At 71.5% G+C, this 56,515-nt stretch carries 50 protein-coding genes and 1 pseudogene (1 of these 51 cut by a window edge); 38 read left to right on the forward strand and 13 right to left on the reverse strand.

Annotated features, from left to right (window positions below; all coding sequences use genetic code 11):
• The coding region (locus tag B9O00_RS26415) for a transposase (RefSeq protein ID WP_143596353.1) at positions 1–484 on the forward strand (484 nt) is incomplete at its 5' end.
• Positions 485–622: 138 nt separating this feature from the next.
• On the opposite strand, the gene B9O00_RS26420 is transcribed toward B9O00_RS26415, so the two are convergent.
• The 3 genes from B9O00_RS26420 to B9O00_RS26430 form a co-directional block, all read right to left on the reverse strand.
• A complete protein-coding gene (locus B9O00_RS26420) occupies positions 623–1,966 on the reverse strand; it encodes a spinster family MFS transporter (RefSeq protein ID WP_085125724.1) in 1,344 nt (447 codons plus the stop codon).
• 111 nt (positions 1,967–2,077) lie between these two features.
• On the reverse strand, positions 2,078–2,980 hold the full coding sequence (locus B9O00_RS26425; RefSeq protein ID WP_085125725.1) for an NAD(P)-dependent oxidoreductase: 903 nt from the start codon (positions 2,978–2,980) through the stop codon (positions 2,078–2,080).
• A gap of 14 nt (positions 2,981–2,994) precedes the next feature.
• A complete protein-coding gene (locus tag B9O00_RS26430; RefSeq protein ID WP_089229858.1) occupies positions 2,995–3,909 on the reverse strand; it encodes an SDR family NAD(P)-dependent oxidoreductase in 915 nt (304 codons plus the stop codon).
• A 104-nt stretch (positions 3,910–4,013) separates the two neighbouring features.
• On the opposite strand from B9O00_RS26430, the gene B9O00_RS26435 reads away from it, so the two are divergent.
• The 4 genes from B9O00_RS26435 to B9O00_RS26450 all read left to right on the forward strand — a co-directional run bounded on the left by B9O00_RS26435 (position 4,014) and on the right by B9O00_RS26450 (position 6,524).
• Complete coding sequence (locus B9O00_RS26435; RefSeq protein WP_085125727.1) at positions 4,014–4,916, forward strand: LysR family transcriptional regulator; 903 nt, start codon at positions 4,014–4,016, stop codon at positions 4,914–4,916.
• 139 nt (positions 4,917–5,055) lie between these two features.
• A complete protein-coding gene (locus tag B9O00_RS26440) occupies positions 5,056–5,907 on the forward strand; it encodes a cysteine hydrolase family protein (protein WP_085125728.1) in 852 nt (283 codons plus the stop codon).
• 60 nt (positions 5,908–5,967) lie between these two features.
• On the forward strand, positions 5,968–6,186 hold the full coding sequence (locus tag B9O00_RS26445; RefSeq protein ID WP_085125729.1) for a hypothetical protein: 219 nt from the start codon (positions 5,968–5,970) through the stop codon (positions 6,184–6,186).
• Complete coding sequence (locus B9O00_RS26450; protein ID WP_085125730.1) at positions 6,183–6,524, forward strand: SH3-like domain-containing protein; 342 nt, start codon at positions 6,183–6,185, stop codon at positions 6,522–6,524. Before B9O00_RS26445 ends, B9O00_RS26450 begins: the two co-directional genes overlap by 4 nt.
• Here the strand turns inward: B9O00_RS26450 and B9O00_RS26455 are convergent.
• Complete coding sequence (locus B9O00_RS26455) at positions 6,513–9,365, reverse strand: ATP-binding protein (RefSeq protein WP_085125731.1); 2,853 nt, start codon at positions 9,363–9,365, stop codon at positions 6,513–6,515. The genes B9O00_RS26450 and B9O00_RS26455 overlap by 12 nt on opposite strands.
• Before the next feature lie 319 nt (positions 9,366–9,684).
• Here B9O00_RS26455 and B9O00_RS26460 point away from each other — a divergent pair, with 319 nt between their 5' ends.
• The 8 genes from B9O00_RS26460 to B9O00_RS26495 all read left to right on the forward strand — a co-directional run bounded on the left by B9O00_RS26460 (position 9,685) and on the right by B9O00_RS26495 (position 18,888).
• On the forward strand, positions 9,685–10,488 hold the full coding sequence (locus B9O00_RS26460; protein WP_085125732.1) for an SDR family oxidoreductase: 804 nt from the start codon (positions 9,685–9,687) through the stop codon (positions 10,486–10,488).
• A 73-nt stretch (positions 10,489–10,561) separates the two neighbouring features.
• Positions 10,562–11,041, forward strand: a complete 480-nt coding sequence (locus tag B9O00_RS26465; protein ID WP_085125733.1) for a (2Fe-2S)-binding protein — start codon at positions 10,562–10,564, stop codon at positions 11,039–11,041.
• Between the two features lie 2 nt (positions 11,042–11,043).
• Positions 11,044–13,227, forward strand: coding sequence for a xanthine dehydrogenase family protein molybdopterin-binding subunit (locus B9O00_RS26470; protein WP_085125734.1), 2,184 nt, complete (start codon positions 11,044–11,046; stop codon positions 13,225–13,227).
• Between the two features lie 72 nt (positions 13,228–13,299).
• Positions 13,300–14,124 (forward strand): alpha/beta fold hydrolase, encoded by an 825-nt coding sequence (locus B9O00_RS26475; RefSeq protein WP_085125735.1) that lies wholly within the window; start codon positions 13,300–13,302, stop codon positions 14,122–14,124.
• Between the two features lie 242 nt (positions 14,125–14,366).
• Complete coding sequence (locus B9O00_RS26480; RefSeq protein WP_085125736.1) at positions 14,367–14,885, forward strand: winged helix-turn-helix transcriptional regulator; 519 nt, start codon at positions 14,367–14,369, stop codon at positions 14,883–14,885.
• A complete protein-coding gene (locus B9O00_RS26485; RefSeq protein WP_085125737.1) occupies positions 14,878–15,969 on the forward strand; it encodes an HlyD family secretion protein in 1,092 nt (363 codons plus the stop codon). The genes B9O00_RS26480 and B9O00_RS26485 overlap by 8 nt, the downstream gene beginning before the upstream one ends.
• A gap of 13 nt (positions 15,970–15,982) precedes the next feature.
• Entirely contained in the window at positions 15,983–17,545 is a 1,563-nt protein-coding gene (locus B9O00_RS26490; protein WP_085125738.1) for a DHA2 family efflux MFS transporter permease subunit, read from the forward strand.
• A gap of 446 nt (positions 17,546–17,991) precedes the next feature.
• Complete coding sequence (locus B9O00_RS26495) at positions 17,992–18,888, forward strand: class I SAM-dependent methyltransferase (RefSeq protein ID WP_085125739.1); 897 nt, start codon at positions 17,992–17,994, stop codon at positions 18,886–18,888.
• Here the strand turns inward: B9O00_RS26495 and B9O00_RS26500 are convergent.
• Entirely contained in the window at positions 18,873–20,438 is a 1,566-nt protein-coding gene (locus B9O00_RS26500; RefSeq protein WP_159460341.1) for a B12-binding domain-containing radical SAM protein, read from the reverse strand. The genes B9O00_RS26495 and B9O00_RS26500 overlap by 16 nt on opposite strands.
• 114 nt (positions 20,439–20,552) lie before the next feature.
• Between B9O00_RS26500 and B9O00_RS26505 the strand changes: the two genes are divergently transcribed.
• Both B9O00_RS26505 and B9O00_RS26510 read left to right on the forward strand, forming a co-directional pair.
• Positions 20,553–21,419 (forward strand): TauD/TfdA dioxygenase family protein, encoded by an 867-nt coding sequence (locus tag B9O00_RS26505; protein ID WP_085125741.1) that lies wholly within the window; start codon positions 20,553–20,555, stop codon positions 21,417–21,419.
• On the forward strand, positions 21,416–22,732 hold the full coding sequence (locus B9O00_RS26510) for a cupin-like domain-containing protein (protein WP_085125742.1): 1,317 nt from the start codon (positions 21,416–21,418) through the stop codon (positions 22,730–22,732). Before B9O00_RS26505 ends, B9O00_RS26510 begins: the two co-directional genes overlap by 4 nt.
• Here B9O00_RS26510 and B9O00_RS26515 read toward each other — a convergent pair whose 3' ends face one another.
• Both B9O00_RS26515 and B9O00_RS33195 read right to left on the reverse strand, forming a co-directional pair.
• On the reverse strand, positions 22,733–23,488 hold the full coding sequence (locus tag B9O00_RS26515) for an SDR family NAD(P)-dependent oxidoreductase (protein WP_159460342.1): 756 nt from the start codon (positions 23,486–23,488) through the stop codon (positions 22,733–22,735).
• Positions 23,478–24,611 carry a radical SAM family protein gene (locus B9O00_RS33195; protein WP_159460343.1) on the reverse strand — a complete coding sequence of 378 codons (1,134 nt, stop codon included), beginning with the start codon at positions 24,609–24,611 and terminating at the stop codon, positions 23,478–23,480. The genes B9O00_RS26515 and B9O00_RS33195 overlap by 11 nt, the downstream gene beginning before the upstream one ends.
• A 298-nt stretch (positions 24,612–24,909) precedes the next feature.
• On the opposite strand from B9O00_RS33195, the gene B9O00_RS26520 reads away from it, so the two are divergent.
• From B9O00_RS26520 to B9O00_RS26535, 4 genes are all read left to right on the forward strand, one after another.
• On the forward strand, positions 24,910–27,126 hold the full coding sequence (locus B9O00_RS26520; protein WP_085125744.1) for an ATP-binding cassette domain-containing protein: 2,217 nt from the start codon (positions 24,910–24,912) through the stop codon (positions 27,124–27,126).
• Positions 27,123–28,109: a class I SAM-dependent methyltransferase gene (locus B9O00_RS26525; protein ID WP_085125745.1), complete on the forward strand. Its 987-nt coding sequence runs from the start codon at positions 27,123–27,125 to the stop codon at positions 28,107–28,109. Before B9O00_RS26520 ends, B9O00_RS26525 begins: the two co-directional genes overlap by 4 nt.
• Positions 28,110–28,182: 73 nt before the next feature.
• Entirely contained in the window at positions 28,183–28,392 is a 210-nt protein-coding gene (locus tag B9O00_RS26530) for a hypothetical protein (protein WP_085125746.1), read from the forward strand.
• A 38-nt stretch (positions 28,393–28,430) separates the two neighbouring features.
• Complete coding sequence (locus B9O00_RS26535) at positions 28,431–29,933, forward strand: B12-binding domain-containing radical SAM protein (protein WP_085125747.1); 1,503 nt, start codon at positions 28,431–28,433, stop codon at positions 29,931–29,933.
• On the opposite strand, the gene B9O00_RS26540 is transcribed toward B9O00_RS26535, so the two are convergent.
• A complete protein-coding gene (locus tag B9O00_RS26540; protein WP_085125748.1) occupies positions 29,930–30,742 on the reverse strand; it encodes a hypothetical protein in 813 nt (270 codons plus the stop codon). The genes B9O00_RS26535 and B9O00_RS26540 overlap by 4 nt on opposite strands.
• A 151-nt stretch (positions 30,743–30,893) precedes the next feature.
• Here B9O00_RS26540 and B9O00_RS33935 point away from each other — a divergent pair, with 151 nt between their 5' ends.
• Positions 30,894–31,661, forward strand: coding sequence for a class I SAM-dependent methyltransferase (locus tag B9O00_RS33935; protein WP_085125749.1), 768 nt, complete (start codon positions 30,894–30,896; stop codon positions 31,659–31,661).
• A gap of 32 nt (positions 31,662–31,693) precedes the next feature.
• Here the strand turns inward: B9O00_RS33935 and B9O00_RS26550 are convergent.
• Positions 31,694–33,019 (reverse strand): annotated as a pseudogene (locus B9O00_RS26550) (wax ester/triacylglycerol synthase domain-containing protein); the annotation flags it as partial.
• The gene (locus B9O00_RS26555) at positions 33,016–34,194 is read right to left on the reverse strand and encodes a glycosyltransferase (RefSeq protein ID WP_085125751.1); all 1,179 of its coding nucleotides are present in this window, start codon (positions 34,192–34,194) and stop codon (positions 33,016–33,018) included. The gene B9O00_RS26555 and the pseudogene B9O00_RS26550, both read right to left, overlap by 4 nt.
• Before the next feature lie 379 nt (positions 34,195–34,573).
• On the opposite strand from B9O00_RS26555, the gene B9O00_RS26560 reads away from it, so the two are divergent.
• The 11 genes from B9O00_RS26560 to B9O00_RS26610 all read left to right on the forward strand — a co-directional run bounded on the left by B9O00_RS26560 (position 34,574) and on the right by B9O00_RS26610 (position 45,537).
• Entirely contained in the window at positions 34,574–35,299 is a 726-nt protein-coding gene (locus B9O00_RS26560; protein ID WP_085125752.1) for a high frequency lysogenization protein HflD, read from the forward strand.
• A complete protein-coding gene (locus B9O00_RS26565) occupies positions 35,299–36,459 on the forward strand; it encodes an acyl-CoA dehydrogenase family protein (protein ID WP_085125753.1) in 1,161 nt (386 codons plus the stop codon). Before B9O00_RS26560 ends, B9O00_RS26565 begins: the two co-directional genes overlap by 1 nt.
• 161 nt (positions 36,460–36,620) lie before the next feature.
• Positions 36,621–37,274 carry a GntR family transcriptional regulator gene (locus B9O00_RS26570; RefSeq protein WP_179244001.1) on the forward strand — a complete coding sequence of 218 codons (654 nt, stop codon included), beginning with the start codon at positions 36,621–36,623 and terminating at the stop codon, positions 37,272–37,274.
• Positions 37,275–37,518: 244 nt separating this feature from the next.
• The gene (locus B9O00_RS26575; RefSeq protein WP_085125754.1) at positions 37,519–38,610 is read left to right on the forward strand and encodes an ABC transporter ATP-binding protein; all 1,092 of its coding nucleotides are present in this window, start codon (positions 37,519–37,521) and stop codon (positions 38,608–38,610) included.
• Between the two features lie 60 nt (positions 38,611–38,670).
• A complete protein-coding gene (locus B9O00_RS26580) occupies positions 38,671–40,101 on the forward strand; it encodes an ABC transporter substrate-binding protein (RefSeq protein WP_085125755.1) in 1,431 nt (476 codons plus the stop codon).
• 146 nt (positions 40,102–40,247) lie between these two features.
• The gene (locus B9O00_RS26585) at positions 40,248–41,315 is read left to right on the forward strand and encodes a carbohydrate ABC transporter permease (protein ID WP_085125756.1); all 1,068 of its coding nucleotides are present in this window, start codon (positions 40,248–40,250) and stop codon (positions 41,313–41,315) included.
• On the forward strand, positions 41,312–42,256 hold the full coding sequence (locus tag B9O00_RS26590; RefSeq protein WP_085125757.1) for a carbohydrate ABC transporter permease: 945 nt from the start codon (positions 41,312–41,314) through the stop codon (positions 42,254–42,256). Before B9O00_RS26585 ends, B9O00_RS26590 begins: the two co-directional genes overlap by 4 nt.
• A gap of 2 nt (positions 42,257–42,258) precedes the next feature.
• Positions 42,259–43,347, forward strand: a complete 1,089-nt coding sequence (locus B9O00_RS26595; RefSeq protein ID WP_085125758.1) for an ABC transporter ATP-binding protein — start codon at positions 42,259–42,261, stop codon at positions 43,345–43,347.
• Positions 43,344–43,808 (forward strand): hypothetical protein, encoded by a 465-nt coding sequence (locus tag B9O00_RS26600; protein WP_085125759.1) that lies wholly within the window; start codon positions 43,344–43,346, stop codon positions 43,806–43,808. Before B9O00_RS26595 ends, B9O00_RS26600 begins: the two co-directional genes overlap by 4 nt.
• A 40-nt stretch (positions 43,809–43,848) precedes the next feature.
• On the forward strand, positions 43,849–44,595 hold the full coding sequence (locus B9O00_RS26605; RefSeq protein WP_085125760.1) for a DJ-1/PfpI family protein: 747 nt from the start codon (positions 43,849–43,851) through the stop codon (positions 44,593–44,595).
• 21 nt (positions 44,596–44,616) lie between these two features.
• On the forward strand, positions 44,617–45,537 hold the full coding sequence (locus B9O00_RS26610) for an SRPBCC family protein (RefSeq protein ID WP_085125761.1): 921 nt from the start codon (positions 44,617–44,619) through the stop codon (positions 45,535–45,537).
• A gap of 9 nt (positions 45,538–45,546) precedes the next feature.
• Here B9O00_RS26610 and B9O00_RS26615 read toward each other — a convergent pair whose 3' ends face one another.
• From B9O00_RS26615 to B9O00_RS26625, 3 genes are read right to left on the reverse strand one after another with little or no spacing between them, the layout of a single operon-like run.
• A complete protein-coding gene (locus tag B9O00_RS26615) occupies positions 45,547–46,512 on the reverse strand; it encodes a PDR/VanB family oxidoreductase (protein WP_085125762.1) in 966 nt (321 codons plus the stop codon).
• A gap of 4 nt (positions 46,513–46,516) precedes the next feature.
• Positions 46,517–47,458 carry a 2-hydroxyacid dehydrogenase gene (locus B9O00_RS26620; RefSeq protein WP_085125763.1) on the reverse strand — a complete coding sequence of 314 codons (942 nt, stop codon included), beginning with the start codon at positions 47,456–47,458 and terminating at the stop codon, positions 46,517–46,519.
• Positions 47,459–47,497: 39 nt separating this feature from the next.
• On the reverse strand, positions 47,498–48,271 hold the full coding sequence (locus tag B9O00_RS26625; protein ID WP_085125764.1) for a FadR/GntR family transcriptional regulator: 774 nt from the start codon (positions 48,269–48,271) through the stop codon (positions 47,498–47,500).
• Between the two features lie 273 nt (positions 48,272–48,544).
• Here B9O00_RS26625 and B9O00_RS26630 point away from each other — a divergent pair, with 273 nt between their 5' ends.
• The 7 genes from B9O00_RS26630 to B9O00_RS26660 form a co-directional block, all read left to right on the forward strand.
• A complete protein-coding gene (locus tag B9O00_RS26630; RefSeq protein WP_085125765.1) occupies positions 48,545–49,657 on the forward strand; it encodes an Ldh family oxidoreductase in 1,113 nt (370 codons plus the stop codon).
• 40 nt (positions 49,658–49,697) lie between these two features.
• Positions 49,698–50,651 (forward strand): TAXI family TRAP transporter solute-binding subunit, encoded by a 954-nt coding sequence (locus B9O00_RS26635; RefSeq protein WP_085125766.1) that lies wholly within the window; start codon positions 49,698–49,700, stop codon positions 50,649–50,651.
• 346 nt (positions 50,652–50,997) lie between these two features.
• The gene (locus tag B9O00_RS26640) at positions 50,998–52,890 is read left to right on the forward strand and encodes a TRAP transporter permease (protein WP_085125767.1); all 1,893 of its coding nucleotides are present in this window, start codon (positions 50,998–51,000) and stop codon (positions 52,888–52,890) included.
• A gap of 146 nt (positions 52,891–53,036) precedes the next feature.
• Positions 53,037–54,134: an ABC transporter ATP-binding protein gene (locus B9O00_RS26645; RefSeq protein WP_085125768.1), complete on the forward strand. Its 1,098-nt coding sequence runs from the start codon at positions 53,037–53,039 to the stop codon at positions 54,132–54,134.
• Positions 54,135–54,186: 52 nt separating this feature from the next.
• Positions 54,187–55,479 carry an ABC transporter substrate-binding protein gene (locus B9O00_RS26650; protein ID WP_085125769.1) on the forward strand — a complete coding sequence of 431 codons (1,293 nt, stop codon included), beginning with the start codon at positions 54,187–54,189 and terminating at the stop codon, positions 55,477–55,479.
• Between the two features lie 25 nt (positions 55,480–55,504).
• The gene (locus B9O00_RS26655) at positions 55,505–56,440 is read left to right on the forward strand and encodes a carbohydrate ABC transporter permease (RefSeq protein WP_085125770.1); all 936 of its coding nucleotides are present in this window, start codon (positions 55,505–55,507) and stop codon (positions 56,438–56,440) included.
• Positions 56,437–56,515, forward strand: partial view of a carbohydrate ABC transporter permease gene (locus B9O00_RS26660; RefSeq protein ID WP_200808675.1) — the 5' portion only. It continues 761 nt past the right edge of the window; only the first 79 of its 840 coding nucleotides appear in the window; its start codon is at positions 56,437–56,439; its stop codon lies off the right edge, out of view. Before B9O00_RS26655 ends, B9O00_RS26660 begins: the two co-directional genes overlap by 4 nt.

Below are 56,515 nucleotides of genomic sequence, written 5' to 3' on the forward strand. Positions count from 1 at the left end.
CCAGAGCAGCGTGCTGTGCTTCATGGGCCACCTGCTGATGGAGAACCGCAACGGCCTGATCGTCGATGCCGAGCTGACCCGGGCGAGCGGCACCGCCGAGCGCGAGGCGGCGCTGGCCATGCTCGGGCGCCGGACGAAACGGCATCGGATCACGCTCGGCGCCGACAAGGCCTACGACGTCGCCGCTTTCGTGGGCGAACTGCGCCGCCGCCGGGTGACGCCGCACATCGCTCGCGACGACCACCTGACCAAGACCGGCAAGCGGCGGCGCTCGGCCGTCGACGGACGCACGACCCGCCACCCCGGCTATGCCGTCAGCCAGCGCCTGCGCAAGCGCATCGAAGAGGCCTTCGGCTGGATCAAGACCACCGGCGGCCTGCGCAAGACCCGCCACCGCGGCCTCGCGCGGGTCGGCTGGATGTTCACCCTGCGCGTCGCCGCCTACAACCTTGTCAGGCTGCCCAAGCTGCTCGCCGCAACCTGAGCGGGCCAGGACTCCGTCCGAAGCAGGCCGAAACACCAGAAAGCGACCGCAAAACCAGGGCAACGGCCCACATCCCCTCGCCGACAGCCCCGATCTGAGCCCGCCGACGCGGAAAATCGCTCCTATTTCCGCAGCCTGCTAGCTGACGCTCTCGGCGGAGAGGTGCCTGCTGGCGTGCCAGTTCAGCAGCGCGACGATCAGCAGGGGGGCCGAGGTGGCGACCAGGGTCCATCGGAGGCCCTCCGCGGCGCCCAGGCCGGCCGCCGACAGCGAGTCGCTGGAGAGGCCCACGCAGAGCGGGCCGAGCCCCAGTCCGACGAGGTTGATGCCGATGCCGTAGACGGCCGCCGCCGTGGCGCGGACGCGCGGCGTGACGAGCCCCTGGACGGCCGCGAAGCCGCCGATCTTCCCCATGCCGCCGACCAGGAAGTGGATCGCCATCAGCGTGAAGGCGGCGGCGGTATCCGGCACCAGGAGCGCCGCTGTGAAGAGGGGAATGCGGACGATCGCGATCAGAGCCGGAACCAGGGCGTAGGCCCGGTAGCCGTCTCCGTCCAGCCGGTCGGTCAGCCAGCCGCCGGCGAAGGAGCCGATCATCCCCGCCAGACCCTTGGCGCAGCCGAGCGCCAGGCCCAGGAGCCCGGCGGCGCCGAGTGCCGTCCCGACGAGGCCGTTGACTCCGCTCGCCATCGAGGCCAGCGCCTCGCCATGAACCCGGAAGAAGAAGGACGCCAGGAAGGCCGCCTGGCCGAAGTTGACGAAGGTCATGGCGGCTCCCGCCGCGGTGACCAGCAGGAAGGCCTTCTTCGAGAAGATCTCCCGGAAGGCATCCCCGAGGGGCGGGAAGGCCTCCCGGGCCGAGGGGAGCAGCCGCGACCGCGCGGGATCACCGATGGTGAGGAGCATCAGCGGCGCCAGCACCAGCCCGGGCGTGCTCGCCACGAAGAAGGCGGCCCGCCAGCCGTAGCTGTCGAGCACGAGGCCGCCGAGCGCCAGTCCGAGCAGGCCGCCGAGAGGGATGCCGGCCGAGTAGAAGGCGATGGCGGTCGCGCGCTTTCGCTTCGGCACCGTGTCGGCGATGAGCGCGTGGGCCGGGGCTATCCCGCCCGCCTCGCCGACACCGACGAACATGCGCGCCGCGAGCAGCTGGCCGAAGCCGGCGGCGAGGCCGGAGGCGGCGGTGGCGAGGCTCCAGACCGTCATCGATCCGGCGATCACGAGAACCCTGTTGGCCCGGTCCGCGATCCGCGCCATCGGCAGGGTGAGGGCCGCGTGGAAGAGGGCGAAGGCCATGCCGGTCAGGATGCCGAGCTCCGTGTCGCTGAGACCGAACTCCTTCTTGATCGGCTCGGCGAGGATGTTGACGACCTGGCGGTCGAGGAAGCTCAGGGAGCAGCTGAGCATCAGGACGCAGAGGGCGTACTTCGTATGGCTGTCGAGAGACGACGTTTCGGGGTCGGCACGGGTCTGGATCGCCGTCATGACGCCTCCTCCTGAACCGGGATGTCCTGACGACGCCCGTCGGACCCGCGGGGCGCCCGGCGGAAGCGGCAGCGCGCGACGGCGCTGCCGGAGGCCATCCGGACTGGGCTGTCACGCTTCCGATGGTCGCATGGATCTCGCTGCGAGATGAGCCCCTCCGTCGTCGGCGGCCGCCGGCTCCGGGCGGCGAAGCCAGCCGACGATCTCGACGAGGCCTTCCGCACCCGCCAGTCCCCTGTCGCGAAGCGACGACGGATCGAGATCGAGCGCGCGCATCGCCTCCGCGAAGTGCTCGATGTCCTTCCTCATCAGTCCCTGCAGGTGCGGCGCGATCTCGGCGTCGATCGGCCCGCCGAGCGCCTGCAGGATGGCGCTCGAGCCGCTGCTGACCATCAGGGCGTCGTGGAGCTTCCGGAGGTCCACCCCGAGCCGCCGGGCGAGCCAGAATGCATCGACCGCGTTCTTCAGGTTCGACATGGTCAGGGCGTTGTTGAGCAGCTTGGCGCTCTGTCCGGAGCCGACGCTCCCCATGTGGACGACCTTGCGCGAGAAGCTTTCGAGGAGCGGCAGGCAGCGCCCGAAGACGGCCGGCTCGCCGCCGACGAAGGTCGTGAGCGAGCGCGACAGCGCTCCCGGGCGGCCGCCGCTCACCGGAGCGTCGAGATAGGAGATGCCGGCTCCGGCGAGCCGGGCCGCGATGCGCCCGTTCTCCGCCGGATCCCCGGTGCCGTGATTGAGCACGGCGGAGCCCGGGCGGAGCGACGCCGTGAGGCCCTGTCCGTCCAGGAGGTCGCGGATGTCGCCGTCGTCCCTCAGGCAGAGGCAGAGGACGTCGACGACCGCGGCCAGGGAGGCGACGCCGTCGTGAGCCGTGTGAGCCAGGCCGGCGGCCGCCTCGAGCGAGGCCGGCCGACGCGCCCAGACGTGGAGGTCGAAGCCGGCCTCCGCGATCGCGCGGGCCATCGGCCCGCCCTGATCGCCAAGGCCGACGAAGCCGATCACGAGGTCGTTCATGGCGGCGGCTCCGATCAGGCGACGAGCGTCAGCGACAGGTCCCAGAGCCGCGCCGCGTTCTCCGGGGCGAGCGCGTATCCGGCGACGCCGCTGAAGTCCGCCGGCCGCCGGGTCACCCGACGCGCCTCGTTGCAGTCCTCGAAATAGAGGCCGCCGATGCCCTCGAGCAGCGGCGAGGCGGCCAGCAGGACCGAGGTGGCCGCGCCCTGCTGGGGCGTCTTCCGGCGCTCCGGCGGGGTCTTCAGCCCGCCGGTGTGTTTCTGCAGGCCGGTGGCGATCGCCCCCGGATTCACGGCGTTCGCGAGGATGCCGTCGTCCCTCCAGCGGTCGGTCACGGCGACGGCCAGCAGCGCGTTCGCCGACTTCGACTGCCCGTAGGCGCCGAAGGGCGTGTAGGGGATGAAGTCGAAGTTCAGGTCGTCGAAGACGACGGGCGAGAAGAGGTGGCCGCTCGAGCTCAGGGAGACGACCCGGGCGCCCTCGGCCGCCGCCAGGGCCCCGTGCAGGCCGGTGGTGAGCGCGAAATGGCCCAGGAAGTTGGTGGCGAACTGCAGCTCGAAGCCCTGGGGCGACGTCTCGAGCTCCGGCAAGGCCATGATGCCCGCGTTGTTGACGAGCACGTGGAGCGGTCCCGTCCAGCCGGCGACGAAGGCGCGCACCGACCGGAGATCCGCGAGATCGAGGGCACGCAGCTCGACGGCATGGTTGCCGGACGACCGCCTGAGCTCGGCCGCGGCCGGCTCGGCGGCCTCCGGGCGGCGGACCGCGAGCGTCACGGACGCCCCCGCCCGCGCAAGGGCACGGGAGGTCTCCAGGCCGATGCCGGCCGCGCCGCCGGTGACCACGACGCGCTTGCCCGCGAGATCGACGCCCTCGATCACCGCGTCGGCCGTCGAGGCGAATCCGAAGGGAGTGGTGAAGCCTGTCACGATCGTCTCCTCCTTGTGGCGAAAGGCTTGCCGCGGAGGTGGTCCGAGAAGACAATCCCGACAAGTCGCACGATCCCGCATGAGCTGATGAACAGATTGGAACAATGGCGTCTCCCGGCCTCACCGAGCTGAACGCGGTCGCGGCCGTGGCCGCGCGGCGGAACTTCCGCGCCGCCGCGAGGGATCTCGGCGTCTCCGCCTCCGCGCTCAGCCATGCCGTCGCCGCCCTGGAGGCCCGGCTCGGTGTCCGGCTCTTCAACCGCACGACCCGCAGCGTCGCGCTCACGCCGGCCGGCGAGGGCTTCCTCGCCCGGGTCGAGCCCGCGCTTCGGGAGATCGCCGAGGCGATGGCCGAGGCCAGCGAGCAGCGGGAGCGGCCCGCAGGCCTGCTGCGCATCAACGCCGCCGGCCTCGCCGCCGAGCAGATGCTGGGCCCGATCGTCGTCGCCTTCCTGCGCCGCCATTCCGAGATGGAGATCGAGATCGTGTCCGAGGGACGGCTGGTCGACATCGTGGCCGAGGGGTTCGATGCCGGCGTCCGGCTGGCCGAGACGGTGCCGCGGGACATGATCGCGCTGCCGTTCGGCGGCCTTCAGAGGCACGTGGTCGTCGCCGCTCCGTCCTATCTCGAGGGACGCCGGCGGCCGCTCGGTCCCGCCGACCTCAGGGAGCAGGTCTGCATCCGCTTCCGGCTGCCCGGTGGCGCCCTCTATCGCTGGGAGTTCGCGAAGCGCGGAGAAGCCTTCGCGGTCGAGGTCCGAGGTCCCTTGATCCTGGACGATCAGCGGCTCGTGTTGCGGGCCGCGATCGAGGGCCTGGGGCTCGCCTACGTCAGCGAGTGGTCGGCACGCGAGGCGCTCGCGGACGGCCGACTGGCGACACTGCTCGACGAATGGACGCCGCCCTACGAGGGGCTGTGCCTCTACTATCCGAGCCGCCGCCATCTCAGGGCCGGCCTGCGGGCCTTCACGACCTTCGTCAGGGAACGGAACAGGCCGCAGCGGTGAAGGCGGCGGCCGTCTCACAGCGTCTCACGAGCCCTCACGCAGCTTCTCGTCCCCTTCGTTTCTGCCCGGTCTACGGTCTTCGTCCATCCGGATCGGCGCAAGCGCCCGCCCGGCAACCGCAACTTTCTGGGAGACCGTCATGTCCTGCAGCCATGCTTCCTGCAAGGAGACCTCCGAGCAGAACGTCGTCGCCTCTTCCCGCCGGCGGCTTCTGCTGGCGACCGCCGGCGCGGCCGTCGCTGCGACGGGCGGGCCGGCGCTGGCGCGCGCTGCCGCGCCCGCCGAGGACCCCTACGCCGATCCCGTCAATCCGGCCTTGCCGAAGGTCGAGATGACCCTCGATCTGGCCCGCACGGCCCTCGTGGTCACCGACCCGCAGATCGACTTCCTGAGCCCGAAGGGGGGCGCCTGGAGCGCCTTCGGGGAGAGCATCACCGAGCAGAACACCGTGCCCAATCTCCGGCGCCTCTTCGTCGCCGCCAAGCAGGCGAGGATCCCGGTCGTGATCTCGCCGCACTACTACTACCCCTTCGACCACCGGTGGAAGTTCGCGGCGCCGGGCGAGGCGCTGATGCACAAGCTGGGGCTGTTCGATCGGCCTGGCCCCCTCTCCGTGGAGGGTTTCGCCGGCTCCGGCGCGGACTGGATGCCCGAGTACCGGGACCTGATCGAGGACGGCGAGACGATCGTCTGCTCGCCGCACAAGATCGCCGGGCCGCAGACCAACGACGTGATCTTCCAGCTGCGCAAGCAGCGGGCCGATCAGGTCATTCTCGCCGGCATGGCGGCCAACTTCTGCGTCGAGTCCCATCTGCGCGACTTCGTCGAGCACGGCTTCGAAGTCGCGGTCGTGCGGGACGCCACGGCCGCCAGCAAGCTGCCCGAAGGCGACGCCTACGGAGCCGCGCTGGTCAACTTCCGCTGGTTCGCCAACGCGCTCTGGACGACGGACGCGGCTGTCGAGCTCATGAGGCGGGCGTCGCGCGGCTGATCCCGTGACCGGAGCCGCGCGATCGAGGTCGTCGAGACCTGGCTGGAGAGGGTTTGAGCGATGGACTCAGAGAATCGCCGCCATGCGCATGTCGAGATCCGGCCGGCGGAGCGACCCGGCTACTACGAGGTGATGGAGATCGCCGTGCGCGAACTGCTCGTCGGCAAGGGCCTGGTCGGTCCCGGCGAGATCCGGCGCCAGATCGAGGCCATCGATCGCCAGGCTCCGGCGCCCGGCCTCGCCCCCGCGACCCCGCCGAAGGAGGGCCGGCGGCAATGACTGCGACCCGGCATCGGCCGGGCGCGCGGCCCGGCACGCTCGGCGGCGGCGCCGCCCGGCGCAACGGGCAGGTCGGCCACGAGCCGAGCCCCTGGGAGAAGCGCTGCCATGCCCTGGCCGTCGTGCTCGACAGCCACGAGATCATCAGCGCCGAGGAGAAGCGCCGCTGCAGCGAGAGCCTCGGCAACGAGATGATCGCCAGGCTCAGCTACTACGAGCACTGGATCCTGGCCCTCGCCATCGTCCTCTTCGAGAAGCGCATCCTTGCGCCGAGCGAGCTCGCCTGGAAGATGGACGAGATCGCCGAGCGCTGGCCCGGCGGGGGATCAGGCGGGTGAGCCCTCGAGCGCGTCGAGCAGCCGTCTCGCGGCGGTCAGATCGCGTGTCCCGAAGCCTTCCTCGAAGCGGGCGTAGGTCGTCGACAGCGCTTCCCGCGCCTCGCCTCGGCGGCCCTGGGCGGACAGCAGGCGGGCGAGGCTCGTGTCGCTCCGCAGGCGCCACGACAGCGCGCCCTGCCGCTCGGCCAGCGTCGCCGACGCGCGATAGCTCTCGGCCGCCGCCGCGGCGTCTCCCCGGCGGGCTTCGATCTCGCCCCGGATGCGCAGCAGCTCCGGCAGCTCGAAGGTCTCGCCGTCCGCGGTGACGCTCGCCAGCGTCTTGCCGATCGCGTCCCGCGCCCGATCGAGATGCCCCTGCGCGGCGAGACCCAGGGCGAGCGAGCCGCCGAATCCCGACGTGTAGAGCTCGTAGCGATCGGCGCGGAGGCTGGCGATGGCGTCGCTCAGCAGCTCGACGCCGCGGTCGAGCTGCCCCGCCTCGATCATCGACTCGCCCTGCAGGCCGCGCCCGACGTCGCGATAGGGCCTCAGGGAATGCCTCTCGGCATGGGCGAGAAGGCGCGCCGCGAGCCCGTCCACGGTCGCCCAGTCGCCGAGCCACTGGAACACCGCCGCTCCCCAGATCAGAGCGATGCAGTAGGTCACCGCATCCGGAGCCGTCGTCTCCGCCGAGAAAGGCCTCGCTGCGGCGATGGCCTGGTCCGGGTAGCCCTGGAGCCACAGGCAGCGCGGCAGGGAGATGTAAGGGCTGCGATGGAAGGCGAAGTGGCCGGGCCGCACGCTCCGGAACACGGCCATGCGGAGCGGTTCCTCCAGGTGGGCGCGCGCCGCCGCCTGGTCGCCCGCCAGGTGATGGGACACGGACAGCAGCGTGTGGGCCGCCGAGACGGCGACCGGGTCCGCGAGCTCGCCGGCGAGCTCCTGGCAGCGCCGCGAGATCGGCAGGAGCCTGGAGATCTTGCCGGTCCGCCGGTGATACATGTGGAGGCGGCTGAGCAGCCGGAACTGGCTGCGGCGGTCCTCGACCTGCTCGGCGAGCGCGAGCGCGCGCTCCAGGGCGGCGCGGGCCTCCTCCCCGTTGCCCTCGGTGAACATCAGGGAATGGCCGAGGGCCGCGTTCAGCTCCATCGCCATCCGGTGATCGCGGGCGCTTTCGTCCTGCAGCTCCAGGGCCTGCGCGCTCCAGCGGCGGCACTCGTTGAGCTGCGACAGCTCGATGAACAGGGCGCTGGCCGCAGTGGCCAGGCTCACGGCGAGCGCCGGATCGCCCTCGTCCGAGAAGCTCCAGGCCAGAGCCGCACGGACGTTGCCGAGCTGCTCGGCACCGGCGGCACGCCGCCCCGGCCTGTCGTCCGAGGCCTCCCTGTGCAGCCGCACCAGATGGTCCAGGACATGCCGCGCATGGCGCTCGGCGATCTCCTGCGCCTCGCCGCTCTCGGCGAGCTGGGCGTAGGCGTAGGCTCGGGTCGTGTCGAGCAGGCGGTAGCGGGTGCCGGCTTCGTCGGTACTCGCGGAGACCAGCGATTTCGCGACCAGCTGCTCCACGGCCTCGACGACTTCCGCGCCGTCGAGCGCCTTGCCGGCGGCGACGGCGCGGGCCGCCTCGAGCGTGAAGCTGCCCATGAAGAGCGACAGTCTCCGCAGGACCGTGCGCTCGGGCTCGCCGATCAGGTCGTAGCTCCAGTCCAGCGCGGCCTTGAGGGTCTGATGGCGTGGCAGCGCGGTGCGTCGCCCGCGCCACAGCAACCTGAAGCGCCCGTCGAGCAGGGAGGCCGTCTCGCGCAGGCCGTGCGTCCCGGCCCGGCTTGCCGCCAGCTCGATGGCCAGGGCGATGCCGTCGAGTTTCCGGCAGATCTCCGCGACGACCCGGGCGTCTTCGTCCGTCAGTTCGGAGGCTCCGCCGGCGGCCGCGGCGCACTCGGCGAAGAGCTGCGTCGCCGGAAAGCCGAGCAGCTGCTCCGCCTTGAGATCCCCGCTCCTCGGCGGGCGCCCCAGGGGCGGCAGTTCGAACAGCTGCTCGCCTTCCGCCCGCAGGGACTCCCGGCTGGTCGCCAGGATGCTCACCGCGGGGGCCTCCCGATAGATGGCCTCGGCCAGCGCCGCGACCTCCTCGATCACATGCTCGCAGCTGTCGAAGATCAGCAGCATCCGCCGGTCGCGCAGCAGGTTGACGATGTCCGGCGCCGGATCGTCGGACCGGACGAGCAGGCCGAGCGCCGACCCGAGCGCGCCGCTGACGAGCGAGGCGTGCTCGAGCGGCGCCAGATCGAGGAACAGGACCGCCCCCTCGAACGCGGCCAGGTTCGCATGACCGAGCGCCACGGCGACCGTCGTCTTGCCGATGCCGCCGGGGCCGTGGACGGTCACGAACCGCCTGGCCGCGAGCTGCCCGGAAATCCGGCGCAGGATGTCGTCGCGGCCGAACATCCGCGTCGGAGGACGCGGGAGGCTGCGCGACAGCCCTCCGGCGTCGCCGCCCGCCGCCGGCGCCCACTGAGGCCGGTCGGACTGGGCGACGGGCGCGACGAAGCAGTAGCCGCGACCCGGCACGTTGCCGACGTAGCGCGCGCCGTCCTGGCCGTCGCCGAGCGCCCGGCGGAGTCCCGCGATGTGGAATCGCAGGCTGCTCTCGTCGACCGTCAGGTCGGGCCAGGCCCGGGCGATCAGCTCGTTCTTCGGAACAACCTCCCCGGCCCGCTCGACGAGCAGGATCAGCAGGTCCAGGGCACGGCTGCCCAGCTTGAGCGGTGCGCCGTCCTTTTCCAGCAGGCGCTCGGCCTCGTAGAGGCGGAACGGTCCGAATGACGTCGAGGGCCTGGAGATCTCGCTCTTCCTCTGCATCGGTCGCCGTCGGGCCCGGCAGTCCGGAGGCAACCGGCCGGGGCGGCGGACGACGGACCATCACGCGAAACACGCACTGCGCACCGGCTCACAGCGCCTCACAACACTCAACTCGTGGTGCCGCCGAACGCACGGCAGTCTGGATCCGAGGCGCAGGCGTGCAGAAGAACCGCCTGCCAGCTTAGCAGCGGAGCAGCAGCATGCACATCGCCGCCGATCGGTTCCGGGCCAGCGCCGCTGCGGGCGACTCCGGGACGCCCGGGGCCGTCTGAAGCCGACGACGGCCGGCGGCACGCCAGCGCTCCCGAGGACAAGGACGATGCCCAAGACCATTCTCGTCACCGGTGCCGGCTCGGGGTTCGGCGAGGGCGCCTCGATCGGCCTGGCCCATGCGGGCCACGAGGTCATCGCGACCGCCCAGATCGCACCACAGGTCTCGGCGCTCCGGGACAAGGCCTGCGCCCTCGGCCTGGACAACCTGCGGGCCGAGAAGCTCGACCTGCTCGACGCCTACGACGTTCGCCGCGCGCTTGCCTGGGACATCGACGTGCTCTTCAACAACGCCGGGATCGGCGAGGGCGGACCGGTCAGCGAGGTTCCGGTCGATCTGGTTCGGCGCAGCTTCGAGACCAACGTCTTTGCGCCGCTCGCACTCACCCAGGGCTTCGTCCGCAGCTGGGTCGACGCCGGAAGGGGCGGCAAGATCGTCTTCACCTCCTCGGTGAGCGGCCTCTTCACGCCGCCCGGCTACGCGCCCTATGCGGCCACGGCGCACGCGCTCGAAGCCATCGCCGAAGCCATGCGGCAGGAGCTCCGGCCCTTCGGCATCAAGGTCCAGACGATCAATCCCGGCGCCTATCTGACCGGGTTCAACGAGACCACGGCCGACACGGCGTTCCGCTGGCTGGACGACGGCCGGAACTTCACCAGCCGTGCCTCGATGCGCGAGACCTACAACAGCCTGCTGGCCACCCCACAAGGCCGTCTCGATCCCTGCGAGGTGGTCGATGCGATGGTCGAGATCGTCCCCACCGACGAGGGACGCTTCCGGAACGTCGTTCCGCAGTCCTGCGAGGACATGCTGCGGCGGCACCAGACCGAGGCCTGGGACGCCTGCATCTAGGGGGCCCGCCGCCGACCCGCGCCGACCGGCGCTTCGACAGCCAGCGACGCTGGCGACCATTCTGGAGGAACCGATGGCCTACACGATCAGGGTGAACGGCGCCCGGCACAGCGTCGACGTCGACGACGACACGCCGCTCCTCTGGGTCCTGCGCGACCTGATCGGCCTGACCGGCACCAAGTTCGGCTGCGGCATGGCGCTGTGCGGCGCCTGCACGGTCCATCTCGACGGCGCCCCGATCCGTTCCTGCGTCACGCCGATCGAGAGCGTCGGGGAGTCCGAGATCCGGACGGTCGAGGCGATTGGCGAGACCCCGGCGGGCAGGGCGGTCCAGAAGGCCTGGACCGACCTCGAGGTGCCGCAGTGCGGCTACTGCCAGTCGGGGCAGATCATGTCCGCCGCGGCGCTGATCGCGGAGACGCCGGATCCGGACGACGACGACATCGACAGTGCGATGTCCGGCAACATCTGCCGCTGCGGCACCTACCTGCGCATCCGCGCCGCCATCAAGCGGGCGGCGGCAGAGGCCGCCACGCAGGCGAAGGGAGGCTGACCATGCGGGGCGTCCAGCGGATCGAGCGGCCGTCTGGCCTCGCGCCCTCGCGCCGCCGCTTCCTCGTCGCCGGCGCGGCCGCCGGCGGCGGCCTGCTGCTGGGACTGTCGCTGCCCGGCCTGGGCGGTCGTGCCGACGCGGCGGAGGCGGCAGCCTTCGCCCCCGACGCCTTCATCCGAGTCGGCCGTGACGGGCGCGTCGGCTTCGTCGTCCCACAGGTCGAGATGGGGCAGGGCATCTACACCGCGCTGTCGATGCTGATCGCCGAGGAGCTCGAGGTACCCCTGGCGGCGGTCGCCGTCGAGCACGCGCCGGCGAACGACGCGCTCTATGCGAACCCGCTCCTGGGTTTCCAGGTCACCGGCGGCTCGACCTCCCTGCGCGCCTTCTGGGAGCCCCTGCGCCGCGCCGGCGCGGCGGCCCGCACGATGCTCGTCGCGGCCGCGGCCGAGGCCTGGGGCATCGATCCGGCGGCCTGCCGTGCCGAGGCCGGCGCCGTGATCGACGACTCCGGCGGCCGACGCCTCGCCTACGGCGAGCTCGCCGAGCGGGCCGCCCGGCAGCCCGTTCCGGGCGCGGTGCGTCTGAAGGATCCGAAGGACTTCACGCTGATCGGCACGCCGGCGAAGCGGCTCGACACGCCCGCCAAGGTGACCGGCAGCGCCGTCTTCGGCATCGACGTGAGGCGGCCCGGCATGAAGATCGCGACGGTCGCGGCCTGCCCCGTCTTCGGCGGCATGCTGAAGGCCGTCGACGAGGGTCCAGCGCTCGCCGTGCGCGGCGTGCGCCAAGTGGTCAAGCTGAGCGACGCCGTGGCCGTGGTGGCCGACCACATGGGGGCGGCGAAGAAGGGCCTCGAGGCGCTCCGCATCGCCTGGGACGAAGGCGCCAATGCCGGGTTCTCGACGGCGGATCTGGTCCGAGACCTCGAGGTCGCGGCCGGCGGGACGGGCGTCTCCGGTGACCAAGCCGGCGACGTCGAGGCCGCCCTCAAGGGCGCCGCGCGGACCCACGAGGCGGTCTACCGGATGCCCTTCCTGGCGCACGCGGCCATGGAGCCGATCAACTGCACCGTGGAGCTGCGCGGCGACCGCTGTGACGTCTGGCTCGGCACCCAGGTCGCGACGCGGGCCCGGGCCGCCGCGGCCGAGGCGGCGGGGCTGCCCCCGGAGCGCGTGACGATCCACAACCATCTGCTCGGCGGCGGCTTCGGCCGGCGCCTGGAGGTCGACAGCGTGACGCAGGCGGTGCGGATCGCCCGCCAGGTGGTGGGGCCGGTCAAGGTCGTCTGGACCCGCGAAGAGGACATCCGGCACGACCTCTACCGACCCTGCTACTACGACCGGCTGAGCGCGGGACTGGACGAGGCGGGCGCGCCCGTCGCCTTCCGGCACCGGGTCGTCGGCTCTTCGATCGTCGCGCGCTGGATACCCGCCCTGTTCAAGGACGGCTTCGACTTCGACGCGGTCGACGGCGCGGCCGGTCCGCCCTACGGCTTTCCGAACCTGCTGGTCGACTACGTGCGGCAGGAGCCGCCGGCCGGCCTCGCCACGACCTGGTGGCGCGGCGTCGGCGTCACCCACAATGCCTTCGTGGTGGAAGGCTTTCTCGACGAGCTCGCCCACCTCGCCGGCGCGGATCCGGTCGCCTATCGACGGGCCCTGCTCGACGGGCAGCCGCGCGCCCGCGGCGTGCTCGACCTCGCGGCGGAGAAGGCCGGCTGGGGCGTTGCCGTCGCGGCGGGCAGGGGGCGCGGCGTGTCGCTGCTCTCCGGCTTCGGCAGCCACATGGCGCAGGTCGCCGAGGTCTCGCTGGCCGGGGACGGGTCGCTGCGCATCGAGCGGGTGGTCTGTGCCGTCGACTGCGGCCGGGTCGTCAACCCCGACACGGTCCGTGCCCAGGTCGAAGGCGGCATCATCTTCGGGCTGACCGCCGCCCTCTACGGCGAGATCACCCTGGAGCGGGGCCGGGTCGTCCAGGGCAACTTCGACAGCTACCGCATGCTGCGCATCGACGAGACCCCGGCCATCGAGGTGCATGTCGTGCAAAGCGACGAGGCGCCCGGGGGCCTCGGCGAGCCCGGCACCTGCGGCATCGCGCCGGCCGTCGTCAATGCGGTCTTCGCGGCGACGGGCAAACGGCTGCGCAAGCTGCCGATCGATTCCAGCGAGCTGTCGGCGAGCTGATCGCCTGGGCCGCACGAGCGACACGCGGGGCCTCGCGCACGAGGCCGACAAACCGAGCAGAGGAGCAGGACAGTGGGCAGCATCACCACCAAGGACGGCACCGAGATCTTCTACAAGGACTGGGGCAGCGGACGTCCCGTCGTGTTCCATCACGGCTGGCCGCTCAGCGCCGACGACTGGGACAACCAGATGCTGTTCTTCCTGGAGAACGGCTACCGGGTGATCGCCCACGACCGGCGCGGCCACGGCCGCTCGAGCCAGACGGCGAGCGGCAACGACATGGACACCTACGCCGCCGACGTCGCCGAACTGGCGGCGGCGCTCGATCTCAGGGACGCGGTTCACATCGGCCACTCGACGGGCGGCGGCGAGGTGGCGCGCTACGTCGCCCGTCACGGCAAGGGCCGCGTGGCCAAGGCCGTGCTGATCGGCGCCGTGCCGCCGATCATGCTGAAGAGCGAGAGGAACCCGGGCGGGCTGCCGCTCGAGGTGTTCGACGGCTTCCGCGCGGCGCTCGCGGCCAACCGTGCACAGTTCTTCCTCGACGTCGCGAGCGGCCCCTTCTACGGCTTCAACCGGCCCGGCGCCCAGGTCTCGGAGGGGGTGATCCGCAACTGGTGGCGCCAGGGCATGATGGGCGCCGCCAAGGCGCACTATGACTGCATCGAGGCCTTCTCGGAGACCGACTTCACCGAGGACCTCAAGGCGATCGACGTGCCGGTCCTGATCCTGCACGGCGGCGACGACCAGATCGTGCCGATCGCGGACTCGGCGCTGCTCTCGGCCAGGCTGGTCAGGAACGGCACGCTCAAGGTCTACGAGGGCCTGCCGCACGGCCTGTGCACCACGCATCCCGAGATCGTCAATCCGGACCTGCTCGCCTTCGTCGACGGCTGAGGCCGTCCCGGCGGCCCGGTTCGTCGGCCGACCCGACGATCCCGCGGGCGTGGAGTCTCGGAGCGGGGGCGCGGCGACCGCACGCCTCGGCCCTCGCCCGAGCCGGCCCCGAGCCGGTCCCGCTCCTGTCGGGCCGGGTGTTCGGGCAGGGCGACGGGAGATCTTTTCGCCAGTTACTTGCATTTTGAAAGTAAGTGCCCAGATCGTGCCTGTCAGCAAGGGAATCCGGAAGGACGATCGACATGCAGCCCAAGAGCCTCGGCACCCCCCAATGCCCGATCGCCCGCAGCCTGGAGCGCGTCGGCGAGTGGTGGAGCCTGCTGATCCTGCGCGATGCCTTCGACGGCCTGACGCGCTTCGACGAGTTCCAGAAGAGCCTGAAGATCGCGCCGAACATCCTGGCGCGCCGGCTGCGCGGGCTGGTCGAGGCGGGAATGCTGGAGAAGCACCTCTACAGCGAGCGGCCGGCCCGCTACGAGTACCTCCTGACCGAGGCCGGTCGCGACTTCCGGCCGGTGCTCTGGGCGCTGCTGGCCTGGGGCAACCGGCACCTCGCGCCCGAGGGCGTCAGCGTCCAGATCGTCGACGGCGAGACCGGCGCGGCCGCCGAGCCCGTGCTCGTCGACCGTCACAGCGGGCGGCTCCTGACCGAACCGCCGTTCCGCCTCGCGCCGGGTCCGGCCGCGAACGCCGGCACGCGGGCCCGCCGCAGCCGCGGCTTGCGGCAGCATCACCTGGAGGAGGAGGAGGGCCATGTCTGAGGCCGTCCTGGAGCGCCGCCCCGCCGCGCCTGCGGTGAAGAGCCGTCCGCGCCTGCGCTACCGCCGCCTCGCGCTTGCCGCCGCGCTCCTCGCCGCCGGCGCGGCCGTCGCCTGGTACGCCGAGCACTGGTGGAGCGAGGAGCGCTGGCTCGAGTCGACGGACGACGCCTACGTCGGCGGCGACGTCACCGAGATCTCGCCCCATGTCCCCGGCTTCGTCGCGAAGGTCCTGGTCGCCGACAACCAGCGTGTCCAGGCCGGCCAGCTGCTGATCCAGCTCGACGACCGCGACCTCAGGGCCGCGCTCGCCAGGGCCGAGGCGGTCGAGCGGCAGCGCCAGGCGACGCTCGCCAGCCTGCGCGCCCGACTCGTGCTGCAGCAGTCGTCGATCGGCCGGGCCGAGGCCGAGCTCGCCGCGCGCCGGGCCGAAAGCGACTTCGCCCGACAGGACGCGGAGCGCTATCGAAGGCTCGCGAGCAGCACCGCCGGATCGCGCCAGAGCGCCCAGAAGTCGGCGTCGGTCGAGGCCGGGGCGAAGGCGGCGGTCCGCGCGGCCGAGGCCGGCCTCGCCGCCGCGCGCCAGCAGCTCGTGGTGCTCGACACCGGGATCTCGGAGGCCGAGGCGGCCGTCTCGGAGGCCGGAGCCGAGCTGCGGCAGGCGCGCCTGGACCTCGGCTATGCCCAGATCCGCTCGCCGATCGACGGCTACATCGGCAACCGGGCTGCCCGGGTCGGCGCCTACGTCCAGGCCGGCCGCTACCTCGTCACCATCGTGCCCGCCCGCGGCCTGTGGATCGACGCGAACTTCAAGGAGGACCAGCTGGCGCACATGAAGCCGGGCCAGCCGGCGACGGTGGTCGCCGATATGATGCCAGGCCGCACCCTGCACGGCCAGGTCGCCAGTCTGGCGCCGGCGACCGGCGCGACCTTCAGCGTGATCCCGCCCCAGAACGCGACCGGCAACTTCACCAAGATCGTCCAGCGCGTGCCGGTGCGCATCCTGCTGGACGAGGGCGGCGTGGCGGCGGAGCGGCTGCGCCCCGGCCTGTCGACGACGGTGACCGTCGACACCGCCGGCGACTGAGACGACCGACGCCATGACCGAGGCACCGTCCGACACGAGCTGGCTGCGCGGACTCGCCCCCTTCGTCGTCATGTGCGTGGGCATGTTCATCGCGCTGCTCGACATCCAGATCGTCGCCTCCTCGCTGCAGGACATCGGCGGCGGCCTGTCGGCGGCTCAGGACCAGATCGGCTGGGTGCAGACCGCCTACCTGATCGCCGAGATCGTCATGATCCCGCTGTCGGGCTGGCTGACCCGCCTGCTCTCGACGCGCTGGCTGTTCACCGTCTCGGCGGCCGGCTTCACCCTCGCCAGCATGCTCTGCGGCCTGGCCTGGAACATCGAGAGCATGATCGTCTTCCGGGCGCTTCAGGGCCTGCTCGGCGCCTCGATGATCCCGACCGTCTTCACCTCGTCGTTCCACTACTTCCAGGGGCCGAAGCGGGTCTACTCGGCAGCGGTCATCGGCACCATCGCCTCGATCGCGCCGACCCTCGGGCCGGTCATCGGCGGCTGGATCACCGACAGCCTCGACTGGCATTGGCTGTTCTACATCAACGTCGCGCCGGGAGCCCTGATCACGCTGCTGGTGCCGTTGCTCGTGCGCATCGACGAGCCGAACCTGCAGCTCCTCAGGGAAGCCGACTATCCCGGGATCGTGCTGATGGCGCTCTGCCTCGGCGACCTCGAGTACGTGCTGGAGGAGGGCACGCGCTGGAACTGGCTCGACGACGCGACGATCCGGACCTGCACCGCGATCGCCGCCGTCTCCGGTCTGCTCTTCGTCGTCCGCAGCCTGACCTTCGCGCGGCCGGTCGTCGATCTCAGGGCGCTCGGCAACCGCAACTTCGCGCTCGGCTGCCTGCTGTCCTTCGTAACCGGCATCGGCATGTTCTCGACGATCTATCTGACGCCGCTGTTCCTCGGCTACGTGCGCGGTTTCGACGCCTGGCAGACCGGCGTCGCGCTGTTCTCGACCGGTGCCGCCTCGCTGGTCGCGGTGCCGGTCTACATCCTGCTGGCGCGGCGCTTCGACATCCGCTGGCTGATGATGTTCGGGCTCGCCTCCTTCGGCGTCGCGATGTGGCGCTACAGCTTCATCACCCATCTGTGGGGCGGCGCCGAGCTGCTGCTGCCCCAGGTGCTGCGCGGCTTCCCGCAGGTCTTCGCCGTGGCGCCCAGCGTCAACCTCGGCCTCGGCAGCCTGCCGCCGGAGCGCCTCAAGTACGCGAGCGGCCTGTTCAACATGATGCGCAACCTCGGCGGTGCCGTCGGCATCGCGGTCAGCGGCGCGCTGCTCAACGACCGGACCAACTTCCATTTCCAGGTCATTGCCGCGCATCTGACGCCGGCCAACGGCGCCATGACCCGGCTGGCCGACGGCCTCGCGGCGCGCTACGCCGAGATGCTGGGCGACGCCCAGGCGGGCCAGTCGGCGGCTCTCGAGCGGCTTTGGCAGCTCGCCTACCGGGAGGCCTCGACCCTGGCCTACGCCGACGCCTTCCGGGCGATCATGGTCGCTTTCGTCGTGGCCACGTTGCTGGTCCCGCTGCTGCGCAACGTGAGCCCACTGAAGCCTGGGGCCGGCGGCCACTGAACGGCCATTTCTAGCGCTCTCCAACCGCTTCCGGGGCGAGCGCGTGTTGGCCCCCGCCAGACGCCCACCTCGATCGGGTGGTGCCGGCGATCACCGCCGAGGAGGGTGAGGTCCTGGCGTTCATCGATGACGCTGTGATCTCCCGCCGTCCACTGCGCGGGGGGCGTCGAGGCTTGCGTCGCGGCTCTGAGGGGCTCAGCAGGTCCTGGCAAGCTTGGTCGAGCTCGAGGTGTCAGAGGTGGCGCTTGCCGCTATGTCTCGGGCCGCCCACTCCGCCGGCGCGGCCGCGCGGCGGGGGTTCCGGCATGCGCAGCGGCACGGGCCGCACGCGACCGGCTGCCAGGCGGCCTGGCCCCTGTTGACCCGGTCCGCGGGCTGGACGCAGACTCCGAGGCCCACGCCCGTCGATCCAGCCGTCGGCACTCTGCAGGGGAGCGGCCTCACCCTTGAAGCGGGTTGCCTCAACGCCGACCGAGATCCGCTACCGGGAGACCGCGGCCGAGATCGACGACGGCGCGGTGCGCGCCTATTTCGACGCCGTCGGCGAGGCCGCGGCGAAGGCCAGCTACATGGGCCACGAGCGCGACATGCCGGCCGCCGCGATGCGCTATCGCTTCGCCCGCGAGCGGCGCCTGCTCGAGCCCTGGCTGCGCCCGCTCGATCCCGGAGGCCGCGTGCTCGACGTCGGCTGCGGTGCCGGCACCTGGACCGACTACTTCGCCGGGCGCTTCGCCGGGGTCGTCGGGATCGACCGCAGCCCGGCCATGATCCGCGCCGCCGAGGCACGCTGCGCCGGCCGTGCGAACGTCGAGCTGCGCGCGGGCGACTTCCGCGGGGAGCTGCCCGAGGGGCCGTTCGAGCTCGTCTTCCTCGGCGGCATCTGCATGTATCTCGGCGACGCCGACGCCGAGGCGCTGCTGCGCCGGCTGTTCGAGCGCCTGACCGAGACCGGCGTGGTGATCTGCCGCGAGAGCACCGTCCGGCGCCGCATCCAGGTCGCCGAGGGCCGCTACCAAGCCGTCTACCGCAGCCTCGGGCGCTATGCGGCCCTGTTCGAGGCGGCGGGCCTGCCGGCCGAGCGCGTCGCCTGGGTCCGGAACGACGGCTACGACGCGATGAACATCGCGGGCGAGGCGGTGCTGGCCCGGCGCACCCTTCTGCCCTTCCTGCCGCAGGTCTCGCCGGCGCTCGGCGCCGCGACCTGGTGGGCGCTCAGGCTGGCCGCACCGGTCAGCTTCGTCCTGGCGCCCTGGCTCGCCGGACGCGCCGGCCTCGACTGGCCGAGGCTCGCCAACCACTTCTTCCTGCTGCGGCCGAGCGCAAGCACTCAGCCGGCGCCCTGACCCGTCGATGCCTGCTCCGCGAAGGCCGTCTGCCAGGCGGGGCGGAGCCGGCGGTCGATCGCGATGTGGGTCTCGGCGTGGGCGAGCGCGCGCAGGAAGCTCCAGATCACGGCCGGTCGCCGGCTCGCGAGGTCGGCGAGGTGGTGCCAGAAGGACCAGCGCCGGCTGCGCCGGACGCCGTGGCGCCAGAGCACGTGGCCGAAGGAGCGCAGCTCGTCCGCGGTCGGCCGCGACTGGCGGCGCAGCCGCGCCGTCGCGAGCTCCCTGTGCTGGCGCCAGCAGCGCTCCATCAGCGTGCCCGGGTCGTAGGCGCCGGCATAGAATTCGAGGGCGTCGTCGAGGATCTCCTGCCGGGGGCGGGAGGGCACGAAGTTGACTCCCGGCAGGGCGGGCTGCCGGCCGGACAGCAGCCGGCCCTCGTCCGCGAGCCGCCGGGTCAGCGCGGCGTCGGGCAGGGCGTAGAGGAAGTTGAAGTCGACCGTCGCGACCGGCGCCTCGTCGAGGAAGCGCAGCAGCCGGGCGCCGGCGCCGGCGGTCTCGCCGTCGAAGCCGAGGACCACCGCCGCGTGGACCTCGATGCCGGCCCGGGCCAGGCGTCGGCAGGCCTCGTCCGCGGGCAGGGCGAGGTTCTGCCGCTTGCGCGCCGAGCGGATCGCCGGCTCGTCGACCGACTCGATGCCGACGAACAGGCGGGTGATGCCCGCCGCGACCATGGCCTCGACCAGCGGCTCGTCGAGCGCCAGGTTGATCGTCGCCTCGGTCATCAGCGTGAAGGGGAAGTCTCGCTCCCGCATCCAGGCCGCCAGCTCCGGCAGCAGCCGGCGCACCGGCTTGCGGTCGCCGATGAAGTTGTCGTCGGCGATGAATACCTGGCCGCGCCAGCCGCTCGCGTAGAGCGCGTCGAGCTCGCCGAGGAACTGGGCGATTTCCTTGACGCGCATCGTCTTGCCGCCGATGCCCTTCTCGATCACGTCGCAGAACTCGCAGCGGAAGGGGCAGCCTCGGGAGAACTGGACCGTCGCCATGACATAGCGGGACATGTCGAGCAGGTCGAAGCGCGGTGCCGGGCTCAGGGTCACGTCGGCGTTGCCGGACGGCCGGACGATGCCGCCCGGCGCGCCGCTCTCGATCTGCTCCAGCAGCAGGGGCAGGCCGAGCTCGGCCTCGTCGACGACCACGAAGTCGGCGCCGGCGGCCTGCACCGCCGCCGGTGCCGCGCTCGCCCAGCCGCCGCCGACCACCGTGGTCTTGCCGCGGCGCCGGGCCTCGGCGATCAGCTCGGCCTGCGCCTCGGACTGGTCAGCATAGCCGCTGATCAGCACCAGGTCGCCGGCGTTCCAGTCGTCCTCGGTGAGCTCCCGGGCGTTTTGGTCGGCGAGGTGGAGCGACCAGTCCGCTGGCAGCAGGCCGGCGACGGTCAGCAGGCCGAGCGGCGGGCTCGCCGCGGCGCGCGCCATCAGCCGGGAGGTCTCGTCGAGGCACTTGCTCGAGGTCTGGCGCGCCGCGGCCGACTGGCGGGGATTGAGCAGGAGGGCGCGGCGCGGCGCCATGCGCAGGTCTCCCTGACGGGGCGAGTGCGCAGCGGTGCCGTCCAGCGGCATGGCCGCCGCACTCGTCTGGAACTATAGTGTGCCGTCAAGGGGTTGGGAACGCAGAAGGTCGGCATGCAGCTCACGCCCTACGCCGCCGGCGGCTTCGGTGCCGAGGTCTCCGGCCTGGACCTCTCGGAGCCGCTTTCCGCGGACGATGCCGACCGGCTGCGCGGGGCGCTCGACCGCTATCGCCTGCTGGTGTTCCGCGGCCAGGAGTTGACGCCGGAAGCTCAGGTCCGCTTCGCGCGCAGCTTCGGGACGGTCGCGCCGCCGGAGCCGAGCGCCGGCCTCTCGACCCACTCCGAGGCCGTGCCCGAGCTGCAGTGGCTGTCCTACCTGCGCGCCGACGGCAGCGAGCCGAGCGACCGCCGGCCGAGCCAGGCCGATGTCTGGCACACCGACTACGCCTATCTGCCGGACCCGGCCGGCCTCGCCTGCCTGTTCGGCGTCGAGATCCCCGAGGACGGCCCCGACACGCTGTTCGCCGACATGCAGGGCGCCTACGACGCCCTCGATCCGGACAGGCGCTCCGAGCTGCGGGAGCTGAGGGCGATCCACCAGCAGCGCGGCGGGCTCGACCCCGCGCTCTACCGCCTGCCGCCCTACCTCGGCCCGGGCCAGCCCGACGACGGCAGCGCGCAGCGCCAGGCGGCCCATCCGCTGGTCCGCTGCCACCCGGCCTCCGGACGGCACGGGCTCTACATGGCGCAGTGCTACACGATCGGCATCGAGGGCATGGCCGAGGCGGCGGCGAAGGCCCTCGTCGCGGCGCTCTACGCCCATGCGACCCAGCAGCGCTTTCTTCACCGCCACGTCTGGCGCCGCGGCGACCTGCTCGTCTGGGACAACCTCGCGACCAACCACCGGCGCTCGAAGCCGCTCGACCGCCCGCGGGTGCTCCACCGCGTGACCATGCGGCGCAAGGGGGCAGAGGCATGACCAGCGACGCGACCTCCGACGGCCGGATCTCCTCGCCAGAGGACAGCGGCGCGGCCGTACAGGACGGCTTCGTGAAGAGGCTCAAGTGCCGGCTTCTCGCGCAGGCCTTCACCCAGCTCAACGTCCTGTCCGGCCTGCGCCACTACATCTTCAGCCCGGCGCTCTACAGGGTCGCCCTCAACGATTCGGTCTGCTCGGCCAGCTACGGGCTCGACCTGCCGCTGCGCACCGCGCTCGCGTTCAAGGCGGTCTTCCTGCTGCGTTCGATCGCCGGGCGCAACGACATCCTGCGGCGGGCGGCCTCGGCGGTCTGCGACAGGATGGAGGCGCATCTCGGACGGCTCGGCACCGAGGGCGAGGTCCGCCCGGTCGAGACCATCGACCTCTCGACGATCGCGCCCGAGGACTTCTACGAGCGCTTCGTGCGCGACCCGCGCCCCGTCGTGATCCGCGGCGCCCGGGTCGACGTCGTCGGCCGCTGGAGCGTCGACTGGTTCCTCGAGCACTACGGCGAGGTTCCTGTCTACTTCGCGCTCAGGGACCGCCACGTGAAGAAGCCGCTCGGCTTCTTCCGCGAGTCGAACGATCCGGAGATCTACCTGCACAACTCCGAGAACATCCTGTTCCACGACCCGGCGCTGCTCGAGGGGCTGCACATCGATCGGTTCGGGCCCTACGTGCGCAAGGAGAACTTCTCCTGCCAGCTGTTCCTCGGGATGCGGCGCGGCACCGGCGCGCCGTTCCACTGCGCGCACTACTCGAACCTCTTCTTCAACATCGAGGGCCGGAAGAAGTGGACCTTCCTCAACCCGGTCTACACCTACCTGATGTATCCGACCTCGACGTCCTACAAGGCCTACGTCGCGAGCTCGGTCGGCCTCGCCCATCGGGTCAGCCCGGGGCGCTTCCCGCTCTACGACCGCGCGGTCCGGCACGAGGTCGAGCTCGAGCCCGGGGACGTGCTGTTCTCGCCCGGCTGGTGGTGGCATTCGGTCGAGAACCTGACCGAGCGGACCGTCGCGGTCGCGACCCGGCACGTCGGGCGGGACGATCCCCCGATGAACGATCTCTTCAGGACGTCGCAGATCCTCTCCTCCCGGCTCAACGGCATCGTCCGGCAGATCCTCTATGACCGCCTGATGAGCGGCCGGCGCGTCTATGCCCAGCCCTATGCGCTCGACGGCGAGGAGGTCAGCGACTTCGAGCGCGCGACGCACTCCGACGAGTCGGTGATGACCTTCCTCGATCGCCCGGAAATGGTCTGGGGCGAGCATCTCGCGCGCACCGCGGAACGGGCGCCGGTGGAGCGCTGATCAGGCCGGCTCCGGACAGCAGGCGACCAGCGGCGGCGCCGGCGCCAGGAGCAGCCGGAGGATCGCCTCTGCCGCGAGCCCCGGCGGATGCAGCGGCGGGCTGCCGAGGCTGGCCCGCGCCCTGGCGATCGGCGCCGCGTACTCGGGATCGTCGCCGTCGAGCGCGTCGAGCCGCGCGCGGATCGGGCCGCGGATCGCGGACTCGAAGGAGCCCAGCCGCAGGATGCTGACGCCGACCCCGGCGTCCGCGACCTCCAGGGCGAGCACCTCGGCGAAGCCCTCGAGCGCGCGCTTGGCGGCGACGTAGGCGCCGTAGAGCGGGACGGCGACGGGCGCCCGGTCGGAGCTGACGAACACGACGGCGCCGCGGCTGCTGCGCAGGGCCGGCAGCAGGCGCTGGGTCAGGCCGACCGCACCGAAGACGTTGACCTCGAACTGCTCGCGGGCCGCGTCGAGGTCGAGCCGTTCGACAGGGCCGGGCAGGGCCGTCCCGGCATTGTTGACGAGCCCGGCGAGCCGGCCGTCCGACCAATCGAGGACGGCGCCGGCAAAGGCTTCGATCGAGGCTTCGCTGCGCAGGTCGAGCCGGGCCGTTGCGCAGCCGGCCGCCTCCAGCCCGGCGGCGTCGGCCTCGTTCCGGACGCTCGCCAGCACCGGCCAGCCGCGTGCGGCGGCGAGCAGCGCCGTCGCCCGCCCGATGCCCGAGGAGCCGCCGGTGACGACCAGGGCCCCCGGGCGACGCCCCTCAGGCGACAAAGGCGGTCGCGCCGGTCTGAGCCTCGCCGCCTCGGGCCGCGGCGGGCTCTCGCCCGGCCTTCGAGCGGTGGAGCGGCGACCAGGCGAAGCCGCGCCAGTAGCTGTCGGCGAAGCCGATCCAGTTCTCGAGGCTGGCCGCGTCGCGGACGTGCTCCTTGAAGTTGACCAGCAGCCAGCTGCTGAGCGCCAGGCTGTCGCGGCAGTTGGCGCAGTCGCCGGAGGCGCAGCACAGCCGCCGCGTCGTGAGATCCTGCGCGTAGGACTCGAAGCCCGGGAGGATCGGGCGGCCGGACGACAGCCGGGTCGCGTTCGCCGGATGGCCACTGCTGATCGTCGCGCAGCCGTCGTAGCCGAAGCGGCCCCAGGGGGTCTCTCCGCGGATCAGGCTCTCGATGTAGTAGGGATGGGACAGCACGGTCCCGGGATAGCGCTGGGCGACCTCGAGCGCCCGCTCGAGCAGCGCCTCGGTCGCCTTCGCGGTCTCGGCCGGGTCCTCGCCGTAGTGCCGGTAGTAGCTGAAGTAGACCAGGTTGCCGTTCTGCTCGATCATGTCGACGCTCGGCGCGATCTCGTCGATCGCCTCCTCGCTGAGCGCGTAGACCACGGTCACCCGCTCATCGTCGCGGTAGTTGTCCAGCCCGCGGCGGAACAGGCCCTCGAAGCGCTGCCCGCCGGCGGCGATCGCGCGGTACGCGTCGTCCGAGCGGTAGCCGGCGAAGAGCGCGAGGCCGATCGAGACCTCCTCGAAGCCGTCCCTGGGGATCTTGCGGTAGCCGTTGGTCGCCACGCTCAGGAAGGGCAGGGTGCGGGCGAAGACGGCCAGGCGCTCCGGATAGATGGCCGGTTCGCCGCCGACGACGAGGGCGTGGGTGATCCCGGCGGCGAGGCGCTCTTCCAGGATCTCGCGGATGCGGTCCAGCCCGGCCTGGTCCTCGATCCCCTCGTCCATCTTGTTCGCGTAGTACCAGCAGCCCTGGCAGCGCAGGTTGCACTCCCGCGTCAGCTGGAAGGCGTTGGTGCGCACGCGCGAAGAGATGGCCTTGATGGCGCCGAGCTTGCTCCGCAGGTCCGGGCGCGCGGCGAGGAAGCGCGTCAGGGAGAAACGCTCGTCGCCCGCCGTCATGGCTCCTGCCTTCCCTCCTGGCCCGGCACCCCGTCCTGGCGGTGACGCGCCGGATGACCGAGTGACGGACGAAAAGTGCAGCAATAGAGCCACAATAGTCCAGCGTGGCCGGGCTCGCCACGAATTCCGGGGACGGTCCGGCCGACGATAGGGCCTGTGCTTCGCTTCTGGCGCTGCGTACTATGGCCGGCGGTGGCGGGCTCCGGCCAGGCCGCCGTGAGACCCGTGGCCGTCATGCCGGTCAGGGGGCTTTGCCGCTTCGCCGCGGCGAAGCCGGAGGCCTGGGTGATCCGCCGCCATGTCCGCAGCAACTTTCGTCAAGCGCGTCTTTCTCCTGGTCCGGCCGTTCCCCTGGCTCCTGGCCCTGCTCGGGCTGACGCTGCTGCTGCAGATCTGGTACCTGCTGCTGATCCCGCTCGGCATGATGGAGATCTTCGACAGGGGGCTCCGCAGCGGCGACGTCCATACCGTCGCTCTCATGCTGTTCGTGCTCGCGATCGGCTTCGTCAGCCAGACCGTCGGCGGCTTTGCCCAGGAGCGCGTCGCCGCGCGCCTCGCCGGCCGGTCCCTCCGGCGCCTGCGCGACGCGATGTTCGCGCAGGTCCAGCTGCTGTCGGACGGGTTCCTGCGCAAGACCCCGAGCAACGAGATCGTCGCGAGCTTCGCCGGCGACCTGGCGAGCATCGAGACGGCGCTGGTCCGGGGCATGCCCAACCTGGTCCAGAGGCTGACCCTCATGGTCGGCAGCCTGGTTACCGCGCTGCTGCTCGAATGGCGCCTCGCGCTCGCCGCCTGCGTCATCCTGCCGGCGGCGGCCATGGCGCCGCGCCTGGTCTCCGGGCAGGCGCTCGCCGCGACGGTCGAGCGCCGGGACATCGAGGCGCGGATCGGCGATTTCGTCCGCGAGACCCTGGCCCTGGGGCGCGTGATCCGGGTGTTCCGGCTGCAGGACAACCGCCGCGCGGCCTTCGCGCGGGTCAGCGACGACTTCGACCGGGCGACGATCCGCGCCGGCGCCTTGAGCGGGATGGTCGGCCGGCTGAGCACGATCGGCGTGAGCTTCCTGCTCCTGGTCGTGATCGGCCTGGGATCGGCCCTGTCCGTCTACGGCCTGATTCTTCCCGGGGTCGTGGTGGCGTTCATCCTGATCCTGCTGAACATGGGCGCCGGCGCGATGGGGCTCGCCGAGGCGGTGCCTCTCCTGCTTCAGGGCGCCGGCGGCATGGCGCGGATCGACAAGCTCATGGCCGAGCGCTCCGCCGTGGCTCCGCCGCCGCCCGCCGAGGCCGAGGAGATCGCTGGCGTCGCGTCGATCGCCTTCGACGCGGTCTCGTTCAGCTATACCGGCGAGGCCGACAACCTGACGGACGTCTCCTTCTCGATCGAGGGCGCGCGCAGCGTCGCCTTCGTCGGCACCAGCGGCTCGGGCAAGAGCACGATCCTCAACCTGCTGCTGCGCCACTACGACGCCACCGAGGGCCGGGTCCTGGTCAACGGCATCGACATCCGGCGGATCTCCGACGGCTCGCTGCGCCGGGTCCTGGCGGTCGTCGCGCAGGAGACCGGGCTGTTCAGCCTCAGCATCGCGGAGAACATCCGGATGGGGCGCGAGGACGCGAGCGAGGCGCAGGTCGTCGAGGCCGCCAAGGCCGCCAACATCCACGACGAGATCGCGCGCATGCCGGACGGCTACGCGACCGAGGTCGGCGACCTCGGCGCGCGGCTCTCGGGCGGCCAGCGCCAGCGGATCGCGATCGCCAGGGCGCTGATCCGCAAGCCGCAGCTGCTCGTCCTCGACGAAGCCACCGCCTCGCTCGACCCGGCCAGCGAGGACGAGGTCCATCGCACGATCATGAAGCTGCACCACCGCTGCATGATCGTCGCGGTCACGCACAGGCTCCATCAGGCCGCGGAGATGGACAGGATCTACGTGCTCGACCGCGGCCGCCTGGTCGAGCAGGGGACGCACGGGGAGCTCGTCGCGCGCGGCGGACCCTATGCCGGCCTCTGGGCCAAGCAGAGCGGACTGTTCCTCAGCGACGACGGCCGCTCGGCCTCGATCTCGGTCGAGCGGCTCCGCCACGTCCCCTTCCTCGAAGGCCTCGACGACGCGCTGCTGGAGGAGCTGGCGCAGACCCTGCAGACCGAAGCCGCGCGGCCCGGCGACGTTCTGTTCGCCGAGAACGATATCAGCGGCAGGTTCTACATCGTCGTCCGCGGCGAGGTGGAGCTGACCGTGGCCGGGCCGCAGGGCCGACCGATCACGCTCGAAGTGGCGGAGATCGGCGACTTCTTCGGCGAGTTCTCGCTGCTCGACGAGAACCTGCCGCAGTTCGCGACCGCCCGCGCCAACGGCCACTGCGTGTTCCTGGCGATGTCGCGGGACGATCTCGCAGGCCTGCTCGACCGGAAGCCCGAGCTTCACGAGCGCGTCGTCGAGACCATCGACCGTCGCCTCGACGCCAAGCTGGAGGAGCTGGTCTACCGCCGGCAGGACGCGGCGGCCGTCTCGTGAGCCGGCGGCACCGCGCCGGCCGCGCCGCGGCCGAACTCCAGCCGCCGACGCCCGAGATGTTCGAGCCGGTCCGCTGCTACGGCTGCGGTGCCGCGGACGCGGTGCCGCTGGCGACGGCACGCGACGACTTCACCGGCAAGCCCGGACGCTTCAGCTACGTGCGCTGCACGCGCTGCGGCCTCGGCTACCAGAACCCGCGGCTCAAGCTCGAGCACATCGCCGGCTACTACGACGACGACACCGTCGCCGAGCGGGTCGAGGCCGGCTGGCGCTGGCTGCTGCCGGCCTACCGCTGGGCGGTCGAAGGCATCGAGCGGAAGCGCCTGGCGATCGTGCGCCGCCATCTGGCGCTCGACGACGGTTCCGCCGTGCTCGACGTCGGCTGCGGGGCCGGCCGTTTCCTGCGCGTCGTCAGGAGGACGAGCGGGGCCGCCGCGACCGGCGTCGACTTCAAGGACCGGGCCGCTCCGTCCTCGCCCGACGGTCCGGAGTTCAGGCAGGGCCTGTTCTGCGAGCAGGACTTCGCGGGCCGGACCTTCGACCTGATCACCATGTGGCACTACCTCGAGCACGACTACGATCCGGCGCGCAGCCTCGCCCGGGCGCGCGAGCTGCTCGGGCCGGGCGGCGTGCTGGTCGTCGAGGTGCCGCGCCTCGACAGCCTGACCCGGTGGCTGTTCCGCGACCGCTGGCCCGGCCTCCAGGCGCCGCAGCACCTGACCCTGTTCACGCGCGCGAGCCTGCTGGCACTGATCCGGCGCGCCGGCTTCGAGGTCGTCGAGTACCGGGCTTGCGGCAGCCTTCCGGCCTATTTCTACTTCTTCACCGGCGTCGCCTTCCTGTGGCTGGGCGGCCGCGGCCTGAACCTCGATCGCGCGATCCTGCCGTACTTTGTGGGCCAGCTTCTGGCGCTGCCGCTGCGGCCGCTCGGGCGCCGGCTCAACCTCGGCATCCAGACCGTTGTCTGCCGCCCGCGAGCCTGACCTCGCTTGACGCTGTCGTACCGCGGTCCGTACGCTACCGATGATTTCAGCCTAAATCAGGGAGAGGCGCGTCATGGCTTCACAGGACGAGGTGCAGGCGCTGAAGAACGAGATCGCCTGTCTTGAGCTCGTTGTCGGCTACCTGGCCAGCAGGGCCGAGGTCGACCTGGCGGACCTCAACGCCTTCGCGGAGAAGGTCATCGCCTCCCTTCCCGAAGCCCGCAGGGCGGGCATGCGCGACTCCCTCGGCCGGCTCGGGAAGGCCTACGAAGCGCTCGCCTGACGCGACCGCCCTCCGGGCATGGCGCGGAGCGGCGGTCCGTGAAGATCGGCGTTCTCGATATCGTCGCCGATGCGGCCTACGAGTCCTTCGCCAATCTCGCCATGGGCGCCTATTACCGTCGGCAGAAAGGCCAGCTCGGCCCGCAGTTCGTCGTCGTCTGGTGCCGGCAGCTCGGCCACGACGTCTCCTACGCGGTCTACGCCGGCCACGGCGATCCGCTGTCGCTGCTGCCGGACGATCTCGACGTCGTCTTCATTTCCGCCTTCACGCGCTACGCCCTGCTGGCCTACGCGCTGGCCAAGCGCTACCGGCAGGCCGGGGTGCGCACGATCCTCGGCGGCCCGCACGCCAAGGCGGCGCCTCTGGACAGCGCGCGCTTCTTCGACGTCGTGATCGGCGACTGCGACAGGGAGCTGCTCGACGAGGTGCTGAAGGGGCCGGTCGGGCCCGGCACGGTCCTCGACAGCGGCCGGCCGCTGACCGACATCCCGAGCGTCGCCGAGCGCGCCGCCGAGCTCGACCAGACGACCCGTAATCCAGGCCTGCCGCTCTGGCGCCGCATGATCCACCTGCTGGCCAGTACCGGCTGCCCCTACGACTGCAACTTCTGCTCGGACTGGAACTCCCGCTACCGGGCGCTGGGCACCGAGCAGGTGCGGGACGACATGAGGCTGGTGAGGAGCCGCTGGCCGGACGCGACCGTCATCTTCTCCGATCCGAACTTCGGCGTGCGCTTCGACCAGACGGTCGGCGCGATCGAGAGCCTCGCCCCGGACGAACGCCCGGCCTACGTGATCCAGTGCACGCTCTCGGTGGTCAAGGACGAGCGGCTGGAGCGCCTGCGGGCGACGGGCTGCGTCTACCTCGCCGCCGGGGTCGAGAGCTGGGCCGACTATTCCGGCAAGGCGGGGAGCGCCGGCAAGCAGGGCCGGGAGAAGCTCGAGCAGGTGTGCAGCCGCTTCGAGGCGATCGCCCGCGTCCTGCCGGGCGTGCAGGCCAACTTCATCTTCGGCGTCGACCAGGACGAGGGCGGCGAGCCCGCCGAGCTGATCAAGGAGATGCTGCGGCGCCTGCCGTCGATCAACGGCGAGATCAACATTCCGACGGTCTACGGCGGCACGCCGCTGTTCGATCAGCTGCTGCGCGAGGACCGGATCGTCCGGGGCATGCCCTACGCGCTCTACCGGCCGCCCTACCTGACCATGACGCTCAAGAACTACGATCCCCTCGACTATTTCTCGCAGCTCATCGACATCCAGAAGGCGGCCTTCTCGGCCCGCAGCTTCCGCTATCATCTGACTCGCGAGGCGCCGGCCTACCTCAAGGCCTACTCGGTGATCCGCAAGGCGACCGAAGGCGCCGAGCAGATCCGCGGCCTGCGCCGGATGCGGCAGGCCTTCCTGCAGGACCCGGCGATGGGCGACTTCTACGCCGGACGCTCGACAGGGCTGCCGCAGCTCTACGAGGCGGCGCTGCGGCGCCTGCTCGGCCGGCATCGCGAGCTGCTCTGCGACGAGGACATTCGCCCGGTGCTGGCCTAACCGGAGACGCGCAGCGCGAGGCAGATCTGCTCGACCGCCAGGTCGGCCCGGCGGAAGGGGGCGATCAGGGAGGGATGGCGCAGCGGCAGCTCGAGCTCCGCGGCGGCGGCCGTGCCGAGGGTGGTCTCGTCGGCCGTGTGAGTCGCATCCTCCCGCGCGCAGCCGAGATTGGCGACCAGGGTCTCGGCCGGGGTGACGACGAGGCTGCTGCGCGCCAGCAGGGTCAGGCCGAGCTGGAAGTCCCAGGTGTCGATCTCGCCGCGCCGGACCCGCGCGAACTTGTCGGCGAAGAAGCCGCGGACGCGCGGGTCCGCGAAGGCCGATTCGAGGATGCCCAGCTCCTCCGCCGTATCGAGCTGCGCGAGCCTGCGGTCGTAGTCCCGCCAGACGCGCCGCCAGCTCGCCCAGCCCCAGGGATGGAACACGCGCGAGAAGAAGTAGCTGGCGCCGGAGGGCGGCTGCGCGCCGCTCAGGTTGGTGCCGAGGATGGCACCGACGCGCTGGTCGTCGCGGTAGCGCGCCAGCAGCTCGCCGCAGAAGGGGAAGAAGGAGGCCGCCGGCAGGCAGTCGTCCTCCAGCACGATCGCCGCCTCGACCGTTTCGAAGACCCAGTCGAGGCCGCTGGCGATCCGGTCGCGGCAGCCCAGATTGGTCTCGCTGACGTCGGTCAGCACCTCGCAGCGCCAGGCTGGCGCCGTGGCGATCCGCTGCGCCTCGGCGCAGAGCGCCAGGTCGTCGGGTCGCTCCTTGCGCGGCCCGTCGGCGACGACCAGAAGCCGGGCGGGGCGGACCTCCGCGAGCCGCTCCATGACGCGCGCCGTCAGGTCCGGCCGGTTGAAGATGCAGAGCGCGACGGGCGTTTCCAGGCGAACCTCCGGGTCGACGGGCGGCGCGCACCTACCTATCGTATTTCCGGCGTCGGTGTCATCGGGCCGGCTCCGGCGAACGGGCGAGGGGGCGATGCGGGGACCGGGCGGAGCGGCACAGCGGCCGGAGGCGGGACTTCCCGACCCGCACCCGCCGCGCCGGCGCGACTACCTGGAGCGCCTGGCCGAGATCCATGTCCTGCTCCGGCCGCGCGCCTATCTCGAGATCGGCGTCTATCGCGGCGCCTCGCTGCGGCTCGCCGGTCCGGCGACGCTCGCGGTCGGGGTCGATCCCCTGCCGGACTACGCGCCGGAGGCGGGCGGCCGGGTCCGGATCTACCGGGAGACCAGCGACGCCTTCTTCGCGCGGCCCGACCCGACCGAGGCCTTCGAGGGCCGGCCGCTCGACCTCGTCTTCATCGACGGCCTGCACCATTTCGAGGCCGTGCTGCACGACTTCGTCCAGGCCGCGCGGCTCTGCGCGCCGACGGCCTGGATCCTGCTCCACGACACGCTGCCGCAGGACCAGTTGATGACCGCCCGGCCGCGCGCCACCCAGGCCTGGACCGGTGACGTCTGGAAGGTCGTGCCCTGCCTCAGGGAGCAGTGCCCCTCGCTGCGCATCGCGACGATCGACACCGCGCCGACCGGCCTGACGCTGATCGGCGGCATCGGCCCCGAGGCGCGGACGCTCGACGCGCGCTACGACGACCTGGTCGAGCGCTACGCCGGCCTCGGTTTCTCCTGGTTCGAGGCCAACGGGCGGTCCGCCGCCAACACGCTCCCGGACGGCCCGGGCGTCGTGGAAGGGCTGCTCTCGGCCTCGGGGCCGGCGAGCTCGGCGAGCGCGCCCTCGATGTGACGGGCCAGCCGCTCGGGCGCCACGACCACGTCCGGGTCGCAGGACAGCGTGACCGTCAGCGTCCCGCCGAGCGTCAGCACCGCGAAGCGGAGCGCCAGCTCGCCGCGCACCGGGGTCGGGATGTAGGCGAGCTCGACCGGATTGCCCCGCACCCGGAGCGTCGCGGCCGGGCCGCGCAGGCTCGCCAGGTGGAAATGCGGCGCCTTGTCGTAGAGACGTCCCGCCGCGCGGCGGTAGAGCGGCATCGGCAGCAGGGTCAGGAGCCCGAAGAGGTTCTGCAGCGCCGGCGCGTCCGCGGCGCGCTCGGCCGTGATCCGGCCGAGGCGGCGCAGCCGCTCCGCCGGATCGGCCTCGCCGACCGGCAGGGGCACGACCATCAGCGACGGCATCTCGACGAAGTCCTTGGTCACCCCGAGGCCGCGCCGGGCGACGCTGACCGGGACCTGGACCACCTGCTCGCGCGGCTCCAGCCCGCGCTCCTGGAACCAGCGCCTCAGCCCGCCGGCGATGGCGGCGAGCACGACCGCGTCGAAGGTGAGCGGATCCGCCTGGGCCGCCCGGATGCGCTGCACGGTCTCGAGCGCGCAGACCGCGACGGCGATCGCGTTGCGCGGGCCGACCGGGGCCCGGAGCGGCGAGGCGGCCCGCCGTCCGCCGAGCTGCCGCCGGCAGGCCGCGCGCGTCGCGCGCCAGCGCGCGACCTCGGCCGCCGGATCGCGCCACGCGCCGATGCCTCGCGCGAGCGCCGCCAGGCCCGCGCGGGAACGGCCGGCGGCGTGACCGAGCGCGAGGCCGATCCATCGAAGCCTGCCCGGCTCCGGGGCCGGCGTTCCGCCGGTCGCCTGCTCCGGTGCCGGATCGTTCCGGAACAGCAGGTTGCCGATGCTGGCGAGGGCGCCTTCGCCTTCCGTGATCGCGTGATGGAGCTTGACCACGACGGCCGAGCGCCCGCCGGGCAGCCCTTCGGCCACGACCATCCGCCAGAGCGGCCGGGACTGGTCGAGCGGCTCGCGGACGAAGCGGCAGAGGGCCGCGTCGAAGGCATCCCAGCCGTCCCCTGCTTGCCCCTCGGGCGCCCCGATCTCCAGCCGTTCGACATGCCGCTCGACCGAGAAGGCGGGATCGTCGACCAGGATCGGCGGGGCGAGGCCGAAGGGGCAGTCGGCGAGCCGGCGGCGGAAGCGGCTCGGCAGCAGGCCGACGCGGCTGCCGACCTGCGCCCTCAGCGCCTCGAGATCGAGCGGCCGGCCGTCGCCGTCGGCTGCCAGGATCAGCACCAGGCAGCCGTGGCGATCGTCCCGGGGGCGGGTCAGGAAGAAGCGCCCGACGCGGGGCAGCCGCTCGAAGGCCTCGCTCATGCCCTTTCCAGGCGTCCCTCCTCGGCCAGCCGCTCCAGCAGGGTCGCGACCTCCGGGAGGTCCGGCAGGGCCTCGATCTCGCTGCGGAAGGCGGCCATCGACTCGCGGTAGCCGGGCTCGGCGAGGACGTCGCGGACCACCTCCCGCAGCCCCGGCACCGTCAGGTCCGCGCGCGCCAGGCTCCGTCCGATGCCGAGCGCTTCGCAGCGCACCGCCTGCAGCGGCTGGTCCGATTCGATCGGGATCAGCACGATCGGCACCGCCGCCAGGGCGGCGGTCATGATGGTGTTGAAGCCGGCGTGGCAGACGATCGCGTCGGCGTGGGGCAGCAGCTCCGACAGCGGGACGTAGCTCACCGCACGCACGTTGCGCGGCAGCGGCCCCAGGTCCTCGGGCGCGCGCGTGTCGCCGCTCGTGACCACGACCTCGACCGGCAGCGCCGCCAGGGCCTCGATGATCAGCTCGAACAGGCCGGGCACCCGGTTGTAGTTGGTGCCGAGCGTCGCGACGACGAGCGGACGCCCGCCCAGCTCGCCGAGCCACTCCGGACTCCGGTCGCCGCGCCGCTTGTCGCAGGGGCGATAGCGGATGTGCCGGGTCGTCGGGATCGGACGCGATTCCGCCGGCCGGTAGCAGGCCGGCGCGAACTCGAAGCGGAGATGGCGGAACAGGCTGTGGAGCTCGGGATCCGGCGCGAGCCCGGCCTCGCGGCGGCGCTCGGCGATGGCCGGGCCGGCGACCCGGCGGTCGCGTTCCTGGAAGCCGAGCCCGTAGCCATAGGAGACGTGCGGGATGTCGTGGCGCTCGGCGAACAGCCAGGCGGCGAACTCCATCTGGTCGCGGATCACGAGATCGGGGCACCAGCGCTCGGCCAGCCGCTCCAGGTCGGGCAGCAGGCGGCGCACCGTCTCGCCGGCATAGAGCTCGGTCAGCACCCAGATGTAACGCGCCTCGGCAGGCATCTCTCGGGCGGCCCGGAAGAATCGGGCGGCGTCGGCGCGCAGCCAGTCGAGCCCCAGCGGCTCGGCCTCGAGCCCGAACGAGGCCACGGCCGGCACGAAGGAGGGCGCCGAGACGACCTTGACCTCATGGCCGTTCGCCGCGAGCTGCCGGCAGAGCGGGACCAGCGGCTGGAGATGGCCGGTCGCGGGCTGCACCGAGAACAGGACGCGCATGGAAGGGCTTTCGATCGCCGTGGGGCCGCAGCGTCGGTTGCGTCTAGGGACGAAGCCGGCAGGCGGTTGCCGCCATCGCGTCCGCGGGCGGCAGGACCGTGCTGCCGCTGCCGTCGACCAGGACCCCCATCGATCGTCACCCCGTCACGGGCCCGCCGTTGTCGGCAGGCGGGCGAAGTATGGCCGCAAGGCGTCGTGCCCCGCAAGCACGCGGGCCGGGACATACCGCCGCCTGCTCCGTCTCGTCTCGACCGCGGGGCGATGTTGCCGGGACTCTGGGTCCGAGCCGCCGCCTCTTGCGAAGGGGGGCTCGCTCGTGCTCTTCGTGGCAGCCGGGCCGCCCGTCGCAGGGCGGGTGCAGCGGGGTCGTCGAAGGGGGATGGAGTTGGAAGGGTTCCTGGCGCTCGGGTTTCTGTTCGGCATGCAGCACGCGCTGGAGGCCGACCATCTGGCGGCGGTCGGCGCGATGGCGATCGGGGCGCGCGGCTCGAAGCGGGGCCTGGCGCTGCGCGGGGCGCTGTGGGGCCTCGGCCACACCATCACGCTCTTCGCGATCTGCGCGGCGGTGATCCTGCTCGGCCTGACCCTGACCGACCGGCTGGCGGCCGCGCTCGAGTTCGGCGTCGGGGTCATGCTGGTGCTGCTCGGCCTCGACGTGCTGCGGCGCCTGCGCCGGCAGCGGATCCACTTCCACGCCCACCGCCACGGCGAGGGCAGGGCCCACCTCCATGCCCACGGCCACGCCGGCGCGACGCGGCCGCACGACGCGGACCCGCATCGGCACCAACATCCCTCCAGCCCGCCCCTGCGGGCGCTCTTCGTCGGCCTGATGCACGGCGCCGCCGGCTCGGCCGGCCTGCTCGCGCTGGCCGTGGCGGCGACGCGCGACGCCTGGCTGGCGGTCGGCTACGTGCTGGTCTTCGGGCTCGGCTCGATGCTCGGCATGGCGACCCTGTCGTTCGTCGCGGCCTGGCCGCTGGGCGCGGCCGAGCGCCACGCCAAATGGCTCTACAAGGGCCTGTCGTTCGGCGCCGCCGCGCTCGCCCTCGGGCTCGGCGCCGACGTGATGGTCGAGACCGGCCGCGCGGCCTGGGGCGGCTTCTGATGGCCGGCGAGCGACAGGACCACCGGGAGATCCGCGACGCCGTCGCGAAGCTCTGCGCCGGCTTTCCCGGTGAGTACTGGCGCGCGCTCGACGAGCGTCGCGCCTACCCGACCGAGTTCGTCGAGGCGCTGACCGAGGGCGGCTGGCTCGCCGCCCTGGTCCCCGAGGACTACGGCGGGGCCGGCCTGCCGCTCTCGGCCGCCGCGGCGATCCTGGAGGAGATCCAGCGCCAGGGCTGCAACGGCGCGGCCTGCCACGCCCAGATGTACGTCATGGGCACGATCCTGCGCCACGGCAGCGAGGCGCAGAAGCAGGCCTACCTGCCGGACATCGCCTCGGGCGCGCTGCGCCTGCAGGCCTTCGGCGTCACCGAGCCGAGCAGCGGCACCGACACGACGGCGCTGCGCACCACCGCGCGGCGCGAGGGCGACCGCTACCTCGTCAACGGCCAGAAGATCTGGACCAGCCGGGCCGAGCACTCCGACCTGATGCTGCTGCTCGCGCGCACGACGCCGCGCGACCAGGTCGCCAAGAAGACCGACGGCCTCTCGACCTTCATCGTCGACATGCGCAAGGTGCTGGGCAAGGGCCTGACGATCCGGCCGATCCGCACGATGATGAACCACAACTCCTGCGAGGTCTTCTTCGAGGACATGGAGGTTCCCGCGGCGAACCTGGTCGGCGAGGAGGGCAAGGGCTTCCGCTACATCCTCTCGGGCATGAACGCCGAGCGGATCCTGATCGCCGCCGAGTGCATCGGCGACGCCAAGTGGTTCATCGAGAAGGCGACTGGCTACGCGAAGGAGCGCGTCGTCTTCGGCCGGCCGATCGGCCAGAACCAGGGCATCCAGTTCCCGATCGCCAAGGCCTACGCCAGCATGCGCGCGGCCGAGCTGATGGTGCAGGAGGCGCTGCGCCTCTACGAGGCCGGCGAGAACCCGGGCGCCGAGGCCAACATGGCCAAGATGCTGGCCGCCGACGCCTCCTTCGAGGCGGCCAACGCCTGCATCCAGACCCACGGCGGCTTCGGCTTCGCCGAGGAGTACGACGTCGAGCGCAAGTTCCGCGAGACCCGGCTCTACCAGGTCGCGCCGATCTCCACGAACCTCATCCTCTCCTACCTCGCCGAGCACGTCCTCGGCCTGCCGCGCTCCTACTGACCCGGCCGGAACCGACGGTCCGGGGCGATCCGATGATCCGCCTCGCGATTCCGCGCGCCCGCCGGATCACGCCTTGCCTCGTATATCAGATCGTATAGGATATCGGGCGACTCGCCGGCGGACTGCGCATCGGCGGGAGGGGGAGCGGGCTTCGAAAGAGCATGGCGATCCGGCGCCACAGGGGTCTGGCCGATGACGTCTACGGGGCGATCTTCGACAAGCTCATGTCCCTGGAGATCGCTCCGGGGGCCCGGATCTCCGTCGACGGCCTGGTGCGCGAGCTCGAGGTCTCGCAGACGCCGATCCGCGAGGCGCTCGGACGCCTGGAGAGCGAAGGGCTGGTGGTCAAGACCCACCTCGTCGGCTACAGCGCGGCGCCGCAGATCTCCCGCCTGCACTTCGACGAGCTCTACGAGCTGCGCCTGCTGCTGGAGCCGGACGCGGCACGCCGCGCCGCCCGCAACGTCACCGAGCAGGCCATGCGCAGGCTGACCAATACCGCCGATCGGATGCGCCGGCTCGACAGCGGCCGGGAGCGGCTGAGCTACGCGCGCTTCGCGCAGCTCGATGCCGAGCTGCACGACCAGATCATGGAGATCGCCGGCAACGGGCTGATCCGAGCCACGCTGACGCACCTGCACACCCACTTCCACATCTTCCGGCTGATGTTCCACGCTCGGGTGACGGAAGAGGCGCTGGTCGAGCACGAGAGCCTTCTCGTGGCGCTGTCCTCCGGCGACGAGGAGGGCGCGGAACGGGCCATGCGCGCGCACATCGCACGGTCGCGCGATCGCCTGCTGGTGGCATTCTCATGATGCGCGATGCATCCAGCGCGGATTCATGCCATCCTCGCTGCTGCGGGAGCCCGCCTGGAGCAGGGGCGAAAGCCCGACCCCGCGGGGGCGCCAGGCAGGCGATCCGCCCGAGACAGACCGCGTCATCCATAAGACGCGGCGCCGCTGCGGCCCGGGTCCGGGCCGCCGACGGCACCGAGGCCCGGCCGCGCCGCCGGCTGTTCGCCGGCCGTCGACGTCCGCCGCGGCGCTAGAGGGGGAGGCGATGGGGCAGGCCGGGAACTGCGCGCTCAGCCTTGCGAAAGTCGGCAAGTCCTACGGCAGCGTGCGCGCGCTCGACAACCTGTCCTTCAACGTCGCCGAAGGCCGCTTCTTCGTGCTGTTCGGTCCGAGCTCGGTCGGCAAGACCACGACGCTGCGCACCATCGCCGGCCTCGTCGCGCCGGACCGCGGCCGGGTCGAGATCTTCGGCCGCGACTGGACCCGCGCGCCGATCGCCGGGCGCGGCGTCTCGATGGTCTTCCAGTCCTTCGCGCTCTACCCGCACCTCAGCGTCTACGACAACTTCGCCTATCCGCTGGTCGAGGAGCGGGTGCCGCGCTCCGAGATCGACCGGCGCGTGCGCGAGACCGCGGCGATGCTCAGGCTCGAGCCGAAGCTCGACCGCAGGCCCGGCACGCTGTCGGGCGGCGAGCAGCAGCGGGTCGCGCTCGGGCGCTCCCTGATCCGCCGGCCGCGCATCCTGCTGCTCGACGAGCCGCTGACCAACCTCGACGCCAAGCTGCGCCACGACATGCGTGCCGAGCTGAAGCGCCTGCACCGGCAGTTCGGCCTGACCGTCGTCTACGCCACGCCCGACGAGCTGGAGGCGCTGTCGATGGGCGAGGAGATCGCCGTGATGCGCGACGGCGGCATCGTGCAGATCGGCACGCCGGACCAGCTCTACGAGACGCCGCGCGACCTCTACGTCGCCGGCAAGATCGGCTCGCCGCACATGAACCTGATCCGCGGCACGCTCGCCGCCGACGGGGCCGGCCTCGCCTGCGGCATCGGCGCGCTGCCCTTCGCGCGCCGGCTCGGCGGGGCGGCGGCCGGCGAGGCGGCGGTCGTCGGCATCCGGCCGAGCGACATCCGCCTGGCGGGCGACGGCGAGAGCGGCCTCGCGGCGCGCATCGCGATGCTGGAGCCGCTCGGCGACATCACCGTGGTCTCGGTCGAGGCCGGCGGCGCGACGCTGAGGATGGTGCTGCCGGAATCGGCGGCCTCGTCCCTGGCGCCCGGCCAGGCGGCCTCCGTCGTGCTCGACCCGGCGCGATTCCACGTCTTCCGCGCCTCCAGCGGCCAGGCGATCACCTGATGGGGGAGGTCCGGACGGCGTAGCGGTCAACAAGAAAACCAAAGGGGAGGAGAGCTTACGATGACTGCGTCTAGCACGATCAAGCATGCGCTCTTGGCGGCCGGTGTCGCCGCCTCGCTGGTCACGCTCGGAGCCACCTGGGCCCCGGCCGAGGAGGTGACGCTGACGATGGCGGTGCCCGACTGGCCGCCGACCCGCATCATGAAGAAGTTTTTCGACGAGCAGTACAAGCCGAAGTCCGGCAACCACGTCGTGCTGGACGTCGACTTCATCCCCTGGCCCGACTTCTACACCCGGGTCAACGCCTCGCTGACCTCGGGCGAGAAGAAGTACAACTTCATCGTCTCCGACTCGCAGTGGCTCGGCGCCTTCGTCGAGGGCGGCTACTACCGCAAGATCAACGACCTGCTGGACGCCGACCCGGAGTTCAAGAAGACGGTCCTGTCGGTGCATCCGGCCGTGCTGGCCGCCTACTCGACCTATCCCTACAAGTCCAAGAACTATTACGGCTTCCCGCAGTTTCCGGACGTGCTGGTGAACTTCGCCCGCAAGGACGTGCTCTGCGACGCGACCGAGCAGAAGAGCTTCATGGCCAAGTACGGCAAGAAGCTGCCCTGCACCGGGGAAGAGCTCGATGCCATGACCTGGGACGACTTCAGGAACGTCGGCGAGTTCTTCCGCCGCAAGAAGGGCGAGATGCTGGCCGGCAAGCCGCTGGACGACGACTTCTACGGCATCGCCTACCAGGCCGGGAAGGGCTACGACTTCGCCTCGATGCAGATCAACGGCATGATCTGGCAGATGGGCGGCAACATCTGGGACGAGACCCAGGCGCCGACCGGCCAGGCGGAAGGCGTGGTGAACTCGCCGGTCGCCGTCAAGGCGCTCGAGCAGTATCTCGGCATGATCGAGTACATGCCGCCGGTCGCCAAGACCGGCACCATGGACATCTTCAAGACGGACGAGCTGTTCCGCGAGGGCAAGGTGGCCATGAACGTCGACTGGATCGGCCTCGGCGAAGGCACGATCGACCCGAAGATCTCCAAGGTCGCGGACAAGCTGGTGGTCGGCATGATGCCGGGCACCCTGGTCGACGGGAAGCTGGTGCGCTGGTCGAACATCGGCGGCCAGCCCTTCGTGCTGACGACCTGGACGACCCCGCTGCAGACCAAGGAAGCCGTCGAGTTCGTGAAGTGGTGGCTGTCGGACGACATCCAGCGCCAGTTCGCCGCGGCCGGCGGCCAGTCGGCGATCAAGTCGGTCTACGAGGACCCGAAGTACGTGACCTACCGTCCGTGGAACCGGGCCTGGGCCGCGTCCCTGGACTGGCAGAAGGACGTCTGGCACGTGCCGCAGTTCTTCGAGCTGCTGACCGAGCAGCAGGACCAGTTCGACCTCGCGATCACCGGCGAGCAGGATGCCAAGACGACCTTGGACAACATTGCCAAGTTCCAGCAGAACCTGCTGACCGAAGCGGGCTTGATCCAATGACGTGACGTCCGGCCGCCGCCACCGGCGGTGCGGCGGCCGTCCAGGCTGCGGGCCGGGGAGAGCGCTCCTCCCCGGTCCGCGGACCCGGCGGCCGCGACGGTGGCAAGCCGACCGGCCTTCACGGAAATCGGGGCTCTCTCCAGGTCATGTCAGTCACGCAAATCGCCCGAACCTCGCCTGCCCTCCTGGTCGTGTCGCCCGACAACTGGCGGCTGGCGATCGCCGTCGGGCTCCTGGTCTCCGCACCCGCCGTCGCGGCCCTGCCGCCCGGCACCTCGTTCTGGGTGGTCGGCGCCATGGTGGCGCTGGTCGCCGCCGCCTTCGTCGTGAACGCCTGGCGCCGCCGCTACTACGGCGGGCTGCTCGTGGCGCCGGCGATCGCGGTGCTCTTCGTCATGAACATCTTTCCGCTGCTCTGGTCGCTGGGGCTGTCCTTCTTCGCCTACCAGTCGAACCTGCAGTCCATCCGCTTCGTCGGCCTCTACAACTACACGAAGGTCCTGACCAACGAGATCGCGGCGCCGGACAACTGGAACGCCCTGGTCAACACGGGCATGTTCGTCGTGCTCACGGTCTCGGCGCAGATGATCGTCGGCTTCCTGCTGGCGATGATGTTCGCCAAGGAATTCCCGCTGCGCAGATACCTGCTGATCCTGGTGCTCACGCCGATGATGCTGTCGGTCGTCGCCGCTGGCGTCTTCTTCACCTACTACTACGACCCGACCTTCGGCATCCTGAGCTACGTCGTCAACAGCATCGCGGGCGGCCAGTTCATCCTGATGTCGAGCAAGGCCGGGGCCGTGGCCGGCATCGTCTTCGCCGACGCCTGGATGTGGTCGCCCTTCGTCATGCTGCTGGTCCTGGCCGGCCTGGTTTCGGTGCCGAAGTACCTCTACGAGGCCGCCGCCATCGACCGGGTCTCCGCCTGGCGGCGCTTCTGGTGCATCACCTTTCCCTACATCCGCGGGCTGCTGATGCTGGCGCTGCTGTTCCGCACGATCGAGGCCTTCAAGCTGGCCGACCTGGTGATCCTGCTGACCAAGGGCGGCAACGACACCATGACGATCTCCTACCAGCTGATCCGCATCGCCAACGAGCAGAACAAGACCAGCGAGGGGGCCGCGATCTCCTACGTCATGCTGTTCATGGTGATCGTCCTGACCAACCTCTATCTCTACCTCGCCAACCGCCGGAACCGGAGGGTCGAGACATGACGGCCGGGGTCTCATTCCGGGCGCTGGCCGGCCGCCGCGGGCGCCGCGGCGTCGCCGAGGCCGGCTGGGGCCGCACCGCGGCCGCGGCGCTGGTCAGCCTGGTCTACTTCCTGCCGGTCCTGTTCATCATCTTCACCGCGATCAAGCCGCAGGAGCTGGCGCTCTCGGTGCCGCCGACGATCTCGCCGACCTCGCTGTTCGGGCTGATCCCCGACCAGTTCGTCTTCCCGCCGACGCTCGAGAACTTCAGCTCGGTCTTCTCGCGGGTCATGACGACGGGCAGCGCGCCGGAGCCGACGGGCTTCGACCTCTATTTCTTCAACTCGATCGTGATCGCGACGGTCTCGGTCCTGCTCGCGCTGGTGCTCGGGACGCTGGCCGCCTACGGCTTCTCCCGCTATCCGCTGAAGGGCAACGACACCTATCTCTTCATCATCCTGACGACGCGCATGCTGCCGGCGATCGTCGTGATCATCCCGGTCATCCTGATGTTCCGCGCCGCCGGGCTGTCCGGCTCCTACCTCGGCATCATCCTGCTCTACACGGCGTTCAACCTCGCCTTCACCATCTGGATGATGAAGAGCTTCTTCGACGAGCTGTCGAGCGACGTCGAGGACGCGGCGCGCATCGACGGCTCTTCGGAGACCAAGGTGTTCCTGAAGATCTGCCTGCCGCAGGTCGTCGCGGGCCTGGCCGCCACCTTCGTGTTCGGCCTGATCCTGACCTGGAACGAGTTCCTCTTCGCCCTGCTGCTGACCAGCACGGACACGCGCACCGTGCCGGTCGCCATGAACCAGGCCGTCTCCTCCGGCGGCCGGGGCACGGACTGGACGCTGCTGGCGGCGATCGAGACGCTGTTCCTGATCCCGGTCTTCCTGGTGACCTTCTTCCTGCAGAACCACCTGCTGCGCGGCGTCACCTTCGGCACGGTCAAGAGGTAGCCATGGCGACCGTCGAGATCCGCAAGGTCACCAAGAAGTTCGGCGAGTTCGTCGCGGTGCGCGATGCCGACCTGTCGGTCGATGCCGGCGAGGTCGTCTGCCTGCTGGGGCCCTCGGGCTGCGGCAAGACGACGACGCTGCGCATGATCGCCGGCCTCGAGCGGGTCACCTCCGGCGACGTCGTCATCGCCGGCCAGCGCGTCAACGACCTGCCGCCGGAGAAGCGCGACATCGCGATGGTTTTCCAGTTCTACGCCCTCTATCCGGCGCTGACCGTTGCCGAGAACATCGCCATGCCGCTGCACAACGAGCGCCTCGCCCGGGCGGAGAAGGCGGCCCGCGTCGCGCGGGTCGCCGACATCCTGCACCTCGGGGCGATCCTCGACCGCCTGCCGGACCAGATCTCGGAGGGCGAGAAGCAGCGGGTCGCGGTCGCCCGCGCCATCGTCCGGGACCCGAACTGCTTCCTGTTCGACGAGCCGCTGTCGCGCCTCGACGTGGAGCTCCGCGAGTCGATGCGCGGCCAGATCAAGGCGGTGCTGTCGGGCCTGTCGAAGGCGACGGTCATCGTCACCCACGACCAGCTCGAGGCCCTGACCATGGCCGACCGCATCGCCATCATGCGGGACGGGCTGATCGAGCAGGTCGGCAGCCCGCACGAGGTCTTCGCCAGGCCCGCGAACCTCTTCGTCGCGAGCTTCATCGGCACGCCGCAGATGAACCTGCTCGAGGCCGAGCTGACCGGCTACGGCGACGGCAAGGCGACGGTCGTCCTCGACGAGCGGGAGGTCGAGCTGATGGTCAATCCGGCGGTGGCGCGGCTGCGGCCCGGCAGGGTCACCGTCGGCATCCGCCCGCGCGCCTTCTCGGCCGTGCCCGAGCACACCAGCGGCGCGATCGAGACCGTCGCCGAGCTGATCGAGCCGATGGGCGCGGAGACGCTGATCCATGCCCGCTCCAGGACCGGCAGCGACATCCGGGTCGTGATCCCGCGGGAGCTCAAGGTGTCGCCCGGCGAGGCGCTGCATCTCGTTCCCGACCCGGTGCAGACGCACGTCTTCGCAGACGACGGAAAGGCGATCCGCGCATGAACGGCGACGATCAGACGGGCGGCATGACCGCCGCGGCGGCCCGCAGGCTGGAGTTCGCGATCATCGGGCTCGGCGTGCTGGCGCTGGTGATGATCTTCCAGCCGTTCAGCATCACGCTCTTCGCCGTGGGCTCCGTCCTCGTCATCGTCGCCGGGCTGGTCAACAATCTGCTGCCGCTGGCACGGCCGGGGGTGCGGGTGCGGTCGGTCGTGAAGACGGCCATGATCATCGCGCTGATCTTCTGCATCGTGCTGCTCGTGGCCATCTACGCGGCCCATCTCTACGGCGTCTTCTTCCTCAAGCCGCCCGACCCCGACACCCTGATGGGTCGGGTGCAGCTGCGCGCGACGCCCTGGTACCTGCACGGCTTCACCTGGACCGTCGCCGCCGTCGCCGCCGTCCTGGCCGGCCTGCTCACGCTGCAGAGCCGCAGGGCGCCGGAAGAAGGAAACGGCGAGTGAGCAGCGCCCCTTCGATCAACCGCTTCCGGGAGCCAGAAAGATGAGCGATCCGACCCAGGCCGCCGCCTTCGACCGCATGCAGCAGCTGATGTCCCCGTCGCTGGTGCCGTCGATCTCGACCGAGCTCCTCGTCACCGCCGACGGCGAGCTCAACCGGGAGCTCCGCAGCTTCCTGTTCGACCCGCCCTCGGACCCCGAGCTGCTCGCAGGCAAGCGGATCGCGATCTGCTGCACCAACGGCGTCGAGGAGGTCGAGATCCTCGGCGCGCACCGCTGGCTCACGGAGCACGGCGCCACGGTCCACATCGTCTCGCCGCGGATCGGCGAGTTCCACCCGACGCTGGGGCTGCGCTTCCCGCCGCAGTGCGCGACCCACGTCCTGGCCATCCGCCTGATGGAGAACGCCGGCTGGCTGAAGATCGACCGCTACACCGACGAGGCCAGGGCGGAGGACTACGACGCCATCCTGCTGCCGGGCGGCTGCTGGAACCCCGACGCGCTGCGCATGGACGAGCACGCGCGCGCCCTGGTGCGCAGGATGTACGAGGCGGGCAAGCCGACCACGGCGATCTGCCACGGCCAGTGGGTCATGGTCAGCGCGAAGATCCTGGCGGGCAAGCGCGCCACGGCGGTCTGGAACATCCAGATCGACCTCGAGAACGCCGGAGCGACGGTGCTCGACGAGCCCTGCGTGATCGACGGCAACCTGATCACGGCCCGCTTCCCCTACGACCTGCCGCGCCTGGTCGAGGCCATGGTGCGACAGCTGGTGCCCGGCAAGAACTAGGCGCCGTAGAGGAACACGGCCATGGCCCGCGCCTACGCCTCGATCGTGCTCAAGGCCCCGGTCGAGACCGCCTGGAGCCTGGTGCGCGACTTCAACGGCCTTCCCGGATGGGCGCCCGCGGTCGTGCGCTCCGAGATCGAGGAGGGCCTCGACGCCGACGTCGTCGGCTGCGTGCGCTCGCTCCATCTGAAGGACGGCCGCCAGGTGCGCGAGCGGCTGCTGTCGCTCGACGACGCCCGCCGCAGCTTCACCTACAACTTCGAGAAGCCGGCCTTCCCGGTCAGGAACTACGTGGCCTCGCTGCGGCTCTTCCCGGTGACCCACGGAGACGGCACCTTCGCCGAGTGGGAGGCGAGCTTCGACGAGGCGGCCGGCGACGAGGGCCGGTACGAGCGCATCATCTCGCGCGAGGTCTTCGCCGCCAACCTGGCGAGCCTGGCGAAGCTGATCGCCGAGACGAAGCCGGCGAAGCCCGCGGGTGCGGAGCGCTGGAAGGGCTTCGCGCCGAACAAGGTCTGGACCTCCCGCGTCCTGCGCGCCCCGGTCGAGCAGGTCTGGGGCGTCATGCGCGACTTCGCCGGGATGGCCGCCTGGCACGAGGACATCACCCGGATGCACATGCTGGGCGGGGTGCGCTCTGACAAGGTGTCGGGCGTGCGCGACTTCCATTTCGGCGAGGGCCATCTCAACGAGGAGCTGCTGCACCTCTGCGACCGCAGCCGCTCCTTCTCCTATCGCATCACCAACTGCGAGATGCCCTGGATCAACTACGTCTCGGGCGCCCGACTCTGGCCGGTGACCGCCGGCGGCGCCACCTTCGCCGTCTGGACCGGCGATTGGGACGCGAGCCCCCAGGACGACCTGGTGCTGATGCCCCAGACCGAGCAGAACGTCTACCAGAAGGCGCTCGCGACGGTGGAGCGGCGCCTGCGCGGCAGGTAGCCGACCGGATCAGAGGTCGAGCAGCAGGCGCCGGCCGCGAAAGCGTGAGACGCAGGGCATGATGCGGCGGCCGGCGGCGCGCCCGGCCGCGTCCAGCCAGCAGTCGCGGTGCAGGATCTCGCCCTCGCAGGCCAGCACCCCGGTCTCGCAGCGCCCGCAGGCGCCGCCGCGGCAGACGAAGGGCATCGCGATCCCGGCCGCTTCCAGCGCCTGCAGCAGGCTCTGGTCCGCGCCGACCGCGACCGTGCGGCCCGAGGCGGCGAGCACGACGGCGAAAGGCTCGCCGGCCGTCTCGACCAGGAAGCGCTCGACGTGGATCCGCTCCGGCGGCCAGGCCAGCGCGGCGGCATCCTCGCCGACGCGCTCGATCATGCCCTCGGGGCCGCAGAGGTAGAGGTGGGTGCCCGGCGGCTGGGCGGCCAGCAGCGCCGGGATGTCGAGCTCCTGGCCAAGGTCGCCGCAGTAGCTGTGCATGCGCGCGCCGTGGCGCGCGTGCAGTTCCATGCGGTAGGCGGCGCGGTCGCTGGTGCGCGCCTTGTAGTGCAGCTCGAAGTCGGCGCCGCGCGCGGCCAGGGCTTCGGCCTGGGCCATCAGCGGCGCGATGCCGATGCCCCCGGCCAGCAGCAGGTGCCGCCCGGCCGAGAGGTCGAGCGCGAAGCCCTGGACCGGTGGCGAGATCTCCAGCTCGAAGCCCGCCCCGACCGCGCCGTGCAGGAACAGCGAGCCGCCGTTGCCTTCGTCGTCGCGGCGCACGCTGATCAGGTAGTGCGAGCGGTCCGACAGCGGGCCCATCAGCGAGTAGGCGTTGCGCCAGGACCGTGTCCCGTCGCCGAAGGCGGCGGTCACGTGGGCGCCGGCCTCGAAGGCGGGCAGGGGCCCGCCGTCCTGCCGCACCAGGCGGAAGCGCCGGACGAGATCGGTGATCTCGGCCACCTCGGCGACGATCGCCGGGATCGGATCCGCCCCGCCGTCCATGGCGTCACGCCACCGGCGTGACCAGCTCCCGGCCGGCGAACCAGGCCTCCAGGTTGCGGAACACCAGGTCGCCCATGGCCCGGCGGGTCGCCACGGTGGCGCTGCCGACGTGGGGCTGCAGCACCACCTTCGGGCTGTTCTTTAGGGCCTCGGGCACCTTCGGCTCCTCCTCGAAGACGTCGAGGCCGGCGCCGGCGATCGAGCCGGCCTCCAGCGCCGCGACCAGCGCCCGCTCGTCGACCACCGAGCCGCGCGCGACGTTGATCAGGTAGCCCTCGGGGCCGAGCGCCTTCAGCACCTCGGCGTTCACCAGGTGGCGCGTCTCGGCGCCGCCGGGGCAGCAGACGAACAGCAGGTCGGAGCGGGCCGCCAGCTCGACCGCGGAGGGCAGGTAGGGCAGGGGCTGGTCCGGCTTCGGGCGCGGCCCGCTCCAGGCGAGATCCATGTCGAAGGCCGCGGCGCGCCGGGCGATCGCCAGGCCGATGCCGCCGAGGCCGAGGATGCCCGCCCTCATGCCCGAGACCTTGCGCTTCAGCGGCAGGGCGCCCTGGCGCTCCCAGGCGCCGCTGCGCACGTAGGCGTCGCCCGTGACCAGGTCGCGGCAGACGGCGATCGCCAGCCCGATCGCGAGATCGGCGACCTCGTCGGTCAGCACGCCGGGGGTGTTGGTGACCCGGATGCCGCGCCGCTTCGCCTCGGCGACGTCGATCGAGTCGTAGCCGACGCCGAAGGAGGCGACGAGGCCGGCCTCGGGGAAGGCGTCGAAGGTCCCGGCGTCGACCCTGGTGCCGCCCGAGGTCGTGATCGCCCGGCAGCGTTTAGCGGCCTCGGCGTCGTAGGAGCCCGGCTCGTGCATCAGGTGCACGGTGAAGTGGCTCTTCAGCCGGTCGAGCAGGTCCGGGGCGGTGACGATGGTGCTGCTGATGACGGCGATTTCCGGCGGCATGGCGGTCTCTCGGTCGGTGGGAAGGGAAGGGCGGGAAGGCTAGCCGGCGGCGAAGCCGAGCATGCGGTCGCGCGAGCTGTCGATGTGGCGGTGCATGGCGAGACGCGCCGCCTCCGCGTCCTGGCCGCGGATCGCCGCCAGCACCCGCTCGTGCTCGGTCAGTACCTGGCCGACCCGGTCGCTGTTGGCAAGCTGCTTGAGGCGCCGCGCGACGACGATGCCGCTGCGGATCGAGCCGTCGAGCATCTGGATCGACTGGATGAACAGGGGATTGCGGGTCGCCAGCGCGACGGCGCGGTGGAAGGCCAGGTCCGGCTCGTCGCCGACCTCGTTGCGCTGCAGCGCCGCGGCGAGCTCGGCGATCGCCTGCTCCATGGCCGCGAGGTCGCGCTTCTCGCGCCGCCCGGCGGCGATCGCTGCGGCCTCGGCCTCGACCCCGGCGCGGAACTCGTAGGCGCGGACCATCTGGGCGATGCCGCCGGAAGGTGCCAGGCTGGCGACGACGCGGCTCGGCTCGCGCTCGACGAAGCTGCCGGAGCCGCGCCGGCTGCGCACGATCTTGTCGGCGCGCAGACGCGCCAGGGCCTCGCGCACGACCGGCCTCGACACGCCGAACTCGGCGCAGAGCTGCGGCTCCGACGGCAGGCGGGTGCCGACGCCGTAGGCGCCGCGCGCGATCTGCAGCAGCAGCAGCTCGTAGACCTGGTCGGCGAGGCGGGCCTGGCGCAGCGGCAGCAGGCCGGCCGCGGCCGCCTCGTCCGGCGGCTGCGGCGGCGGCAGCTCCGCGAGCTCAGCGGTCTTCGCCTGCGCCATGGCGCCAGCCTAGAGCCCGGTTCGTTCGGAGGCAATCAAGTTGTAAGTCGACTTTACAAGTTGCCGCCGGCCCGGTCATAGTCGCTCGTACAGTGCAACCGGCCCGCCGGACCGCCCCTTCAGAATGGGCGGCAGAGGCCGGAAGGAGGAGACGCCGAGGTGAAGACGACCGACGCTCAGCCGGCCGACCTGGCCCGTTCCCTGCGCGCGGTGCCGCCGCCGGCGGCACTCGACGCCGGCCTCGCCGGCGCGGCCTGACGGCGCGGCCGGCCGATGACCGCACGGGTCGTTGCCGCCGAGCTGCTGGAGCGCCAGGCCCGGCTCGTGCTGGCGGCCTGGGGCCTGCCGGCCGAGCAGGCCGAGGCGACGGCGCGGCTGCTGGTCGAGGCCGACCTCGCCGGCATCGAGAGCCACGGCGTCGGCCTGCTGACGCTCTATCGTGACCTGCTGTCGAGCGGCCGTGCGGTCGCCGGGGCGACGATCGCCACGGCGGTCGAGCGCGGCGCCATGGCGGTGCTCGACGGTGGCGGCGGGCTCGGCCACCTGGTTTCCCTGCGGGCGGCCGGGCTGGCCGCGGACAAGGCCTCGGCCTTCGGCGTCGGGGCCGTCGCGGTGCGCAACTCCAACCATTTCGGCGCGGCCGGCCTCTACGCCCGGCGCATCGCCGAGCGCGGGCTGGTCGGGTTCTGCACCACCGCGGTATGGCGGCCGGCGATCGTGCCGACCGGCGGGCGCCAGCCGATGCTCGGCACCAATCCCATCGCCTTCGCCGCGCCGGCCGGGCGCAACCCCGCCTTCCTGCTCGACATGGCGACCTCGACGGCGGCGATCGGCAAGGCCCGCACCAGGCTGTTCGCCGGGCTGCCGCTGCCGGACGGCTGGGGCTTCGACGAGGAGGGCGGCTGGGAGCGCGATCCCGAGCGCCTGCTGGCGACGCCGCGCCTCTCGCCGCTCGGCGGCGACGAGGAGCACGGCGGGCACAAGGGCTACGGCCTGGCGGCGCTGGTCGAGATTCTCTCGACCGTGCTGGCCGGCGCCGCCTTCGCGCCGCTCCGGCCGGCCGATCGCAAGCCCTGCGACGTCGGCCATTTCTTCCTCGCCCTCGACCCGGCCTTCTTCCGGCCGGCCGGCGGCTTCGAGGGAGACCTCGACGACTTCGTCGACGCCCTGCGCGCCAGCTTGCCGCTCGAGGCGGACCGGCCGGTGCAGGTCGCCGGCGACCCGGAGTACCGCTGCGAGGCGGTGCGGCGGGCTGAGGGCATCCCGCTGCCGGCGGCCCTGGTCGAGCGGCTGCGGGTCATCGCGTCCGAGGCGGGCGCGGCCTTCCTGCTGGACGGCGACGGCCGGCGGGACGGGCGATGCGAAGAGCGGTCCGGGAGCGGTTGACCGGGGCCGTGCAACGAAGCGTGACAACGGGAGGACGACCATGAAGAAGACGACACGGCTCGCGATCACCCTGGCCGCCGGGCTCGGCCTGGCCGGCGCCGGCCTGGGGGTCGGCGGCGCCCAGGCCCAGCAGCTCAAGCTGATGACCGGCCCGCAGGGCGGCTCCTGGTACCCCCTCGGCGGCGCCATCCAGAACATGGTCGCCGATGCGGTCGGCGCGAACATCCTGGTCCTGCCGGGCGGCGGCATCGCCAACGTCCAGGGCGTGCAGAGCGGCCAGGCCGACATGGGCTTCGCGAACTCGATCTCGACGGTCGACGCGATGAACGGCCGCAAGCCCTTCACCGGCAAGGCCGACAACGTCTGCAACCTGGCGACGCTCTATCCGCAGTACTTCCAGATCGTCGCCCTGAAGGGCGGGCCGGGCAAGGTCGCCGACTTCAAGGGCCGGCGCCTGGTCACCCAGCCGGTCGGCAACACCGCCGAGCAGGTGACGCGCATGGTGCTCGACGTCGCCGGCCTCAAGTACGACGACATGAAGGCCGTCGACTACGTCTCCTACTCCGACGGCGTCTCGCTGATGCAGGACGGCAATGCCGACGTCTTCACCCTCGGCACGACGGTGCCGGCCTCGGCGATCATGGACCTCGCGAACTCGCGGGACATCTCGCTGGTCTCGCTGGACTCGGCCTTCATCGAGAAGATGCGGGCGAAGAATCCCGGCTTCGCCGAGCTGACCATCCCGGCCGGCTCCTATCCCGGCCAGGACAAGGACGTGACGGCGGTCGGCTACGCGACGCACGTGATCGCCCGCTGCAATCTCGATGCGAAGCTGGTCCACGACATCATGAAGACGATCTGGGCCAACATCGGCGAGATGAAGTCGATCGCCGGCGCCATGAAGGGCATCACGCTGAAGTCCATGGCGATGGACAACGGCGTGCCGATGCACGAGGGCGCCAGGCAGTTCTACAAGGAAGAGGGCGTGATGTAGGCGGGTGCGCCTGCATTCGGGTCCAGATCGTGGTTCCCTTCGAGCTGCCCCTCGCCAGCCGCGCTCTGCGCCTCCCTCGGGAGAGCTACGGCATTCACGGCAGTCCGTCATCCCGGACGCCGCTTTGCCCGAAATCTTTGATTTCGCCGGCAAAGCGAGCGATCCGGGACCCAGGGCCAAAAGCCGCGGCGGAACGGCCCTGGGTCCCGGGTCGCAAGGCTCGCACACCGAAGGCCTGACGGCTTTCGGGCTCGCCTCGCGCCCGGGAAGACGAACAATGGGGAGGTGTGTGAATCCCCTAGTTCGGGGGAGGGTGAGGGACGGCTCGGCAAGATCGAGAGTAGATATGGTCGAAGACACCCAGCCGGAGTCCGGCTACGTCGTCTGGTCGAAGCGGCTGGTCATGACCATCGCGGTGGCGATGAGCCTGTTCCACCTCTACGTCGGCTTCTTCGGGCCGCCGAACGCCTTCACCCTGCGCTCGACGCACCTGGGCTTCGCCCTGGTGCTGGCCTTCCTGTCGATGCCGGGGGTGCTGCGTCGCCGGCCGAACGGGCCGGGCCCGCTGGACTGGCTGTTCGCCGGCGCGGCGCTGGCGGCCACGGCCTATCCGATCGTCATGTCGCACTACTTCAACACGCGCATGGCCTACGTCGGCCCGGTCAGCGTCACCGACATGGCCTTCGCGGTGCTGATGATGGCCGTGGTGCTGGAGGGCACGCGCCGGATGATCGGCCTGATCCTGCCGGTCACCGCCCTGATCTTCCTGGCCTACCAGGTGTTCTTCACCCAGGTCGACCTGGTCCGGCTGCTCGAGTACCAGTACATGACCACCGATGCCATCTTCGGCATCCCGACCCAGGTCTCGGCGACCTACGTCGTGCTCTTCGTGCTGTTCGGCGCGCTCTGCGAGCGCATGGGCGTCGGCAAGCTGTTCATGGACTTCGCCCTGGCGCTGACCGGCCACACCGCCGGCGGGCCGGCCAAGGTGGCGGTCGTCTCCTCGGGCATCTTCGGCTCGATCTCCGGCTCGGCGGTCGCCAACGTCATGACCACCGGCACCTTCACGATCCCGCTGATGAAGAAGATCGGCTACAAGCCGAGCTTCGCCGGCGCGGTCGAGGCCGTCGCCTCGACCGGCGGCCAGATCATGCCGCCGATCATGGGCGCCTCGGCCTTCGTCATGGCCGAGTTCCTGGGCGTCAGCTACCTGACCGTCGCCGGCTTCGCGATCCTGCCGGCGCTGCTCTACTACTTCGCCGTCTTCATGGCCGTGCACCTGGAGGCGCGGCGCCAGGGCATGGTCGGGATCCCGAAGGCCGACCTGCCGCGGCTCGGGGAGGTGCTGCGCGAGCGCGGCCACCTGTTCGGGCCGATCGTGGTGATCGTCGGCGCGCTGCTCTGGGGCTACTCGGCGCCCTTCGCCGCGCTCTGCGGCATCCTCTCGGTGCCGCCCCTGGCGCTGCTGCGCAAGACCACCCGCCACGAGGTGACCTGGGCCAAGCTGATCGACGCCCTGGCCTCGGGCGCGATCAACGCCGTCATCGTCGCCATGGCCTGCGCCAGCGCCGGCATCGTCATCGGCGTCATCGCCCAGACCGGCCTCGGCCTGACCTTCACCGGCGTCGTGCGGGCGCTGGCCCAGGACTCGCTGATCCTGGCCCTGCTGCTGACCATGGTCGCCGGCATCGTCCTCGGCATGGGCATGCCGACGACGCCGGCCTACATCGTCCAGGTCGCCCTCCTGGTGCCGGCCCTGGTCAAGCTCGGCGTGCCGGTCGAGTCGGCGCACCTCTTCGCGCTCTACTTCGCGATCCTCTCGGCGATCACGCCGCCCGTCGCGATCGCGGTCTACGCCGCCTGCGGCATCGCCCGGGGCAGCATCGTCGAGACCAGCGTGACCGCGGTGAAGCTGGCGCTGACCGGCTACATCATTCCCTTCATGTTCGTCTTCGGCCCCTCGCTGCTGCTGATCGGCGACTGGACGACGATCCTGCTGACCGCGATCACCGCCTTCTCCGGCGTGGCGCTGCTCGCCGTCGGCCTGCAGGGCTACCTCTTCGCGCCGCTGCGCTGGCCGCCGCGCCTGCTGTTCGTCGCGGCGGCCATCGCGCTGATCGAGCCGGGCCTGGCGACCGACGCGGTCGGCGTCGGCCTGGCGCTGACCGCCCTGCTGCTCGACCGCGCGACGCGGCGGGCGCTGCCGGTGGCGGAGGGCGGCACCGCCGGCGGGAGCTGAGCCGGACGGGCGGCCCGCCGGCTCAGCTCCCGCCGTCATCCGTCCGTCACGCATTGCTGCTATCCCGAACCGACCAGCGAGCGCGCAGCCCGGGCCGATAGCCGCCCGGGCGGCGGCCTCGCTTTTTCCGGTGGGGGCCGGTCGGGGTGCAGGCGATTCGTCTCGAGGAGGTCAGCAAGCAGTGGGGCGAGGCCCGGGCGGTGGACCGGGTGACCTTCGAGGCCGAGCCGGGCTCGCTGGTCGTGCTGCTCGGCCCTTCCGGCTGCGGCAAGTCGACGACCCTGCGCCTGATCGCCGGCCTGGAGCAGGTCGACACGGGCCGGGTGCTGATCGACGGCCGGGACGTCACGGCCCTGCCGCCCTCGCAGCGGCGCCTCGCCATGGTCTTCCAGTCCTACGCGCTGTTCCCGCACCTGAGCGTCGCCGAGAACATCCTGTTCGGCCTGACCGCGCGCCGCGTCGCCAGGACCGAGCGGGCGCGGCGCCTCGCCCGCGCCGCCGAGCTGCTCGGCCTCGGCGGGCTGCTCGAGCGCAAGCCGGGCCAGCTCTCGGGCGGCCAGCAGCAGCGCGTCGCGCTCGGCCGCGCGATCGTCGCCGAGCAGCCGCTCTGCCTGATGGACGAGCCGCTCAGCAACCTCGACGCCCAGCTGCGCCAGGAGATGCGCCACGAGATCCGCGCCCTGCAGCAGTCGCTCGGCATGACCCTGCTCTACGTCACTCACGACCAGGCCGAGGCGATGAGCATGGCCGACCGGGTGATCCTGATGAACCAGGGCCGCATCGAGCAGGACGCGGCGCCCGCCGAGCTCTACGACCGCCCGGCCAGCCTGTTCGCCGCGCGCTTCATCGGCACGCCGCCGATGAACCTGCTGCCGCTCGCCGACGGGCCGGGCGGCGCCGTGGTGCGCGGCACCGCCGGCCCGCCGCTCTTCGCCGGCGGCGGCGAGGGCCTGGCGCTCGGCCTCCGGCCCGAGACGGTGACGCTGGCCGGGGCCGCCGAGGAGGGACTGGCGACCGAGGTCCTGGCGGCCGAGTACCTGGGCGCCGACTCGATCGTCGCCCTGCGCGCCGGCGAGGCCCGGCTCTCGGTGCGTCTGGCCGGCCGGATCCGGCCGCAGCCGGGCGAGCCCCTGCGCGTCACCTGGCCGGGCGCGGCCGCACATCTCTTCGACCTGTCGACGGGCCGGCGGCTCGACGAGGCGGCCGGGATCCGCCTCGGCGCAGTCCGGCGACGGCTCGCCTGACCGGGCGGGGACCCGCTGCACGAACACCAAACCAAGCAAGAGGAAGGCGAGCATGAGGGATCGTTTGACAAGACTGCTGGGCACGGCGCTGGTCGCCGGCGGCCTGGCGCTCGGCGCCGGCGCCGCCAGGGCCGAGACCAGCCTGGAATTCTACTATCCGGTCGCGGTCGGCGGCCCGATCACCAAGATCGTCGACGGCATGGTCGCCGATTTCGAGAAGGGCCACCCCGACATCAAGGTCAAGCCGATCTACGCCGGCTCCTACCAGGACACCATCACCAAGGTGCTGACCGCCATCAAGGGCGGCGACGTGCCCCAGCTGTCGGTGATCCTGTCGGTCGACATGTTCACCCTGATCGACGAGGACGCGATCGTCCCCTACGAGTCGCTGGTCAAGACCGAGGCCGACAAGGCGTGGCTGAAGGGCTTCTATCCGGCCTTCATGGAGAACAGCCAGACCGGCGGCAAGACCTGGGGCATCCCCTTCCAGCGCTCGACCGTCGTCATGTACTGGAACAAGGAGGCCTTCAAGGAGGCCGGCCTGGACCCCGAGACGCCGCCGCAGACCTGGGACGAGCTGGTCGCCTTCGGCAAGAAGCTGACCAAGAAGGACGCCAGCGGCAACGTCACCCGCTGGGGCGTGCAGATCCCCTCGTCGGGCTTCCCCTACTGGCTGTTCCAGGCGCTGACCACCCAGAACGACGTGCGCCTGATGAACGGCGACGGCACCGAGACCCATTTCGACGACCCCAAGGTCGTCGAAGCCCTGCAGTACTGGGTCGACCTCAGCCGCAAGTGGCAGATCCACGCGCCGGGCATCGTCGAGTGGGGCACCACCCCGAAGGACTTCTTCGAGGGCAAGACGGCGATCATGTGGACGACGACCGGCAACCTGACCAACGTCCGCAAGAACGCGCCTTTCCCCTTCGGCGTCGCCATGCTGCCGGAGCACGCGCGGCGCGGCACGCCGACCGGCGGCGGCAACTTCTACATCTTCAAGAAGTCGACGCCCGAGCAGAAGGCCGCGGCGCTGACCTTCATCGAGTGGATGACCTCGCCCGAGCGCGCCGCCCAGTGGGGCATCGAGACCGGCTACGTCGCGGTCTCGCCGGCGGCCTGGGAGACGCCGGAGATGAAGGCCTACGTCAAGGACTTCCCGCCGGCCGCCGTGGCCCGCGACCAGCTGCAGTACGCCTTCGCCGAGCTGTCGACCCACGACAACCAGCGGGTCACCAAGGCGCTCAACGACGGCCTGCAGGCGGCGCTGACCGGCGCCAAGACGCCGGCCGAGGCGATGAAGGATTCGCAGGCCGAGGCCAAGCGCATCCTGCGCGCCTACCAGTAGCCTGCGGCCAGGCGGTTCGAGCACCGTGGCCGAGAGCCTCGCCCCGTCCGTCGACCGTCCGTCCACCCGGCGTCCTGCCGGGCGGGCGGCGGCCGGGCAGGGCGGGCTCGCCGGCTGGCTGCTGCTGCTGCCGGCCGCGGTGCTGCTCGCCGCCTTCACCCACTATCCGGCGGTCGCGACCTTCCTGCACAGCCTCTACTCGACGCCGCGCGGCAGCCGGCCGGCGCACTTCGTCGGGCTCGACAACTACCAGGCCATGATCCAGGACCCGGTGTTCTGGCAGAGCCTGTGGAACAACGCCGTCTACGCCCTCGGCACGATCCCGGCGGCGATCGCGCTGGCCCTGGTCATGGCGCTCTGGGTCAACGGCCGGATCCGCGGCCGCGGCCTGCTGCGCCTCGCCTACTTCACGCCGACCGTGCTGCCGATGATCGCGGTCGCCAACATCTGGCTGTTCTTCTACACGCCCGACTACGGCCTGATCGACCAGGTCGGCCACCTGTTCGGCGCCGGCGCCCACAACTGGCTGGGCAGCCGCTCGACCGCGCTCGCCTGCCTGATGGTGGTGACGGTCTGGAAGGAGGCCGGCTTCTTCATGATCTTCTATCTCGCCGCCCTGCAGCAGATCGCGCCGGTGCTCGGCGAGGCCGCGGCGATCGAGGGCGCCGGGCGCTGGTACTTCTTCCGCCGCGTCACCTTCCCGCTGCTGATGCCGACCACGCTCTTCGTGCTGGTCAATGCCGTGATCAACGCCTTCCGGGTCGTCGACCACGTCGTGGTCATGACCCGCGGCGGCCCCGACAATGCGACCGAGCTGCTGCTGTTCTACATCTACGAGGTCGCCTTCAAGTTCTGGGACACCGCCTACGGCGCGACCCTGACCATGGTGCTGCTGGCGATCCTGGCGGCCGTGGCGCTCGGCCAGTTCCTCTACTTCGACAAGCGGGTGCACTACCGGTGAGCGCCCTGGTCCCCGCGGCGGAGGGCGAGGGCGCCGCCGGGCGGCTGCTGGAGACCGCCGGCGCCTGGCTGCTCG

Origin of the sequence: Tistlia consotensis USBA 355 (assembly GCF_900177295.1) — a bacterium.
GTDB classification, from domain to species: Bacteria; Pseudomonadota; Alphaproteobacteria; order Kiloniellales; family DSM-21159; genus Tistlia; species Tistlia consotensis.

Excerpts from the sequence above, each read along its gene's own strand:
- B9O00_RS26420 (WP_085125724.1), bottom strand. The coding sequence starts at position 1,966 with ATGACGGCGATCCAGACCCGTGCCGACCCCGAAACGTCGTCTCTCGAC.
- B9O00_RS26425 (WP_085125725.1), bottom strand. The coding sequence starts at position 2,980 with ATGAACGACCTCGTGATCGGCTTCGTCGGCCTTGGCGATCAGGGCGGG.
- B9O00_RS26435 (WP_085125727.1), top strand. The coding sequence starts at position 4,014 with ATGGCGTCTCCCGGCCTCACCGAGCTGAACGCGGTCGCGGCCGTGGCC.
- B9O00_RS26440 (WP_085125728.1), top strand. The coding sequence starts at position 5,056 with ATGTCCTGCAGCCATGCTTCCTGCAAGGAGACCTCCGAGCAGAACGTC.
- B9O00_RS26445 (WP_085125729.1), top strand. The coding sequence starts at position 5,968 with ATGGACTCAGAGAATCGCCGCCATGCGCATGTCGAGATCCGGCCGGCG.
- B9O00_RS26450 (WP_085125730.1), top strand. The coding sequence starts at position 6,183 with ATGACTGCGACCCGGCATCGGCCGGGCGCGCGGCCCGGCACGCTCGGC.
- B9O00_RS26455 (WP_085125731.1), bottom strand. The coding sequence starts at position 9,365 with ATGCAGAGGAAGAGCGAGATCTCCAGGCCCTCGACGTCATTCGGACCG.
- B9O00_RS26460 (WP_085125732.1), top strand. The coding sequence starts at position 9,685 with ATGCCCAAGACCATTCTCGTCACCGGTGCCGGCTCGGGGTTCGGCGAG.
- B9O00_RS26465 (WP_085125733.1), top strand. The coding sequence starts at position 10,562 with ATGGCCTACACGATCAGGGTGAACGGCGCCCGGCACAGCGTCGACGTC.
- B9O00_RS26470 (WP_085125734.1), top strand. The coding sequence starts at position 11,044 with ATGCGGGGCGTCCAGCGGATCGAGCGGCCGTCTGGCCTCGCGCCCTCG.
- B9O00_RS26480 (WP_085125736.1), top strand. The coding sequence starts at position 14,367 with ATGCAGCCCAAGAGCCTCGGCACCCCCCAATGCCCGATCGCCCGCAGC.
- B9O00_RS26485 (WP_085125737.1), top strand. The coding sequence starts at position 14,878 with ATGTCTGAGGCCGTCCTGGAGCGCCGCCCCGCCGCGCCTGCGGTGAAG.
- B9O00_RS26490 (WP_085125738.1), top strand. The coding sequence starts at position 15,983 with ATGACCGAGGCACCGTCCGACACGAGCTGGCTGCGCGGACTCGCCCCC.
- B9O00_RS26500 (WP_159460341.1), bottom strand. The coding sequence starts at position 20,438 with ATGGCGCCGCGCCGCGCCCTCCTGCTCAATCCCCGCCAGTCGGCCGCG.
- B9O00_RS26505 (WP_085125741.1), top strand. The coding sequence starts at position 20,553 with ATGCAGCTCACGCCCTACGCCGCCGGCGGCTTCGGTGCCGAGGTCTCC.
- B9O00_RS26510 (WP_085125742.1), top strand. The coding sequence starts at position 21,416 with ATGACCAGCGACGCGACCTCCGACGGCCGGATCTCCTCGCCAGAGGAC.
- B9O00_RS33195 (WP_159460343.1), bottom strand. The coding sequence starts at position 24,611 with ATGACGGCGGGCGACGAGCGTTTCTCCCTGACGCGCTTCCTCGCCGCG.
- B9O00_RS26520 (WP_085125744.1), top strand. The coding sequence starts at position 24,910 with ATGTCCGCAGCAACTTTCGTCAAGCGCGTCTTTCTCCTGGTCCGGCCG.
- B9O00_RS26530 (WP_085125746.1), top strand. The coding sequence starts at position 28,183 with ATGGCTTCACAGGACGAGGTGCAGGCGCTGAAGAACGAGATCGCCTGT.
- B9O00_RS26540 (WP_085125748.1), bottom strand. The coding sequence starts at position 30,742 with ATGGAGCGGCTCGCGGAGGTCCGCCCCGCCCGGCTTCTGGTCGTCGCC.
- B9O00_RS33935 (WP_085125749.1), top strand. The coding sequence starts at position 30,894 with ATGCGGGGACCGGGCGGAGCGGCACAGCGGCCGGAGGCGGGACTTCCC.
- B9O00_RS26555 (WP_085125751.1), bottom strand. The coding sequence starts at position 34,194 with ATGCGCGTCCTGTTCTCGGTGCAGCCCGCGACCGGCCATCTCCAGCCG.
- B9O00_RS26560 (WP_085125752.1), top strand. The coding sequence starts at position 34,574 with ATGGAGTTGGAAGGGTTCCTGGCGCTCGGGTTTCTGTTCGGCATGCAG.
- B9O00_RS26565 (WP_085125753.1), top strand. The coding sequence starts at position 35,299 with ATGGCCGGCGAGCGACAGGACCACCGGGAGATCCGCGACGCCGTCGCG.
- B9O00_RS26570 (WP_179244001.1), top strand. The coding sequence starts at position 36,621 with ATGGCGATCCGGCGCCACAGGGGTCTGGCCGATGACGTCTACGGGGCG.
- B9O00_RS26575 (WP_085125754.1), top strand. The coding sequence starts at position 37,519 with ATGGGGCAGGCCGGGAACTGCGCGCTCAGCCTTGCGAAAGTCGGCAAG.
- B9O00_RS26580 (WP_085125755.1), top strand. The coding sequence starts at position 38,671 with ATGACTGCGTCTAGCACGATCAAGCATGCGCTCTTGGCGGCCGGTGTC.
- B9O00_RS26585 (WP_085125756.1), top strand. The coding sequence starts at position 40,248 with ATGTCAGTCACGCAAATCGCCCGAACCTCGCCTGCCCTCCTGGTCGTG.
- B9O00_RS26590 (WP_085125757.1), top strand. The coding sequence starts at position 41,312 with ATGACGGCCGGGGTCTCATTCCGGGCGCTGGCCGGCCGCCGCGGGCGC.
- B9O00_RS26595 (WP_085125758.1), top strand. The coding sequence starts at position 42,259 with ATGGCGACCGTCGAGATCCGCAAGGTCACCAAGAAGTTCGGCGAGTTC.
- B9O00_RS26600 (WP_085125759.1), top strand. The coding sequence starts at position 43,344 with ATGAACGGCGACGATCAGACGGGCGGCATGACCGCCGCGGCGGCCCGC.
- B9O00_RS26605 (WP_085125760.1), top strand. The coding sequence starts at position 43,849 with ATGAGCGATCCGACCCAGGCCGCCGCCTTCGACCGCATGCAGCAGCTG.
- B9O00_RS26610 (WP_085125761.1), top strand. The coding sequence starts at position 44,617 with ATGGCCCGCGCCTACGCCTCGATCGTGCTCAAGGCCCCGGTCGAGACC.
- B9O00_RS26615 (WP_085125762.1), bottom strand. The coding sequence starts at position 46,512 with ATGGACGGCGGGGCGGATCCGATCCCGGCGATCGTCGCCGAGGTGGCC.
- B9O00_RS26620 (WP_085125763.1), bottom strand. The coding sequence starts at position 47,458 with ATGCCGCCGGAAATCGCCGTCATCAGCAGCACCATCGTCACCGCCCCG.
- B9O00_RS26625 (WP_085125764.1), bottom strand. The coding sequence starts at position 48,271 with ATGGCGCAGGCGAAGACCGCTGAGCTCGCGGAGCTGCCGCCGCCGCAG.
- B9O00_RS26630 (WP_085125765.1), top strand. The coding sequence starts at position 48,545 with ATGACCGCACGGGTCGTTGCCGCCGAGCTGCTGGAGCGCCAGGCCCGG.
- B9O00_RS26635 (WP_085125766.1), top strand. The coding sequence starts at position 49,698 with ATGAAGAAGACGACACGGCTCGCGATCACCCTGGCCGCCGGGCTCGGC.
- B9O00_RS26640 (WP_085125767.1), top strand. The coding sequence starts at position 50,998 with ATGGTCGAAGACACCCAGCCGGAGTCCGGCTACGTCGTCTGGTCGAAG.
- B9O00_RS26650 (WP_085125769.1), top strand. The coding sequence starts at position 54,187 with ATGAGGGATCGTTTGACAAGACTGCTGGGCACGGCGCTGGTCGCCGGC.